At 68.7% G+C, this 56,196-nt stretch carries 59 protein-coding genes, 1 tRNA gene, 1 pseudogene and 1 riboswitch (2 of these 62 cut by a window edge); of the genes and pseudogenes, 28 read left to right on the top strand and 33 right to left on the bottom strand.

What is annotated here, in order from left to right:
- Positions 1-1,083, top strand: the 3' portion of a protein-coding gene (locus tag IPN02_16305; protein ID MBK9298367.1) for a class II fumarate hydratase. Its footprint begins 309 nt before the window's first position; 1,083 of the gene's 1,392 nt are visible here — the last part of the coding sequence; its start codon lies beyond the left edge, outside the window; the stop codon is at positions 1,081-1,083.
- On the opposite strand, the gene IPN02_16300 is transcribed toward IPN02_16305, so the two are convergent.
- The 5 genes from IPN02_16300 to ispH all read right to left on the bottom strand — a co-directional run bounded on the left by IPN02_16300 (position 1,080) and on the right by ispH (position 4,642).
- Positions 1,080-2,066 (bottom strand): iron-containing redox enzyme family protein, encoded by a 987-nt coding sequence (locus tag IPN02_16300; GenBank protein MBK9298366.1) that lies wholly within the window; start codon positions 2,064-2,066, stop codon positions 1,080-1,082. The two genes, IPN02_16305 and IPN02_16300, sit on opposite strands and share 4 nt — an antisense overlap.
- A 160-nt stretch (positions 2,067-2,226) precedes the next feature.
- Complete coding sequence (locus IPN02_16295) at positions 2,227-2,388, bottom strand: CsbD family protein (GenBank protein ID MBK9298365.1); 162 nt, start codon at positions 2,386-2,388, stop codon at positions 2,227-2,229.
- 111 nt (positions 2,389-2,499) lie between these two features.
- Positions 2,500-2,826: a hypothetical protein gene (locus tag IPN02_16290; GenBank protein MBK9298364.1), complete on the bottom strand. Its 327-nt coding sequence runs from the start codon at positions 2,824-2,826 to the stop codon at positions 2,500-2,502.
- A 116-nt stretch (positions 2,827-2,942) separates the two neighbouring features.
- On the bottom strand, positions 2,943-3,350 hold the full coding sequence (locus IPN02_16285; GenBank protein MBK9298363.1) for a hypothetical protein: 408 nt from the start codon (positions 3,348-3,350) through the stop codon (positions 2,943-2,945).
- Positions 3,351-3,562: 212 nt separating this feature from the next.
- Complete coding sequence (gene ispH / locus IPN02_16280; protein MBK9298362.1) at positions 3,563-4,642, bottom strand: 4-hydroxy-3-methylbut-2-enyl diphosphate reductase; 1,080 nt, start codon at positions 4,640-4,642, stop codon at positions 3,563-3,565.
- 59 nt (positions 4,643-4,701) lie between these two features.
- Between ispH and IPN02_16275 the strand changes: the two genes are divergently transcribed.
- From IPN02_16275 to IPN02_16255, 5 genes are read left to right on the top strand one after another with little or no spacing between them, the layout of a single operon-like run.
- Complete coding sequence (locus tag IPN02_16275; protein ID MBK9298361.1) at positions 4,702-6,270, top strand: DUF512 domain-containing protein; 1,569 nt, start codon at positions 4,702-4,704, stop codon at positions 6,268-6,270.
- The gene (der, locus tag IPN02_16270; GenBank protein MBK9298360.1) at positions 6,267-7,700 is read left to right on the top strand and encodes a ribosome biogenesis GTPase Der; all 1,434 of its coding nucleotides are present in this window, start codon (positions 6,267-6,269) and stop codon (positions 7,698-7,700) included. Before IPN02_16275 ends, der begins: the two co-directional genes overlap by 4 nt.
- 44 nt (positions 7,701-7,744) lie before the next feature.
- A complete protein-coding gene (locus tag IPN02_16265; protein MBK9298359.1) occupies positions 7,745-8,839 on the top strand; it encodes a serine/threonine-protein phosphatase in 1,095 nt (364 codons plus the stop codon).
- Between the two features lie 35 nt (positions 8,840-8,874).
- Entirely contained in the window at positions 8,875-10,383 is a 1,509-nt protein-coding gene (locus IPN02_16260) for an acyl-CoA carboxylase subunit beta (protein MBK9298358.1), read from the top strand.
- A 23-nt stretch (positions 10,384-10,406) separates the two neighbouring features.
- Positions 10,407-10,661 (top strand): hypothetical protein, encoded by a 255-nt coding sequence (locus IPN02_16255; GenBank protein MBK9298357.1) that lies wholly within the window; start codon positions 10,407-10,409, stop codon positions 10,659-10,661.
- Between the two features lie 30 nt (positions 10,662-10,691).
- Here the strand turns inward: IPN02_16255 and IPN02_16250 are convergent, their stop codons facing one another.
- The gene (locus IPN02_16250; protein ID MBK9298356.1) at positions 10,692-11,627 is read right to left on the bottom strand and encodes a hypothetical protein; all 936 of its coding nucleotides are present in this window, start codon (positions 11,625-11,627) and stop codon (positions 10,692-10,694) included.
- Between the two features lie 90 nt (positions 11,628-11,717).
- Here IPN02_16250 and IPN02_16245 point away from each other — a divergent pair.
- A tRNA-Pro gene (locus IPN02_16245) sits at positions 11,718-11,792 on the top strand.
- A gap of 91 nt (positions 11,793-11,883) precedes the next feature.
- Positions 11,884-13,362, top strand: coding sequence for an amidase (locus tag IPN02_16240; GenBank protein MBK9298355.1), 1,479 nt, complete (start codon positions 11,884-11,886; stop codon positions 13,360-13,362).
- Here the strand turns inward: IPN02_16240 and IPN02_16235 are convergent.
- Positions 13,359-14,573: a glycosyltransferase gene (locus IPN02_16235; GenBank protein MBK9298354.1), complete on the bottom strand. Its 1,215-nt coding sequence runs from the start codon at positions 14,571-14,573 to the stop codon at positions 13,359-13,361. The two genes, IPN02_16240 and IPN02_16235, sit on opposite strands and share 4 nt — an antisense overlap.
- A gap of 53 nt (positions 14,574-14,626) precedes the next feature.
- Here IPN02_16235 and IPN02_16230 point away from each other — a divergent pair, with 53 nt between their 5' ends.
- Positions 14,627-15,391 carry an SOS response-associated peptidase gene (locus IPN02_16230; protein ID MBK9298353.1) on the top strand — a complete coding sequence of 255 codons (765 nt, stop codon included), beginning with the start codon at positions 14,627-14,629 and terminating at the stop codon, positions 15,389-15,391.
- A 70-nt stretch (positions 15,392-15,461) separates the two neighbouring features.
- Here the strand turns inward: IPN02_16230 and IPN02_16225 are convergent, their stop codons facing one another.
- Positions 15,462-15,878 (bottom strand): HIT family protein, encoded by a 417-nt coding sequence (locus tag IPN02_16225; GenBank protein MBK9298352.1) that lies wholly within the window; start codon positions 15,876-15,878, stop codon positions 15,462-15,464.
- A gap of 101 nt (positions 15,879-15,979) precedes the next feature.
- Here IPN02_16225 and IPN02_16220 point away from each other — a divergent pair, with 101 nt between their 5' ends.
- The 9 genes from IPN02_16220 (at position 15,980) to msrB (ending at position 22,245) form a co-directional block, all read left to right on the top strand.
- Positions 15,980-16,642, top strand: a complete 663-nt coding sequence (locus IPN02_16220; GenBank protein MBK9298351.1) for a CDP-alcohol phosphatidyltransferase family protein — start codon at positions 15,980-15,982, stop codon at positions 16,640-16,642.
- 43 nt (positions 16,643-16,685) lie between these two features.
- Entirely contained in the window at positions 16,686-17,060 is a 375-nt protein-coding gene (gene gcvH / locus IPN02_16215; GenBank protein MBK9298350.1) for a glycine cleavage system protein GcvH, read from the top strand.
- Positions 17,060-17,500: an FHA domain-containing protein gene (locus IPN02_16210; GenBank protein MBK9298349.1), complete on the top strand. Its 441-nt coding sequence runs from the start codon at positions 17,060-17,062 to the stop codon at positions 17,498-17,500. Before gcvH ends, IPN02_16210 begins: the two co-directional genes overlap by 1 nt.
- 3 nt (positions 17,501-17,503) lie before the next feature.
- Positions 17,504-18,658, top strand: coding sequence for a hypothetical protein (locus IPN02_16205; GenBank protein MBK9298348.1), 1,155 nt, complete (start codon positions 17,504-17,506; stop codon positions 18,656-18,658).
- A 54-nt stretch (positions 18,659-18,712) separates the two neighbouring features.
- A complete protein-coding gene (locus IPN02_16200; GenBank protein MBK9298347.1) occupies positions 18,713-19,210 on the top strand; it encodes a bifunctional nuclease family protein in 498 nt (165 codons plus the stop codon).
- A gap of 202 nt (positions 19,211-19,412) precedes the next feature.
- Complete coding sequence (locus tag IPN02_16195) at positions 19,413-19,916, top strand: MerR family transcriptional regulator (protein ID MBK9298346.1); 504 nt, start codon at positions 19,413-19,415, stop codon at positions 19,914-19,916.
- Complete coding sequence (gene gcvT / locus IPN02_16190) at positions 19,913-21,022, top strand: glycine cleavage system aminomethyltransferase GcvT (GenBank protein ID MBK9298345.1); 1,110 nt, start codon at positions 19,913-19,915, stop codon at positions 21,020-21,022. The genes IPN02_16195 and gcvT overlap by 4 nt, the downstream gene beginning before the upstream one ends.
- Before the next feature lie 133 nt (positions 21,023-21,155).
- On the top strand, positions 21,156-21,788 hold the full coding sequence (msrA, locus tag IPN02_16185; GenBank protein ID MBK9298344.1) for a peptide-methionine (S)-S-oxide reductase MsrA: 633 nt from the start codon (positions 21,156-21,158) through the stop codon (positions 21,786-21,788).
- A 22-nt stretch (positions 21,789-21,810) separates the two neighbouring features.
- Complete coding sequence (gene msrB / locus IPN02_16180) at positions 21,811-22,245, top strand: peptide-methionine (R)-S-oxide reductase MsrB (protein ID MBK9298343.1); 435 nt, start codon at positions 21,811-21,813, stop codon at positions 22,243-22,245.
- Here msrB and IPN02_16175 read toward each other — a convergent pair.
- The 7 genes from IPN02_16175 to IPN02_16145 all read right to left on the bottom strand — a co-directional run bounded on the left by IPN02_16175 (position 22,205) and on the right by IPN02_16145 (position 30,990).
- Positions 22,205-23,236, bottom strand: a complete 1,032-nt coding sequence (locus IPN02_16175; GenBank protein ID MBK9298342.1) for a TIGR03617 family F420-dependent LLM class oxidoreductase — start codon at positions 23,234-23,236, stop codon at positions 22,205-22,207. The genes msrB and IPN02_16175 overlap by 41 nt on opposite strands.
- Positions 23,237-23,260: 24 nt before the next feature.
- Entirely contained in the window at positions 23,261-24,469 is a 1,209-nt protein-coding gene (locus IPN02_16170) for a Bcr/CflA family efflux MFS transporter (protein ID MBK9298341.1), read from the bottom strand.
- Positions 24,466-24,729, bottom strand: a complete 264-nt coding sequence (locus tag IPN02_16165) for a DUF167 domain-containing protein (GenBank protein MBK9298340.1) — start codon at positions 24,727-24,729, stop codon at positions 24,466-24,468. Before IPN02_16165 ends, IPN02_16170 begins: the two co-directional genes overlap by 4 nt.
- Positions 24,730-24,740: 11 nt before the next feature.
- Positions 24,741-27,686 (bottom strand): aminomethyl-transferring glycine dehydrogenase, encoded by a 2,946-nt coding sequence (gene gcvP / locus IPN02_16160; protein ID MBK9298339.1) that lies wholly within the window; start codon positions 27,684-27,686, stop codon positions 24,741-24,743.
- Between the two features lie 28 nt (positions 27,687-27,714).
- A riboswitch (glycine riboswitch) is annotated at positions 27,715-27,813 on the bottom strand.
- A gap of 231 nt (positions 27,814-28,044) precedes the next feature.
- Entirely contained in the window at positions 28,045-29,112 is a 1,068-nt protein-coding gene (locus IPN02_16155) for a serine hydrolase (protein MBK9298338.1), read from the bottom strand.
- A gap of 34 nt (positions 29,113-29,146) precedes the next feature.
- Positions 29,147-30,148 carry a hypothetical protein gene (locus IPN02_16150; protein MBK9298337.1) on the bottom strand — a complete coding sequence of 334 codons (1,002 nt, stop codon included), beginning with the start codon at positions 30,146-30,148 and terminating at the stop codon, positions 29,147-29,149.
- A 227-nt stretch (positions 30,149-30,375) separates the two neighbouring features.
- On the bottom strand, positions 30,376-30,990 hold the full coding sequence (locus IPN02_16145) for a cysteine hydrolase family protein (protein MBK9298336.1): 615 nt from the start codon (positions 30,988-30,990) through the stop codon (positions 30,376-30,378).
- Positions 30,991-31,071: 81 nt separating this feature from the next.
- Here IPN02_16145 and IPN02_16140 point away from each other — a divergent pair, with 81 nt between their 5' ends.
- Positions 31,072-31,572, top strand: coding sequence for a nuclear transport factor 2 family protein (locus IPN02_16140; protein ID MBK9298335.1), 501 nt, complete (start codon positions 31,072-31,074; stop codon positions 31,570-31,572).
- Between the two features lie 94 nt (positions 31,573-31,666).
- Positions 31,667-32,224: a YqgE/AlgH family protein gene (locus IPN02_16135; GenBank protein MBK9298334.1), complete on the top strand. Its 558-nt coding sequence runs from the start codon at positions 31,667-31,669 to the stop codon at positions 32,222-32,224.
- 6 nt (positions 32,225-32,230) lie between these two features.
- Here the strand turns inward: IPN02_16135 and IPN02_16130 are convergent, their stop codons facing one another.
- The 6 genes from IPN02_16130 to IPN02_16105 form a co-directional block, all read right to left on the bottom strand.
- Complete coding sequence (locus tag IPN02_16130; GenBank protein MBK9298333.1) at positions 32,231-33,160, bottom strand: alpha/beta hydrolase; 930 nt, start codon at positions 33,158-33,160, stop codon at positions 32,231-32,233.
- Between the two features lie 131 nt (positions 33,161-33,291).
- Positions 33,292-34,677, bottom strand: a complete 1,386-nt coding sequence (locus IPN02_16125) for an aldehyde dehydrogenase family protein (protein MBK9298332.1) — start codon at positions 34,675-34,677, stop codon at positions 33,292-33,294.
- Positions 34,678-34,876: 199 nt separating this feature from the next.
- Entirely contained in the window at positions 34,877-35,296 is a 420-nt protein-coding gene (locus tag IPN02_16120; protein MBK9298331.1) for a PPOX class F420-dependent oxidoreductase, read from the bottom strand.
- A 32-nt stretch (positions 35,297-35,328) separates the two neighbouring features.
- The gene (locus tag IPN02_16115; GenBank protein MBK9298330.1) at positions 35,329-35,589 is read right to left on the bottom strand and encodes a hypothetical protein; all 261 of its coding nucleotides are present in this window, start codon (positions 35,587-35,589) and stop codon (positions 35,329-35,331) included.
- 92 nt (positions 35,590-35,681) lie between these two features.
- On the bottom strand, positions 35,682-37,103 hold the full coding sequence (locus tag IPN02_16110) for a DUF222 domain-containing protein (protein ID MBK9298329.1): 1,422 nt from the start codon (positions 37,101-37,103) through the stop codon (positions 35,682-35,684).
- 469 nt (positions 37,104-37,572) lie between these two features.
- Complete coding sequence (locus IPN02_16105; GenBank protein ID MBK9298328.1) at positions 37,573-38,322, bottom strand: hypothetical protein; 750 nt, start codon at positions 38,320-38,322, stop codon at positions 37,573-37,575.
- 93 nt (positions 38,323-38,415) lie between these two features.
- On the opposite strand from IPN02_16105, the gene IPN02_16100 reads away from it, so the two are divergent.
- A complete protein-coding gene (locus tag IPN02_16100; GenBank protein MBK9298327.1) occupies positions 38,416-39,378 on the top strand; it encodes a TIGR03619 family F420-dependent LLM class oxidoreductase in 963 nt (320 codons plus the stop codon).
- 24 nt (positions 39,379-39,402) lie between these two features.
- Here IPN02_16100 and IPN02_16095 read toward each other — a convergent pair.
- Positions 39,403-39,981: pseudogene (locus tag IPN02_16095) on the bottom strand (SDR family oxidoreductase).
- Between the two features lie 59 nt (positions 39,982-40,040).
- Here IPN02_16095 and IPN02_16090 point away from each other — a divergent pair.
- The 4 genes from IPN02_16090 (at position 40,041) to IPN02_16075 (ending at position 42,676) form a co-directional block, all read left to right on the top strand.
- On the top strand, positions 40,041-40,448 hold the full coding sequence (locus IPN02_16090) for a nuclear transport factor 2 family protein (GenBank protein MBK9298326.1): 408 nt from the start codon (positions 40,041-40,043) through the stop codon (positions 40,446-40,448).
- Between the two features lie 38 nt (positions 40,449-40,486).
- On the top strand, positions 40,487-41,005 hold the full coding sequence (locus tag IPN02_16085) for a macro domain-containing protein (GenBank protein MBK9298325.1): 519 nt from the start codon (positions 40,487-40,489) through the stop codon (positions 41,003-41,005).
- Positions 41,002-41,778 carry a hypothetical protein gene (locus tag IPN02_16080; protein MBK9298324.1) on the top strand — a complete coding sequence of 259 codons (777 nt, stop codon included), beginning with the start codon at positions 41,002-41,004 and terminating at the stop codon, positions 41,776-41,778. The genes IPN02_16085 and IPN02_16080 overlap by 4 nt, the downstream gene beginning before the upstream one ends.
- Before the next feature lie 187 nt (positions 41,779-41,965).
- Positions 41,966-42,676, top strand: a complete 711-nt coding sequence (locus IPN02_16075; GenBank protein MBK9298323.1) for a hypothetical protein — start codon at positions 41,966-41,968, stop codon at positions 42,674-42,676.
- Between the two features lie 127 nt (positions 42,677-42,803).
- On the opposite strand, the gene IPN02_16070 is transcribed toward IPN02_16075, so the two are convergent.
- The 5 genes from IPN02_16070 to heR form a co-directional block, all read right to left on the bottom strand.
- On the bottom strand, positions 42,804-43,808 hold the full coding sequence (locus IPN02_16070; GenBank protein MBK9298322.1) for a hypothetical protein: 1,005 nt from the start codon (positions 43,806-43,808) through the stop codon (positions 42,804-42,806).
- A 107-nt stretch (positions 43,809-43,915) separates the two neighbouring features.
- Positions 43,916-44,437, bottom strand: a complete 522-nt coding sequence (locus IPN02_16065) for an FxsA family protein (GenBank protein MBK9298321.1) — start codon at positions 44,435-44,437, stop codon at positions 43,916-43,918.
- 48 nt (positions 44,438-44,485) lie between these two features.
- Positions 44,486-45,616 (bottom strand): acyl-CoA/acyl-ACP dehydrogenase, encoded by a 1,131-nt coding sequence (locus IPN02_16060; protein ID MBK9298320.1) that lies wholly within the window; start codon positions 45,614-45,616, stop codon positions 44,486-44,488.
- Positions 45,617-45,631: 15 nt separating this feature from the next.
- Positions 45,632-46,810, bottom strand: a complete 1,179-nt coding sequence (locus IPN02_16055) for an acyl-CoA dehydrogenase family protein (protein MBK9298319.1) — start codon at positions 46,808-46,810, stop codon at positions 45,632-45,634.
- Between the two features lie 82 nt (positions 46,811-46,892).
- On the bottom strand, positions 46,893-47,693 hold the full coding sequence (heR, locus tag IPN02_16050) for a heliorhodopsin HeR (protein ID MBK9298318.1): 801 nt from the start codon (positions 47,691-47,693) through the stop codon (positions 46,893-46,895).
- 163 nt (positions 47,694-47,856) lie between these two features.
- Here heR and IPN02_16045 point away from each other — a divergent pair, with 163 nt between their 5' ends.
- The 3 genes from IPN02_16045 to IPN02_16035 all read left to right on the top strand — a co-directional run bounded on the left by IPN02_16045 (position 47,857) and on the right by IPN02_16035 (position 51,856).
- Positions 47,857-49,245: a mycothione reductase gene (locus IPN02_16045; GenBank protein MBK9298317.1), complete on the top strand. Its 1,389-nt coding sequence runs from the start codon at positions 47,857-47,859 to the stop codon at positions 49,243-49,245.
- Between the two features lie 185 nt (positions 49,246-49,430).
- Positions 49,431-50,933 carry a hypothetical protein gene (locus IPN02_16040; GenBank protein ID MBK9298316.1) on the top strand — a complete coding sequence of 501 codons (1,503 nt, stop codon included), beginning with the start codon at positions 49,431-49,433 and terminating at the stop codon, positions 50,931-50,933.
- Positions 50,934-51,034: 101 nt separating this feature from the next.
- Entirely contained in the window at positions 51,035-51,856 is an 822-nt protein-coding gene (locus tag IPN02_16035) for a crotonase/enoyl-CoA hydratase family protein (GenBank protein ID MBK9298315.1), read from the top strand.
- A gap of 75 nt (positions 51,857-51,931) precedes the next feature.
- On the opposite strand, the gene IPN02_16030 is transcribed toward IPN02_16035, so the two are convergent.
- The 6 genes from IPN02_16030 to IPN02_16005 form a co-directional block, all read right to left on the bottom strand.
- Positions 51,932-52,432 (bottom strand): NUDIX domain-containing protein, encoded by a 501-nt coding sequence (locus tag IPN02_16030; protein ID MBK9298314.1) that lies wholly within the window; start codon positions 52,430-52,432, stop codon positions 51,932-51,934.
- The gene (locus tag IPN02_16025) at positions 52,429-52,902 is read right to left on the bottom strand and encodes a GNAT family N-acetyltransferase (GenBank protein ID MBK9298313.1); all 474 of its coding nucleotides are present in this window, start codon (positions 52,900-52,902) and stop codon (positions 52,429-52,431) included. The genes IPN02_16030 and IPN02_16025 overlap by 4 nt, the downstream gene beginning before the upstream one ends.
- Complete coding sequence (locus tag IPN02_16020; GenBank protein MBK9298312.1) at positions 52,899-53,447, bottom strand: hypothetical protein; 549 nt, start codon at positions 53,445-53,447, stop codon at positions 52,899-52,901. Before IPN02_16020 ends, IPN02_16025 begins: the two co-directional genes overlap by 4 nt.
- The gene (locus tag IPN02_16015) at positions 53,444-53,977 is read right to left on the bottom strand and encodes a DUF4193 family protein (GenBank protein ID MBK9298311.1); all 534 of its coding nucleotides are present in this window, start codon (positions 53,975-53,977) and stop codon (positions 53,444-53,446) included. Before IPN02_16015 ends, IPN02_16020 begins: the two co-directional genes overlap by 4 nt.
- 167 nt (positions 53,978-54,144) lie before the next feature.
- Entirely contained in the window at positions 54,145-55,767 is a 1,623-nt protein-coding gene (locus IPN02_16010) for an FAD-dependent thymidylate synthase (protein MBK9298310.1), read from the bottom strand.
- 67 nt (positions 55,768-55,834) lie between these two features.
- Positions 55,835-56,196, bottom strand: partial view of a M20 family metallopeptidase gene (locus IPN02_16005; protein ID MBK9298309.1) — the 3' end only. It continues 904 nt past the right edge of the window; the window shows 362 of its 1,266 coding nt (coding positions 905-1,266); the start codon falls outside the window, past its right edge — the gene reads right to left on this strand; the stop codon is at positions 55,835-55,837.

Here is a 56,196-nt window from a genome sequence, read left to right as displayed (position 1 = left end):
AACGCCAACGAGGTGATTGCCGCCCGGGCCTCCGAACTGCTCGACGGCAAGTTCGGCACCCACCGCGTGCACCCCAACGACGACGTCAACTACGCCCAGAGCTCCAACGACGTCATCCCAACCGCGATCCACCTGGCCACCGTCGCCGCCATTCGCGAGGAACTGCTGCCGGCCCTCGACGTGCTGGCGAGTGACCTGGAGGCCAAGGCCGCCGAGTTCACCGACGTGGTCAAGTCGGGCCGCACCCACCTGATGGACGCCACACCGGTGACCCTCGGCCAGGAGTTCGGCGGGTTCGCCAGCCAGATCCGTCACGGTCAGGCCCGCCTGGAACGGGTGCTGCCCGAGTTGGAGGAGTTGGCCCTGGGCGGGACAGCCACCGGCACCGGCATCAACGCCCCCGACGGCTTTGCTGCACGGGTGATCGAGGTGATGGCCGAGCGCACCGGCATGGCGTTCCGCGAGGCCGACGACCATTTCGAGGCCCAGGGTGCCAAGGACGCAGCGGTGGCCGCCGCCGGCGTGCTCAACACGATCGCCGTGTCCTACCTGAAGATCGCCAACGACGTTCGGTTCCTCGGGTCGGGTCCCACCTCCGGCATCGGCGAGTTGAAGATCCCGTCGCTGCAGCCCGGCTCGTCGATCATGCCGGGCAAGGTCAACCCGGTGATGTCCGAGATGATGATGCAGGTGGCCGCCAAAGTGGTCGGCAACGCGTCGACGGTCAGCTGGTCGGGCGCGCTGGGCAACTTCGAGCTCAACGTGATGATGCCGGTGCTCGCCCACGCCCTGCTCGAATCGGTCGACCTGCTGGCCAACGCCGCCACCACGTTCGCCGAGCGGTGCGTACGAGGCTGCGAGGCGAACGTCGAGCGGGCCCGCGAGCTGGTCGAGCGCAACGCGATCGTCGTCACCGCCCTCAACCCCTACATCGGCTACGACAACGGTTCGCGCATCGCCAAGCAGGCGGTGGCCACCGGCGCCTCGGTGCGAGAGTTGGTGCTGGCCGAAGGGCTGATGGCCGAGGACGAACTCGATGCTCACCTCGACATCAAGAAGATGACCGAGGGCGGCGTGGTCTAGCCGACGGCCGACACCGCCGGTCGGCTCGATGCAGACCATCTCGCCGTCAGGTCGGCGGCGAGATGGCTGTCGATCAGCGACTGCGCCCGCATCCCGAGCAGCAGGTTGTCGACCTGGACGGGCTCTTGTTGGGGGTAGTCGATCAGAAACGCACGCTCGGCCTGCACCTCGTGCTCGGCGTCGGCCATCACGTGAACCTGAAAGAACCAACGAACCCGGTCGGAGCATCCCAGGCGGTCGACGCACTCGACCATTCGCCCGTTCGGCACGACCGAGTCCATCTCGAACAGGGACAGCTGCCCCAGCACCACGCCCCGCAGCCGCCGACGCAGTGCCCCGAGGGAGACGAGGTTGGAGGTGGCGAGCGAGGGGCCGGTGCACAGATCGATGTGGGCGTTCGGCGTGGGGTCGATGCCCAAATCGACGAGGGCGTCGGCAAACAACTCTGCGTGGGAGCGGGCATGGCCCACGCCGTACTCGCCGGCCTGGATGTCGCACAACGCCCGTTTGACCGATCCGCTCAGCCGGGGGATGACGAACGTGTGCGGATCCGCCTCCTTACCGTGGTAGGGCGTGCGCAGGATCATCGACTCGACGAGCTGGTCGAGCGTGCCCTCCTCAGCGAGATACAGGGAGGTTGACGGACCATCGAGGGTGAGCAGGCGCCTGACCTCCGCAGCCGGGTCGGCGAGTTCGGAGCCCAGGGCCGCCCACAACGAATGCTCGAACCACTCCGCCAGCGCCGTCCGCCACCGAACCACCGTCGAGTCCCATTCCCACGCATCGTCCACGCCCGCCCAACCGGTGTAGTGGAGCTCGTTGAGAACGTACAGGGCGAGGTGGGCGTCGTGATCGAACGGGCCGGGATTCATTTCCCACAGCTCGTCCAGCGTGGGAGCCGGGCCGCCGCCCACGCTGTTCGCAAGCAACGAGCACACGCCGTCGGACAGGGTGCCGACCGCACTTGGCAGGGGAGAAGTCATGGCGACTAGATACCGCCGTCGGGGGAGATGTAAACGCTTCCCTGGCATGAGATCGGCAACAACCCCACGTCGTCGCTTTCCTCCAATGGCCGACAACGCGAACGGGCCACCCGCCCTAGCAGGTGGCCCGTTGGCGTTCTCGCACAGGTGCGAGGCCGATCTAGTCGTTGCCGGTGAGCTTGTCCTTCACCGTGTCGACGGCGTCCTTGATCTTGCCGCCGGCCTTGTCGGCCTTGCCTTCGTGCTTCAGGTCGTCGTTGCCGGTGAGGTCACCGGCCGCTTCCTTGATCTTGCCCTTGGTCTCGTCGGTGCTCCCTGACATGCGGGTTCCTCTCGGTTAGCGACGCGTTGGTTTGCGTCGTCGTCGACCTGTCTGTACCCACGCTGCGGCAGGTTCATGCATCGACTTTGCGAGAGGCGCTATTTTTGGCTTTTAGAAGCGCCGGTCGTTCGTCTTTTTCTTGGGCGGGGCCTTGAACGGCGCCTCGATCATCATCTCGAAGCGGCCGTCGTCGGGCTGGTTGGGCCCGTTGAGGTTCTGGAGGAACATTTTCAGCGACTTGCGTGCGGGCGGCACGTGGTCGCCTTTGAGGGAGGCCGAGCGGCTCAGCGCATCCTTGGCCTTCTCGACGCGCTCCTTGCGCTTGGCCTTCTCCTCGTCGGAGAATGTCCGCTGCACCTTGTTTGCCTTGGCCTCGGCGGCCGCTGCGCGGCGGGCCTCGGTTTCCTGCAACGGTGTGAGCTTCTTGCGGGGCGCCATGGGTGCGAGTCCTTCTGCGTTGGGGGAGCAACAAACTTAGCCGGGGAGCGCGGTCGCTCCAGTTCTCGGCGAGCACGGTCCGGGCTGGCTTCGGCTGCGGCCCTCCGGAGCAGACCTCAGCTGATGAGGCCGACGCCGATCAGCAGCGCCCCGGTGGCGCTGAGGGTGGCCAGCGCCCGGGACGCGGGCACGAGTGCCGCCGGAGCGTGGGGGGACTGGGCCACGAAGGCACCCAACCCGGACGCCACCGCCAGCAGGATCTTGAGGCTGAGGGCGATTTGATAGTTGATGCCGAGCGCGCTCATCGAAGGCAACGCCAGGATGTTCCAGATCCCGGTGGCGACCAGTAGGCCGTAGGCGGGCCAGGAGATCTTGGCGAAGGCAGACATCACCTTGGCCGGAGCCGCCGCGTCGATCGAGCGCAGCGTCGGGACGAGCCCGGCGATCACGACCATGCCCCCCAGCCACACGGTGGCCGAACCGACATGGAGGAACAGGCGCAGAACGTCGACGGCAGGGCGCACGGGGGCTCCAGGATGCATGGGACGGCGTGGCCGGGGCGAACACCTCGGTGCGCGATGTCCCGAAGGCGTGATCCACCCGAAAAGACAGGTGGCCCCCGGGATGGGTGGGCATCCCGGCGGGCCGAGAGTCAGTATGGCAGATCGGTCCGGGTGGTGACCATGCAGGTGACCAACGTCTCAGCCTGATTGGTCGCAGCTGCGTGGCCTCGGCCTCAGGTCAGCGCCTCGAGCACCGCCGAGGCCGGCAGGCGCCGGTCGGCGTCCACGTGGTCGCCGGGAATCCGGCCGAACCCCAACCCGGCGATCAACTCGATCGCGCTGCGCATCTCCCGCAGCGCGCGCGGTGGCGGGAAGTACTCGTCCTCCTCGGTGATGCGAATCTCCTCGACCCCGGACGAGGGGGAGAGGCGCTCGATCACCTCGGACACCAGGTCCTCGGGTGCGGATGCGCCGGCGGTCACGCCCACCACCCCGGCGAGGTCCGCCGGGAGTTCCTCGGCGGCGTTGACCCGATACACCCGTTCGCAGCCCGCCTCTCGGGCCAGCTTCTCGAGCGCCAGGGTGTTGGACGAGTTGGCCGAGCCGACGACGACGACCGCGTCGCAGCGCGGGGCCAGCTCCATCAGCGCCGACTGGCGGTTGGTCGTGGCGAAGCACAGGTCCGAGCGGCCGGGCATCCACAGCTCGGGGAACCGGTCCCGGGTGGCCTCGGCCACGTCGGACCAGTCCCGGTGGCTCAAGGTGGTCTGGGCCAGCAGGGCCACCGGCGTCTCAAATGGAGGCAGCTCCGCCACCTCGTCGATCGACTCGACCCTGTGGATCGAGTCGGGTGCCACCGCCATGGTGCCGACCGCCTCCTCGTGGCCCTCGTGACCGACGTAGACGATCTGGAAGCCCTTACCCGATCGAACCTTGACCTCGTGGTGCACCTTGGTGACCAGCGGGCACACGGCGTCGACGACCAGGCCGCCGCCGGCTCCGGCAGCTCGCACCACCTCGGGCGCCGAACCATGGGCCGACAGCATGACCGGCGCGCCCTCGGGCACTTCGGACACGTCGTCGACGAAGACCACACCCTGCTCCTCGAAGCGCTGCACCACCCGGGCGTTGTGGACGATCTCGTGGTAGCAGTACACCGGAGGCTCGTAGGTTCGAACCAGCCACGCCAGTGCCTTGATCGCCATCTCGACCCCGGCACAGAAGCCTCGGGGCGACGCCAACAGCACCAGCTCGACGCCGTCACCCGTCCCCCGGTCGAGATTCGATTCCGCAGTGCTGTCCAAGTCGCTCACGCTCCTGTGTTCCGGGTCGCCAACGCCGATCAGGCTACCGGCCAGTACCCTGTCGATTTGTGTCAGCCCCGATCGTCGTCGCCGTTACGCCCGACAGCCCCGCCGATCTGGCCGGGCTGGTCGTTGGCGACGAGTTGGTGAGCGTCAACGGCCAGGCGATCCGCGACGTGATCCAGTGGCGGGTGCTCACCGACGAGCCCGAGGTACACCTCGAGGTGGCCAGGGGTGGGCTGGAGACCGAGGTGGAGCTGCACAAGGAGGCGGGAGCACCGCTGGGCATCGAGGTCGACGCCGCCGTGTTCGACCGGGTGCGCACCTGCGACAACCACTGCGAATTTTGTTTCATCCACCAGCTGCCGCCGGGTATGCGCCGCAGCCTGTCGCTGCGCGACGACGACTACCGCCTGTCGTTTCTGTACGGCAACTTCACCACGCTCACCCGCTTCACCGAGGCCGACCTGGAACGGGTGATCACCGAGGGGCTCAGCCCGCTCTACGTCTCGATCCACGCCACAGATCCCCACGCCCGCACCGAGATGCTGCGCAACCCGCGCGGTGCCACCAGCCTGAGGTGGCTGCGGGCCCTGCTCGACGCCGGGGTGGAGGTGCACGGCCAGATCGTGGTGTGCCCGGGGGTGAACGACGGCGATGTCCTGGAGGACACCCTCGCCGGCGTGCTCGAGGAGTACCCCCAGCTGGCCGATGTGGCGCTCGTGCCGCTGGGCGTCTCCCGATACAACAAGGAGCCCCGCATGCGGCCCCACACAACCGCCGAGGCCCGCGCCGTCGTGTCGACCGCCGAGCGCTGGGCCGAGCTGGCCGTCGAGGTCCTTGGACGGCGCATGATCCATGTGGCCGACGAGTACTACCTGCTCGCCGAGCTGCCATTTCCGGACCCAGAGGCCTACGAGGGCTTCGGCATGCACGAGGACGGCATCGGCATGGCCCGGGCCTTCGAGGCCGAGCTGTTCGGCAGCAGCGACGAGGCGATCGGTGTGCAGCCAGGCTTCTTCTCATGGGTCGACGGTGCTCCGGCGACCGGCTACCGGGCCCCCCGCTGGGAGGGCGGAGCCGCCGCAGGTGCCGCCGACGGCGGCCTCGGCTGCGGGTCGGCCTCGTTTGGCGCAGCCGCCCCTGATCAGGACTCGTCGAAGTCCACCACCGAGCCGGCACCGGCGACGCTTCCGAGCGCGGGAACCCCGGTGACGTTGGGGGCCACCCGGTCGACCCCGCCAACCGGGCCCCGCCCGATCGGCGTGCTGACCGGAGCGCTGGGCGCCCAGGTGCTCGAGCCGCTCCTCGGGCCGCTGGCCCTCGACGACGTCCGCCTCCTCGTCGTCGAAAACCGCTTCTTCGGCGGGAACGTCGGGGTGACCGGGCTGATGGTGGGGGAGGACCTCATCCGCACGCTCGAGGCCGAGCCGGAGGGCGATCGCTACCTGCTGCCCGACGTCTGTTTGTCCCAGGGTCGGTTTCTCGACGGGTTGACCCCGGACGACCTGCCCAGGCGGGTCGAGGTGGTGGCCACCGACGGGGTGGCGCTGCGCCAGGCGCTGGGCCTGGACGATCGAGCCAGCACAGACAATCGCAGCATGAACGAACGTGAACTGATCGGAAGCCGCAAGTGAGCACATCTGCAACCCCCAACACCACCGCAGGGGACGGGGCACCGCCAGACGCCTCGCTCGCTCGTGTGGCGATCGTCGGCCGTCCCAACGTGGGCAAGTCGACGCTGCTCAACCGCATCATCGGCCGACGCGAGGCGATCGTCGAGGAGCGCCCCGGCGTCACCCGCGACCGTCACGAGACCGAGGCCTCCTGGGCCGGACGGCGCTTCGTGCTGATCGACACCGGCGGGTGGTCCCAGCGCGGCGACGACCTCGATGCCAAGGTGTCGGCCCAGAGCGAGGCGGCGCTCGACGAGGCCGACGTGATCCTGTTGATCGTCGACGCCACCGTGGGCTCCACCGACGACGACGACCAGGTGGCCGGGCTGATCCGTCGGCGGTCCACCCCGGTGCTCGTCGTGGCCAACAAGGTCGACGACACCGGCCGCGAGCCGCTGATCTGGGACTTCCTCGGGCTCGGGCTGGGCGATCCCTTCCCCATCTCCGCTCTCCACGGTCGCGGCACCGGCGACCTGCTGGACGCAATCGTCGACCTGCTCCCCGAGGGCGTCGGTATCGAGCCGGGACCGGTCGAGGAACGCGCACCGTGGGAACCCTTCGTCGACTCCCAGGCCATCCCCGAGGACGACCCCGACGAACCACTTCTCGACCACACGACCGGAAAAGAGGTGTCCGTCGCGCTGGTCGGTCGCCCCAACGTCGGCAAGTCCACCCTGTTCAACCGGCTGATCGGCTCGGAGCGCGCGGTGGTGCACGATATGCCCGGCACGACCAGGGACTCGGTCGACACCGTCGTCGACACCGATCTGGGTGCCCTGCGCTTCATCGACACCGCCGGGATGCGGCGGCGGGCCCGGGTGGATACCGGCACGGAATACTTCTCGATGGTGCGTGCCCTCCGCTCGGTCGACACCGCCAACATCGCGCTGCTGGTCATCGACGCAACCGAGGGCGTCACCCACCAGGACCAGCGGCTGGCCGAGCGCATCGACGCAGCCGGCTGTCCGATCGCGGTGATCCTCAACAAGTGGGAGCTGCTCAGCACCGAGGCCCGCCACGACGTCACCTGGCAGGTCGGCCAGAAGCTTCACTTCATCGGCGAATCGCCCGTGCTGCGCATCTCGGCGCTCACCGGCAAGGGCGTCCAGCGCATCCTGCCCGCGCTCGAATCGGCGATCGACGCCTACCAGACCCGCATCCCCACCCGGCTGGTCAACGAGGCGATCCGCGCCGCCCAGCAGGCCCAGCCCGCCCCGCACGGGGCCCGGGTGCTCTACGCCACCCAGGGCGCCACCCAGCCGCCCACCTTCACGCTGTTCGCCAACCGGGACCTGCCCACCAGCTACGTCCGCTACCTGGAACGCAGCCTGCGGGAACGCTTCGGCCTGGAGGCCTCGCCGATCAAGCTGCGCGTGAAGCGCCGCGATTGATCAGGGCACCTCGCCGGGACCCCCGGCAGGTAGTGTGATCCGTCGTGAGCGTGCACGTACTGCAACTGATCGGGGCAATCGTGGCCGCTCTCGGAACGGGGGTGTGGGCCAGCGCAACGTGGGCCCGCTGGCGGGGTAGCCAGCGGATCCTGGCCGACGAGCCCAGCAGCGATGCCGCCGCCATGGCGCGAGCGTCGATCCGCCAGCACCTGCATGCCGTTCTGTTGTGGCTGGTCGTGTTCGTCGTCGCCGTCGTCCGTGGGTTGACCGCCTCGGCAACGGACATGACCGGGACCTGGGTGGCCATGGTTGCGCTGATACCGCCCGCCTGGATCACGGTGATTCAGGCACGTCGGGGCTCCGAGGACGGCCGCCTGTTTCTCACCCGGCTGCGTCTCGACCAGCGGGCCCAGGAAGTCATCGCCCAGGAGTCCGAGGTGACCGCCAAGTGGACCGACAGGCTGGTGCCGGCCTTTATGGAGGAGGTGGACGACCTCGAGTTCGGTCGTGCCTCCCACGCCGGCGCCGGGCTGGTGACCGGTGACTTTCTCGACGTCGTTCCGCTCGGTCACGGGCGCTGTGCGCTGGTCATCGGCGACGCCACCGGCCACGGGGTGGATGCGTCGATCTCGGCCTTCCAGTCCAAGTACGTGTTGCGGTCCTACCTCCGACGGTTCCGCGACCCGGCGCAGGTGCTCGACGAACTCAACGAGCACCTGGGGGCCAGCTCCGGTCCCGAGGACCTGTTATCGGTGTTGGTGGCGATCGTCGATACCGAACAGGGCACGCTGCGCTATGCGTCGGCGGGCCACTGCACCAACCTGGCCCTCGTCGAACGTGAACTGGTCATTCTGCGCTCGACCGGACCGCTGTTGATGTTGGACCGCAACGCCCACTACGCCAGCCGCGAGGTGGCGTTTGGAACCGAGGATCTCTTGTTGTTGTACACCGATGGGCTCGTCGAGGCCCGCAACTCGTCCAACGCCCAATTCGGCACCGAGCGCATCGGCCAACACCTGCGTCGGGAGGCCACCAGCGCCGCCGAAGTGTTGGCCAAGAGCCTGCTCGATTCCGCCGTCGACCACGCCTCCGGCCAGCTCAACGACGATCTCACCGTGCTGGCGGTTCGTCGCAAGTGAGCGCTGACGCCGAATCCACAACCGACGCCGAACGGCTGGCGGCGGCCGGCGCTCGCGCCCGGGCGGGCAACCTCGAGCGGGGCCGGGCCAAGCTGGATGCCCAAGGCAAGCTCTTCGTTCGCGACCGCATCGACCTGCTGTGCGATCCGGGCACCTTCGTCGAGGACGCGCTGCTCGCCAACGCCTCGGCCACCGACCTACCCGCCGACGGCGTGGTCACCGGCATCGGCGACGTCGACGGTCGCCCGGTGGTCGTCGTCGCCAACGACCCGACGGTCAAGGCAGGCTCGTGGGGCGCCCGCACGGTCGAAAAGATCGTCCGGGCCACCGAGGCCGCACTCAGCCAGGAGCTGCCGATCGTCTGGCTGGTCGACTCCGCCGGCGCGCGCATCACCGATCAGGTGCAGCTGTTCCCCGGGCGGCGCGGCGCCGGGCGCATCTTCCACAACCAGGTCAAGCTGTCTGGACGGGTGCCCCAGGTATGTGCCCTGTTCGGCCCGTCGGCCGCCGGCGGCGCCTACATCCCCGCCTTCTGCGACCTGGTGATCATGGTCGAGGGCAATGCCTCGATGTACTTGGGCTCTCCCCGCATGGCTCAGATGGTGATCGGCGAGGAGGCGACGCTGGAGGAGACCGGCGGGGCCCGCATGCACGCCACCGTGTCCGGCTCCGGCGACAACCTGGCCGCCGACGACGAGGAGGCGATCGCCGCCGTTCGGGCCTATCTCACCTACCTGCCGGGTAACTGGAAGCTGCCACCGCCGGTGTACGAGCCGGTGCCACCGGTGCGCCGGCTCGACGACACGATCGTCCCCGCCGAGGACACCGCCGGCTACGACGTGCACGAGGTGATCGACGGGCTGATCGACGCCGAGTCGTTCTTCGAGATCAAGCCGCTCTTCGCCCCGGAGCTCGTCACCGGCTTCGGGCTGATCGAGGGGCGGCCGGTGGGCATCGTCGCCAACAACCCCGCCATCGTTGGCGGCGTCCTGTTCGTCGACTCCGCCGACAAGGCGGCGCGGTTCATCTGGCTGTGCGATGCGTTCAGCATCCCACTGGTGTTCCTGGCCGACGTACCCGGGTTCATGATCGGCACCGAGGTGGAGCGCCAGGGCATCATCCGCCACGGCGCCAAGATGATCACGGCCGTGTCCGAAGCGACCGTCGCCAAGATCTCGATCATCCTCCGCAAGGCCTACGGGGCCGGTCTGTACGCCATGGCGGGCCCGGCGTTCGACCCGGTCGCCACGCTGGCTCTGCCCACCGCCAAGATCGCGGTCATGGGGCCCGAGGCGGCGGTCAACGCGGTGTTCGCCAACAAGATCGCCGAGATCACCGATCCGGCCGAGCAGGAGGCCTTCATCGCCGAGCGTCGAGCCGAGTACGAGGCCGACGTCGACCTGTTGCGCCTGGCCTCCGAGCTGGTGGTGGACGCGGTGATCGACTGGGGCGAGCTGCGGCGGGAGATCCACCTGCGGCTCAGCCGGGCCGAGGGCCGGGTCCGACACTTCTCCGACAGGCGCCACGGCGTCCCACCGGTGTAAACCAGAGACCCGGAGGTTTTGCCATGCCGTGGTGCTCGGACTGCGACCGCTTTTACACCCAGTCCACGTTGAACAGCGATGGAACCTGCCCGGAGGGTCACCAGGCCGAGCCGATCCCGCCACCCAACACGGCGGCGGCCGTCGATACCAATCAGGCTCCGGTCGAGGACGACGGCAGGACGGCGCCCTGGCACTTCTGGCTGATGGTGGCCGCACTGACGATCTACCTGGGATGGCGCCTGGTGCAGGGCATCATGTGGGCGATCGGCAAGCTGTAGCCAAGCCGACAGCCCGCTCGACGAGGCCGGTCAGCGGCGCCGGGGGTCGACCCGCATCGCCAGCGCCCCCGCCATCGTCGCCACCGCCAGGAGCAGAGGCGGCAAGGTGAGGGGGATCAGCGTGTCGACCAGGAAGTTGGCGTCGAAGCCTGAGAACGTGCGGTCCATCTGCAGGTACCACCCGTAGACGACGTCGATGAGCAGCACGCCGCCGAGCACGAAGGCCACCGGCGCCGCCAAGGCCCGCCTCCTGCTCGCCAGTGCCACCAGCGTGAGCACGCCGGCCACGATGCCCGCCGCCATCACGCCGATGGCGACCTGCTCGCGCAGCGGGAAGTCGACCACCGTCGTGCCGATCCTGATCAGACGCCACAGGCCGCCGAGCGCATACACCGCTGCGGCGGCGGGAATGCCGGCCCACAGGTTCCAGTGCCGGCCGCCGGTTGGAGCCGGCCCTGTCGAGGCGTAGCCCGCTGGTGCGTGGCTGGTCGGAACCTGCTGCGCCTGTGCGGTCGGCGCCGGCTGAGGGACGCCGTAGGCGGTGGTGGCGGGCTGCATCTGCGGGTAGGCCTGTGTGGGGGGCGACCCTGGGGCCGGACCGCTCGGCGACCACTGGCCTGCGCCGGGCTGGACAACGGCGGGCTGAGCCGGGGCGGGCGCACCGGGAAGGGGCTGAACCGCCGTCGGTTGGGGCGAGGGCTCGCCGGGGGTCGACCACTGCGGTACCGCAGTGCCGTACACCGACGTCGCCGGACCGTCGGCGTCTGAACCCGAGCCTGGGACCGCTGCGCGCGCCGTGCCGTAGACCGCCGTTGCGGGACCGTCCGAGCCTGGGTCCGTTGCGCCCGCCGTGCCATACACGCTCGTCGGTTCCCCCTCCGGCGGGACCCCGCCATCGGGCTCCTCGGTGCCTTCCGGGGTCGTTTCCCGGCCCTCATCGCTGGTGTCGCCGACGTGATCGCTCATCGCGACGACGCTACCGTCCACCCGACGGGGCCGGCGTCGCCGGCTCGGTTCGTGACCACGGCGTTCGGCCGATACACTCACCCGCTCACTCGGGCTGTGGCGCAGTTTGGTTAGCGCGCTTGACTGGGGGTCAAGAGGTCGGGAGTTCGAATCTCCCCAGCCCGACTCCAACACGACCACCGGGTCCCCTGCGATCGCAGGGGACCCGGTGGCCTTTTCGGGTCAGACTCAGGCGAGCGGGGCGTACCATCGGCCCATGACTTCAGCCGAACTCTCCGAGATGGACGCCCTCAGCCAGGTGGCGGCGATTCGAGACGGATCGCTCAGCAGCGTCGAGGCGGTCGAGGCGGCGATCGCCGGCGCCCAGGCGGTTGACCCGGCACTCAACTGCATCGTTCACGAGCGCTACGACCGCGCCCGCGCCGAGGCGGCGGCGGCCGATGAGGCACCGGCCGCCGAACGGGGCCCGCTGCACGGTTTGCCCGTCGTGGTCAAGGACCTCGACGGCACGCTGGCCGGCGAGCCCTACTGGGCGGGGAGCAACTACCTGAAGCGGCTGGGATACGTCGCCACCGAGACCTCGATCCTGTTCCAGCGCCTCATCGACGCCGGCGCCATCATCATCGCCAAGACCAACACGCCCGAGCTGGGGCTGGTGCCGTCGACCGAGCCGACCTCGGTGGGACCGTGCCACAACCCGTGGGACCTGGACCGCTCGCCCGGCGGCTCGTCCGGCGGCTCGGCGGCTGCGGTGTCCGCCGGGGTGGTGGCGCTCGGCCACGCCGGCGACGGTGGCGGGTCGATCCGCATCCCGGCGTCCAACTGCGGCCTGGTGGGGCTGAAGCCATCGAGGGACCTGGTGCCGACCTACCCCGACATCGACCCCTGGGGCGGCCTGGTCGCCCGGCTGGGCGTCACCCGCACCGTGGCCGACACGGCCCTGCTGCTCGACGTGCTCGCCGGGCCGGACAACCTGGCATCACCCCAGGTGCGGACCGACCGGGCGGTCAGCTACCTGGCCTCGCTCGACGGGCCGGTCGGTCCGATGCGCATCGCCTGGACCACCGCTGTGCCAGGTGGAGGCACCATCGACCCGGCGGTTGCACAGACGGTCGCCACCACCGCTGAGCTACTTTCCGACGCCGGCCACGACGTTGTGGAGGCCACCCCTTCGATCCTCACCGACGAGGCCTACTACGGCCAGGTGATCGGCTGGTTTCTCGACGCGTTCTCGGTGTGGGTGCGCCGCAGCGTCGACGAGCTTGAGGCGCTGGGTGGGGAGCCGGTCGGGGAGGGCGACGTCGAGGCACACACCTGGGCGCTGCGCGCCGCCGGCGGCGATGTGCCCGCCCACCGCTTCGCTGAAGCCGTCGACGGCCTGATGCGTGTCGGCCGGGAGGTGCGGGCGTTCCTCGAGAAGCAGCCCTACGACGTGCTGTTGACGCCGGTGTGTCCCGAGGTGCCCTGGCCGCTGGGCGGGTTCGGCCCCGAGGCGGACAACCCGATGGCCGCGGTCATGCGCTCCGCCGCGCTGGTTACCTACGCCTCGCCGTTCAACATCTCCGGCCAGCCCGCCATCTCACTGCCCGTTGCGGTGACCGACGGTCTGCCGATCGGGGCCCAGCTGGTGGGCCGCTGGGGTCGCGATGATCAGCTGCTCGCCCTGGGCGCGCAGCTCGAGGAGCGGCTTGGCTGGCAGCACCGGCGGCCGCCCACCCACGTCGCCGACCTCTAACCCGCCACCCGTTGCTCCTCGTCGCGTTCCCGACGACGCCAGGTGAGGTTGACGTTGAGGAAGTAACTGGCCTGGAAGGCGACCAGGATGGCGATCAGCTGCTGGAGGGCGGCGGCGACGCCCTGGGACAGCGGCCCCTCGACCAGGTTGATGATGTCGAGCCACTTGGCGATCGCAAACTGGATCATCAGGCCGTACGCCGAGATGATGAAGAACAGCCCAAAGCCCACCGCCAGGCGTGAGCCCTGGTAGCGGTTCTCCCAAAACGTGAACCAGTTGTTGGCGGCGAAGGTCACCAGCAGCTGGGCGATTAGCCCGACGAGCACGGGAACCGGGAGCGGGTCGATCGCCTCGGATCCGGTCGAGATCGAGCCGAGGCCAACCGCCTCGCCGACCACGATCACTGCGAAGTTGACGCCGACGCCGAACAGGCCGACCAGCGTGTACAACAGCAGCTGAGGCTTGACGATGTGGCCGAAACGCAGGTCGAACACCGCCAGCAGGTAGGACCGGATCACCGACGAGTTCAGCTTGGTCTCGCCGGCGGTTCGGCTGCGGAACGTGTAGCCCATCTCGGCCACCCTCAGGTGGGGGCGGCGGCCGAGGAACTCCAACAGGATCTTGAACCCCTGGGGGTTGACGTCGGGGGCCGCGTCCTCGAAGGCCTCCCGGCTGATGACGAAGTAGCCCGACATGGGGTCGGAGAGCGGCACCCGGAGGAACAGCCGGGCGATCAGCGTGGCCACCCACGACACGAGGCGGCGCGAGCGCGACCAGTCGCCGTAGCTGCCGCCGTCGCTCGCCCGCGAGCCGACGCAGATGTCGGCGTCCCCGCTGGCCACCCGCTGGGCCATCGCGGCCAGGATCGCCTCGTCGTGCTGCCCGTCGGCATCGATCACGCCCAGGGTCCGCCCCTCGGCCAGCTCCATGCCGGCGAGGACGGCCGGCGACAACCCCTTGTCGTGGAAGCGGCGCAGCACCCGCACCCGCTGGTGATCCTCGGCGTAGGCCTCGGCCAGCTGCCAGGTCTCGTCGGGGCTGTCGTCGTCGACGACGATGATCTCGTAGGTGATCCCGGCGAGGGCCGACTCCACCCGTTCGAGCAGGCCGACGATGTTCTCGGCCTCGTTGTAGGTGGGGGTGATCACCGACAACAGCGGGGCCGCCTGAGGCCGGGGCTGAGCTGCGGAGGAGGCGGGGGGAGGAGTCATGAGGGGATGGATCGCGGCGGGGGACCGGACGCTGGAACGGTAGCCTGCCAGGCGTGTGCGGTCGCTTTGTCTCCACCACCCCACCCGACGAGCTGGCCTCGTACTTTCAGGTCGACGCCAACGGCGTCGAGACCCCCGGGACCGACGGCGACGATCGACCGCCCGGTCGTTACAACGTGGCGCCGACCGCCGAAGTGTTCGTCGTCTACGAAGACGGCGACCTGCGACGCCTCGACGGCTTCCATTGGGGACTGGTTCCCAGCTGGGCGAAGGATCTCAAGATCGGCAACCGCATGATCAACGCCCGTGCCGAGACCATCGCGGAGAAACCGGCGTTTCGCCGGGCGTTCGCCAAGCGGCGCTGCATCGTGCCCGCCGACGGCTTCTACGAGTGGACCCAGGAGCCAGACCCGACCAAGCCGGGGAAGCAGCGCAAGCAGCCCCACTTCATCTCCCGCCCCGACGGGGAGCCCTACGCATTCGCCGGCCTGTGGGAGCGGTGGCGGGGCGACCTCAACGGTGACGGCACCGAGACCGAGGTGCGCTCGACCACGATCATCACGACAACCGCCAACGAGCCGATGGCGGAGCTGCACGACCGCATGCCGGTGATGCTGGCGCCCGGCGACTGGGAGGCCTGGCTCGACCCGACCAACGCCGACGTCGACGCATTGGGTCAGCTCCTGGTGCCCGCACCGCCACGGCTGATCACCCACCATCCGGTGAGCACCGAGGTGAACAACGCCCGCAACCAGGGCCCACAGCTGATCGACCCGGTCGACCCGCCCCCGGTCAACGAACAGCTCGGTCTGGTCTAACCCGCCAACTCGGGAGCCCGGACGACCGTCAGGAGGTCGTTTGCACTCCCGACTTCACGTGGTGGTGGGGTTAGGCCGGGGCGGCGCCGTCGAGGTGCTCGCGGATGGCCTGGGCGGCGGCATCGAGGGACTCGGCTGAGGCACTGCCATCGGCTCGGGCAAAGTCGAGGTCGGACTCGGACTCGATCGGCAGCACATGCAGGTGGCAGTGCGGCACCTCCAGGCCGGCGACGATCAGGCCGATGCGGGTGGGGGAGAAGGCCGCCATCTGCGCGTCCCCGATCCGTCGGGCCAGATCGTTCATCTCTGCCCACAACGGGGCGGGCACGTCCAACCAGTGATCGATCGGTTCGACCGGCACGACCAGAACGTGGCCCGGGCGCAGCGGGGCGATCGTCAGGAATGCCACCTTGTCGGCGTCGCGCCACACGAAGCGGCCGGGCAGCTCACCCTCGATGATGCGGGAGAAGATGGTCGGCTGGGGCATTTCCGCGGTGTCGTCCGGGCCTCGTTCGCTCATGAGGACCGATCGTAGGACCCCGCCCGGCCACGCGTCGTTCCTTTGCCGGCCACCGCTACGATGGGTGCGTGACCCAGCGCTCGCCAGGTGCCGACGCCGACCAGCCCGCCGTCCCGATCATCACCGGGCCGACCGAGGCCGAACTCGGTCGCATCGTCACCGTCCCCAACCTGGTCACCCTGGTTCGGCTGGCCCTCATCCCGGTGTTCCTCTGGGTGCTCTTCGGGCTGGACCGGCCCGGGCCCGCCGCCGTGCTGCTCGGGTTCATCTCGGCCACCGATTGGGTGGACGGCTACGTCGCCCGCCACTTCAACCAGGTGTCCAACCTGGGCAAGGCGATCGACCCCGCCGCCGACCGTGCCCTGATCATCTTCGGCTTCGGCGGCATTTTGGTGGCGGGTGCGGTGCCGACCTGGGCGGGGATCATCGTGCTCGCCCGCGAGGTGCTGATGTCCGCCTGGGTGCTCGGCCTGCTCGCCGCCGGGGCCAAACGGATGGACGTCACCTGGTACGGCAAGGCGGGCACGATGGCGCTGATGATCTCGTTCCCATCCTTTCTCGCCTCGACCGACACCGAATGGGCCAGCGGCGTCACCACCTACTTCGAGTGGCAGGCGTGGCTGGCCCTGATCCCGGGACTGATCTTCAGCTTCGTTGCGGTGGGCCAGTACATCCCTCGGGGCCTGACCGCCCTCAGGGAGGGTAGGGCGGCCCGGGCCGAGACCGCCTAGGGGTGCCCGCGGCGGGTGGTCCGGTCGGGTAACCTCCGCCTTCATGGACGTGCCTGACGACCTCTCATATTCCAAGGACCACGAGTGGATCCGCGCCGACGATACCGGCCGTCGGATCGGCATCACCGACTATGCACAGGACGCGCTCGGCGACGTCGTGTTCGTCGAGTTGCCCGACGTGGGCACGACGGTGACCGCCGGCGACAAGGTGAGCGAGGTCGAGTCGACCAAATCGGTTTCCGACATCTACGCGCCGGTGAGCGGCACGGTGGTTGCGGTGAACGACGACCTGGACGCCAACCCCGAACTGGTGAACTCCGACCCGTACGGCGACGGCTGGTTCATGGTGATCGAGACCGCCGATGGCTCGGAGCAGCTGATGGACGCAACCGCCTATCGAGAGCTGACGGAGGGCTGATGGCCGGGGCGCTGATCTGCGCTGTGTGCTCCTCGACGGCGCCCGCTGAAGCGCGCTTCTGCCCGGCCTGCGGATCGCCCCTGCCCGAGGTGGAGCAACAGCCCACCGGTGTGCTCGCAGCGGTTGGGGCCGAACCGGCGGTCGGCACACCCATCCTGATCGTCACCCGCGGCGCCAACGCCGGCAGCCGTTTCGCCATCGGTGAGGGCACGACGATGATCGGCCGTCACGAGGACAGCGACATCTTTCTCGATGACGTCACGGTGTCGAGGCAACACGCCCAGCTCCTTCGTTCGCCGGACGGCATCGAGGTTCAGGACTCGGGTTCGCTGAACGGCACCTACCTCAACGACCGACGCATCGAACGGGCACCGCTCAGCGAAGGCGATCGCCTCCAGGTCGGTAAGTACAAACTGCTCTTCGTACTCGAGGTGGCCTGACACGTGAACCCATCAGATGATCTGACCGTCGGTGAAGTGTTGTCGTTGCTTCAGGAGGACTATCCCGAAGCGACGCTCGGTCGGCTGCGGGAGTTTGAGGACCTGTCGCTGATCACCCCCGAGCTGGGCACCAGCGGTCATCGGCGTTACCCCGCGGCAACCCTGGATCGGCTGCGTTGGGTCCTCGACAAGATGCGCGACGGGTTCGACCCGGCCGACCTGGTCGACGAGTCTGGGCAACCGACGACGCCTCAACCGGAGAGCGATCCCCGGCCGAGCGGATCGGCGGCCGTCGTGCGCAAGAAGTCCGGCGGGGAACCGCCGGCGGAGCCCACCCTTTTCGAGGCCGATCAAACCCGGGTTCAACCCCTTCCCAAGCTCGCCTCCAAGAAGGCGGCACGGAAGTCACCGACCCCGGTCAGCGAGGACACCGCAGCCCACAGCGTGGTGCAGGCGCCGGCCAAGCCCCCGGCCGCCTCACCCCGGCGGCAGCCCGAGCCACCGCCGCAGCCCAAGCCTGCACCCAAGCCAAAGACCAAGACCAAAGCCGCTGTAGCACCAGAGCCAGAGCCAGAGTCGGCCAAGCCCGTCGAGCCGCCGGCCCCCCCGACCCGTGCCGAGCACCGGGAACGCCGGGCGCGCATCGAGGCCGTTTCGGCCCTTCAGGAGCCGCCACCGACCGAACCGGTTCCGCGTCCCCGCCCGTCGCGCACGCGGGACCTGCCGAGCGCGACCGAGGCGACCGAACTGCTCGCCCGGCCGGACTTCCTCGCCGAGGTCGGCCTCGACGAGGAGACGCTGGGCGACATGGAACGTTTCGCGGTGATCAGCCCGGTCACCATCGGCGGCACGTCCTCCTACGATCAGTCCGCCGTGCTGATCGGCAACATCGTCGCTGAACTGCTCGAGCTCGGCTACGAGGCCCGACACCTCCGCATGTTCCGCATGGCCGCCGAGCGCGAGGTGGACCTGTTGCGCCAGATGGCGCTGCCCTTGCTGATGCAACGAAATCCGGTCGGGCGCGAACAGGCGCGCGAGCGCCTCCAGAAGACCGCCGACCTCGGTGCCCGGCTCAACTCCGCACTCGTCGCCGAGGGCGTCGCCGAGCTGATCGACCACTCCGGTGCCGACGCCGCCGGGCCGACGAACGGCCGGTGAGCATCGCCTCGTACGCCTCGGTCCGGCCCCAGGACACGGCTACACTGGGTCGCAGTGTCTGAGTCCACGGTGCAGATGGAACTTGTCGGTGTCCGGCGGGAGAACCCGGGCGATGCGTTCGTTGTCGACCTACGCGAGACCGACTCCCCCCGTCGCATGCTGACGATCTTCATCGGGGTGGGGGAGTGGCAGGCAATCCGCTTTGCCCTCGAGGGGCGGGCCACACCTCGGCCGCTCACCCACGACCTGATGCAGTCGGTGATCGAGTCGCTGGGAGCGACCCTCGACACCGTCGTCATCACCGACCTGCGCGACGAGGTGTACTACGCCGAGCTTCGGCTGTCGTCCGACGACTCGACGATCACCGTCGAGTCCCGTACCTCCGATGCACTTGCCATGGCTGCCCGGGTGGACGCCGACGTGATGGTGGCCACGTCGGTCCTCGAAGCCGCCGGCTACCGGGATAACGACGACGAACAACCCGAGTCGGTCATCGCCGAGTTCCGGGAGTTCATCGATACGGTCACCCCCGACGACTTCGAAGAATCCTGACCCGGCCGGCCGCCGGCGCGGGCATCGTTGTCGGGGGGTGGCTCACTCGCTAGGGTGAGTTTCAACGTTGTGATTCCTCGGTCCGTCGGCGACGAGAGCGACCGGGGCGATCACCGGACACGTCGAGTAGCCGTGTCGACGGGACAGTCAACCGGGCACACTGCGTCGGCACCGGCCGCGCACCGAGGTTCAGGAGCAGCTTGTGGCCATCAGCCAACCCAACCCCGTGATCGACGCCGGCTACAGCGGCAAGCGCACCGCTGAGATCGTCGGCATCTCCTACCGCCAGCTCGACTACTGGGCTCGCACCGACCTGCTGCGCCCGTCGATGAGCGATGCGAGCGGTTCGGGCTCACGCCGGCGCTACAGCTACCGGGACCTGCTCGAGTTGAAGGTGATCAAGAGCCTGCTCGACGCCGGCATCAAGCTCGAACAGGTGCGCAACGTGTTTCACTACGTCAAGGAGCGCCTGGGGGAAGACGTCACCACCGCCAACCTGGTGATCCAGGGCCGCACGTCGGTGCTGGTCGACGACGGCGAGGAACTGATCGACGTGCTTCGCCACGGCCAGGGCGTCCTCAACGTGCTGCCGCTGGGCACGGTCCAGGCCGACCTGGACGCAGCAATCCACAGCCTGCACCCCGACTCGGCACCGGCATCGCTCGACGGCGGGACGAACGCCGACCCCGCAGCGCTCGCCCAGTGAACGATCAGCAGCTCAAGACCTCGCCCCTCAACGATCGCCACGAGGCGCTCGGCGCCAAGCTGGCACCGTTCGGCGGCTGGAACATGCCGCTGTCGTACCCGGAGGGCACGCTGGCCGAGCATCGCGCCACCCGCTCGGCGGCCACCGTCTTCGACGTCTCCCATCTGGGCACGGTCCGCGTCGAGGGCCCCGGCGCCTTCGACCGGCTTCAGGCGGCGTTCACCAACGACCTGACCAAGGTGTCACCGGGCCGGGCCCAGTACACCCACCTGCTCTCCGAGGACGGCTCGGTTCTCGACGACATCATCGTGTGGTGGGTGGATGACCAGCGCTTCGACGTCATGCCGAACGCCTCCAACACCTCCGACCTGTTGGCTGCGCTCGGCTCCGGCGACGCCGGGGAGGACTCGATCGACGATGTGACCTCGACCCGGGCCGTACTCGCTGTGCAGGGGCCGGCGGCCCGACGGCACCTGGAAGCTGTGGTCCCCGAGGCCGCCGACGTCGGCAGGTTTCGGGTGACGACCGTGACGACCGATGCACTCGGTTACCGGCCGGTCGAGTTGGTGGTGGCCGGCACCGGCTACACCGGCGAGGACGGCGTCGAGATAGCCCTGCCCATCGACCACGCAGGGGTGCTGTGGGACCGCCTGATCGCCGACGGCGTCGCCCCGGCCGGTCTGGCCGCCCGCGACACCCTGCGCCTGGAGGCCGGGCTGCCACTGCACGGATCCGAGCTGGGTCCGGGTATCACCCCGCTGAACGCCCGATTGGGCTGGGTGGTGGCATGGAACAAGCAGGCCGGTTTCCCCGGACGGCAGGCGCTGGAAACCCAGCGGGCCGCCGGCGCGTCTCCGCTGCTCTGGGGGTTGCGCACCGAGACCCGCCGCCCGCCGCGGTCCGGGCAAGAGGTCCGCTCGATCGAGGACGGATCCGGTTCCAAGGTGGTCGGCACGGTGAGTTCGGGCAACTTCTCACCCGAGCTCGGGGTGGGCATCGCCTTGGCCTTCCTCGACACCGACATCCAACCCGGTGACCAGGTCGTCATCGACCAGCGGGGCACCGACGTGCCCGCCACCGTCGTCAAGCCACCGTTCCTGGCCTGACCCGGCGATGCTGGGCCGCCCGACCTCATCTGGGCCGGGTAGAGGGAGAGACTGAATAAAACCGACCTGAGACGTCGGGAATCGTCACGCCGTCACACCGGTTGTGGTCACTACGCCCCCAGAACGGAGACACATGTTTGGTCGCAAGCTCCCCGCACCGCCCCCGGCTCCCGAGGATTGCCTGCCGGGTCGGGATCAGCAGATGCCGGTGCCCGAGGCCCACGCCGTCAACGGCCATCCTCTGCAGGGCCCGTGGCCGGAGGGCCTCGACACCCTCGTCGTCGCCATGGGCTGTTTCTGGGGCGCCGAGCGCCTCTTCTGGCAGCTGCCTGGCGTGTACAGCACCGCTGCCGGCTACGCAGGGGGCACCACGCCCAACCCGACCTACGAGGAGACCTGCACGGCCCGGACCGGCCACACCGAGGCGGTCCTCGTCGTGTTCGACCCGGCGATCGTCGCCCTCGACGAGCTGTTCAAGGTGTTCTGGGAGAACCACGACCCCACCCAGTACATGGGCCAGGGCAACGACATCGGCAGCCAGTACCGCTCGGCGATCTACACCAACTCACCCGAGCAGGCCGCGGCGGCCGACGCCAGCCGCGACGCCTACCAGAGCAAGCTGAGCGAGGGGGGCTTCGGTCAAATCACCACCGAGATCGCCCCGGTGGGGCCGTTCTATTACGCCGAGGACTACCACCAGCAGTACCTGGCCAAGAACCCGGGCGGGTACTGCAACCACGGCTTCTGCCAGGTTGCCTACGCCTGAGTTTCCACCCCACAGCCAACCGATGACGACAAGCGAGGAATCAACTGTGAACACCGACCAGAACCAGGGAGACCTGCGAGAGCGCCTGACGCCCGAGCAGTACGAGGTAACCCAGAACGGCGGCACCGAGCGCGCCTTCACCGGTGCCTACTGGGACACCAAGGACGCCGGCGTGTACCGCTGCGTCGTCTGCGACGAGGCCCTGTTCGACAGCGACACCAAGTTCGATTCCGGCACCGGCTGGCCGTCGTTCTTCACCGCGATCGGCGACGACAAGGTGAAGCGCATCGAGGACCGCACCCTGGGCATGACCCGCATCGAGGCCCGCTGCGCCAACTGCGATGCCCACCTGGGCCACGTGTTCCCCGATGGGCCCAAGCCCACCGGCGAGCGCTACTGCATGAACTCGGCGTCGCTCACCCTGGATCCCGCCGCAGGCGAGGATTCAGGGCGGTGACCACCTCGACGAAGTGACGGGGGTCGGGCGCCCGGTTGTTGACCAGGCTCACGTGATCCGAGATGCCTCCCAGTCGGCGCCGTAACGCCGGTGCAATGGCGTCCGGCTCGCCGACGACGGCCACCTCCTCAAGGAACTCGTCGTCGATCAGCTCGGCCATTTCACCCCACTCGCCGCGTCTGGCCCGGGTCTTCAGCTGGCCGTGAAGATGGCCGCGCCCGTGCAGGTCGAGCACCGGCCGGTAGGCGGGCGTGGTGCCATAGAACGCCAGCTGGGCCCTGACCGCCTCCCGTGACCGCTCCAGTTCGGCCTCATCCCGGCCGGTCACCACGATGGTGACGCAGGTGAGTTCGACGTCGGCGGGGGAGCGCCCGGCTCGAGCAGCGCCCCGGGCGATCGCCGGCACGGTCAGTTCCTGCAGCGAGCGACGGGTGTTCAAAGGGTGCACCAGGAACCCGTCGGCCACCTCGCCAGCAACCTCGGTCATCAGCGGTCCGACACCGGCGGTGAGGATGGGCGGTGGACCGAACGGGTTCGGGCCGGGATCGAAGGCGGGCACCATTCGAGTGTGGCGGTAGAACTCGCCTCGAAAGTCCAGTGGGTCGCCGGTCTCCCACGCCTCCCAGATCGTCCGGATGGCCAGCACCATCTCGCGCATGCGCGCCGCCGGGCGCGACCACTCCATGCCGTAGCGCTCGACGATGTGGGGCCGGACCTGAGAGCCCAACCCCAGCGCAAAACGGCCGCCGGTGATCGTCTGCAGGTCCCAACCGGCGTTGGCCAGGGTCATCGGCGTGCGGGCGAACGCGATGGCGATCGCCGTGCCCAGCTGGATGCGCTCGGTGTGCTGGGCGGCGACGGCGAGCGGCAGAAACGGGTTGTGCTTGGCCTCGAACGAGAAGGCCCGGTCGTAACCCAACGCCTCGAGCTCCGCATAGATCGTCGGCGCCTCGGTGAGGTCGTCGGTGGGCACCGTCATCGATACGTGCATGCGCACAGCGTGACAGGTTTGGCCTCAGGAACCCCGGCCGCTCCACAGCAGCGCGCCCAGCCCAGCGGCGCCGAAGGCGGTGGCCCCGACGAGCATCGGGGTCACCGTGGCGCCGATCCTGGCGTCGACCACCGCTGCGAGCAGCGCCCCAACCCCGAGTTGGCCCAACCCCAGCACAGCGCTGGCCATGCCCGCCTGGTCGGCCATCGGTCCCAGCGCAATCGCTGCGCACATCGGGGTCATGATCATCGACATGGCGTTGGCGACGAGCGCCCAGGCGAACCAGGCCCACAACGGCGGCACACCACCCCAGGCGATCGCCACCGTCAGGCCGGCCAGCCCCGCCAGGACGAACACCCAGGCGGCCCGGACGGCCATCGGGCGCACCCCAAAGCGTGAGATCAGACGGTTGTTCACCAGCAGCGCCGCCGCCATGCCGACGCCGGAGAGCCCGAACAGCAGCGTGAACTGCGAGCTGCGCCCGTAGATGCGATCGATCACCGGCTGGGCGCTGCCGAGCCAGATGAAGAAGGCGGCTCCGAAGAACGCCTGGGCGATGATGGCCCACAGCGTCACCCGGGTGGTCACCACCGCTGCGAAGGCCCGCCTGATCGGCGCGACCCGCAGCGGCTGGCGATGTTCGGGCGCCAGCGTCTCGCCGAAGGCGAACGCCCAGGCCAACGCCACGGCCGCCAAGGCGATCGCCACGGCGAACACCGCCCGCCACGAGCCGGTGAGCAGGATCCACTCGCCGATGAACGGCACGACGATCGGACCGATCAGGAAGACGGCGGTCACCAGCGACACCACCCGGGCCATGCGCTCGCCGGCGTACAGGTCGCGGGCGATCGCCATCCGCAGCACCGCCGGCGCAGCGGCGCCAAGTCCCCAGATGAAACGCCCGACGAGCAGCATTCCCAGGCCGTTGGCCGTCGCCGCCCCCAACGCGCCCAGCGCATAGACGCTGAGGCCGACCATCATGATCGGACGGCGGCCGAAGCGGTCGGCGAGCACGCCGAAGATCAGTTGCCCAATCGCCATGCCGACGAAGTAGGGGGTGCCGGTGATCGCCGGGCTGAGCCCACGAGCATCCAGGCCGAAATCGCGGCTCAGCTCGTCGAAGGCGGGCAGCGCGGCGTCGATGCCGAATGCCATCAGCACGCTGACGAAGGCCAAGAACGCCACGACGGCCACCTCGGAACGCGCCGGGGTCGCACCGACCCGAGCGCTCACGCCGAACCCAGCAGTTGCGCCGCCCGCCCAGCGACCCGGTCGGGCACCTCGACGCGTTTAGCCCGACCGGTGTGGCCACCGACGATGCGCACGTCCCGCTTGGGTACCTCGAGGGCCTCGGCCAGCGCTGCCACGACGGCGACGTTGGCCCGGCCGTCAACCGCCCGCGCTGCGACGGCGACGACCAGGGCATCGCCGTGACGCCCGCCGACCCCGGGCCTTCTCGACCCGGGCTTGGCCCACACCGCCACGATCGCCACCGGAGGTTCCGTTAGGCCTCGGCCAGCACTTCGATCGGCGGACACGAGCACACCAGGTTGCGGTCGCCGTAGCCGCCGTCGATGCGCGACACCGGCACCCAGTACTTGTTTCGACGCAGCTCGGGCAGCGGGTAGGCGGCCAGCTCGCGGCTGTACGGGTGGGTCCACTCGTCGACGAGCAGGTCCTCGGACGGGTGCGGGGCGTTGACCAACGGGTTGTCGTCCGCCGGCCAGGTGCCGTCCACCACCCGGTCGATCTCCGAGCGGATGGCGATCATGGCGTCGCAGAAACGGTCGAGCTCGGCCTTGGACTCCGACTCGGTCGGTTCGACCATCAGCGTGCCCGTCACCGGGAAGCTCATCGTCGGGGCGTGGAAGCCATAGTCGATCAGCCGCTTGGCCACGTCCTCGTCGGTGATGCCGCTCTCCTTGGTGAGCGGTCGCAGGTCGAGGATGCACTCGTGACCCACCCGGCCGCGAGCCCCCGTGTAGAGCACCGGGTAGTGGGCATCGAGACGCTCGGCCACGTAGTTGGCGGTGAGGATGGCCCCGGACGACGCGGCGGTCAGACCGTCGGCACCCATCATGGCGATGTAGGCGTAGCTGATCGGCAGGATCGAGGCCGAGCCCAGGGGGGCGGCCGAGACAGCACCAACCCGGTCGGTCCGCTGGACATCGCCGGGGGAGAAGCTTCCCTGATCGGTGGCCGGAATGAACGGCGCCAGGTGCTCACGCATCACGACCGGGCCGACGCCCGGTCCGCCACCGCCGTGGGGGATGCAGAAGGTCTTGTGCAGGTTGAGGTGGCTGACATCGGCGCCAAACTTGCCGGGCCGGGCCAGGCCGACGAGGGCATTGAGGTTGGCGCCGTCGAGGTACACCTGACCGCCCGCGTCGTGCACAGCAGCGCAGATCTCGCTGATCGCCTCCTCGAACACGCCGTGGGTCGAGGGGTAGGTGACCATGAGGGCAGCCAGCTCGGCGGCGTGCTCGTCGATCTTGGCCTGCAGGTCGACCGTGTCGACGTTGCCCTCGTCGTCACAGGCGACGACGACGACGTTCATACCGGCCATCACCGCCGAGGCGGCGTTGGTGCCGTGCGCCGATGATGGGATCAAACAGACCTGGCGCTGCGTCTCGCCCCGGCTCTGGTGATAGGCCCTGATAGCGAGCAGCCCGGCCAGCTCGCCCTGGCTGCCGGCGTTGGGCTGGATCGAGGCGGCGTCGTAGCCGCAGATGTCGACCAGCCAGCGCTCGAGGCGGCGGGCCAGCTCGGTGATGCCGGCCAGCTGATCGGCGGGTGCGAAGGGATGCAGGTCCGAGAACTCCGGCCAGGTGACCGGCAGCATCTCGGTGGTGGCGTTCAGCTTCATCGTGCAGCTGCCCAGCGGGATCATCGAGCGGTCGAGCGCCAGGTCGGCATCGGACAGGCGCCGCAGGTAGCGCAGCATCTCGGTCTCCGTGCGGTGGCTGTGGAAGGTCGGGTGCGTGAGGAACGGGGTGGTGCGAACGAGGTTGGCCGGGATCAGCCCAGTGGTGTTTGCGTCGGGGTTGGCGACGGCGGCGCTCAGCGCGTCGGCCACCCCCTGGCGGTCCATGGCGACGTCCCCTCCGGCGATTGCCACCAAGGCGTCGGCGAGGGCGGCGGGGGTGGTGGTCTCGTCGACCGACAGGCCGACGGTGTCGCCGTCCACCCGGCGCAGGTTGATCTCGCACTCGAGCGCGGCGGCCAGCACCGCGTCGGCCCGGCCGGGCACCGACACCCACAGGGTGTCGAACGCTGCCCCGGTCACCACCTCGACACCGTTGCTGCCCAGTATCTCTGCGGCCTCCTCGGTGAACGACGCGATGCGCTCGGCAATGTCGAGCAGTCCCTCGGGCCCGTGATAGGTGGCGTAGCTGGCGGCCATCACCGCCAACAGCACCTGCGCCGTGCAGATGTTGGACGTGGCCTTCTCGCGCCGGATGTGCTGCTCGCGGGTCTGGAGGGCGAGGCGCATCGCCGGACGGCCGGCGGCGTCGACCGAGACGCCCACCAGGCGCCCGGGCAGCGAGCGGCGCAGCTTGTCCGTCACCGCCATGAACCCGGCGTGCGGGCCGCCGGCGCCCATCGGCACACCGAAGCGCTGGGCGGATCCGACCGCGATGTCGGCGCCCCACTCGCCGGGTGGGGTCAACAGGGTGCACGCCAGCAGGTCGGTGGTGACCGCCACCAGGGCCCCCGCCTCGTGCAGGGCAGCGGTCAGCGGGCTGAAGTCGCTGATCGTGCCGTCGGTGGCCGGGTAGGCGAGCAGCGCTCCGAAGTAGTCGGCGGCTTCGACGCCACCGCTGCGAGGATCGACCAGGTCCAGCTCGATGCCCAGGGGCGCCGCCCTCGTGGCGACCACGGCGATCACCTGCGGGTGGCAGCGAACGTCGACGAGAAACTTGGTGGCCTTGCTCTTCGACTGGCGACGGCACAGGGTGAGCGCCTCGGCGGCCGCGGTGGCCTCGTCGAGCAACGACGCACCGGCGAGGTCCAGGCCGGTCAGGTCCTGCACCACGGTCTGGAAGTTGAGCAGCGTCTCCAGGCGGCCCTGGGAGATCTCGGGCTGGTACGGGGTGTAGGCGGTGTACCAGGCGGGGTTCTCCAGCACGTTGCGCTGGATCACGGCCGGGGTGTGGGTGCCGTAGTAGCCCTGCCCGATCATCGACGTGACCACGCGGTTGCGACCCGCCAGCTCACGCAGGTGATCGAGCAGCTCGTGCTCGGCCATCGGCCCGGGCAGATCGGTCAGCCGAAGCGGCTCGTTGTCGCGCACCGACGTGGGCACGGTGGCGTCGATCAGCTGGTCCATCGTCTCGAAGCCCAGAGCGGCGAGCATGGCGACGGTCTCGTGTGCGTCGGAGCCCAGGTGGCGAGAGGCGAAGCTCCCGACCGGGGCGGACTCATGGGACTGAACTGGGGAAGTGGACACCGGTGACTCCAGGCGCGTTTGAGGGATCGAGCCCCCCGCTGTCCATGGTGCCTGAGAGCTTCACCGGGTCGGTGCCCGGTTTTCCCCTTCGGCGAGGGCGGTTGCCCTGCTTTCCAGCGTGTGCCTGACCCGGGCGGTACCGGTGCCTGAGAGATTCCGGGGTGGTTGCTCCTCCGGCGGCCGGGCGGCGTGAGCCCCCGACGCTCTTCCGTCCGAGATGGTCGGCTTCAGTTTCGTCCCAGCGTAGCCGCGGCCGCCCCCCACCCGAATCGGGTGCAGCGGACGAACTCTGCCGCTTCAACGTCGTAGACCGCGCGATAGCGACAGAGTTCGACCAACACGGGTCACGCCGTGGCGCTCAGCCCGTGCCGGTCAGGGCCTCGAGCAGGTCCCAGCGCCACTGTTGCAGCGCCGGTGCGCACTCGGCGGGAGTCTTGCCGAGGCGCACGATCACCGTGTCGGCGCCAGGGACCACCGTGATCGACTGGCCCTCGTAGCCGTTGGCCCAAAACACTCCCAGCTCGGAGTCCGCCTTCACCCACCACTGCTCGCCGTAGCCGGTGCCCTCGTCGTCGAAGGACAGGAGGCGGCGCGCCCGATCGGCCCAGCCCTCCGGCAGCAGCCGGCGCCCGTCCCACATCCCGTCACGCAGATACCACAGGCCAAACCGCGCAAAATCCCGGGCGGTCGCCCACACGTACGACGAGCCGACAAACGTGCCGGCGTCGTCGAAGCGCGGATCGGCCGAGGTCATCCCCAGCGGACCGAAGATGCGCTCGGCCAGGTGCCGCGCCATTGCGGCCTCGCCGCCCCCGAGGGCATCGCCGCAGAGGCGGGACAGGATGTTGGTCGCGCCCGACGAATAGACAAACTCGGAACCCACCGGAGATTCGAGGGGCAACGAGGCCGCGTAGTGGGCCATGTCGGCCCGCTCGTCACCGAAGAGCATGCGCAGACAGGTGGAGGCGTCGGGATCGACGTAGTCCTCCACCCAGTGCAGCCCGCTTCGCATCGCCAGCAGGTCGGCGGTTCCGATCGACGAGCGGGGGTCGGTGGGCTCGGCCCACTCGGGCACCGGCGCCCGTTCGTGCGGGTCGATCGCTCCGTCGAGCACCAAGGCGCCCAGCGCCGCCTGGGTGATACTCTTGGCCATCGACCACGACACGAGAGGCGTGTCGGCATCGGTGTCGGGGCCGTAGCGCTCCAACACCAACCGTCCACCCTGGATGACGACGACCGCCAGGGTGAGCGCCAGGTCGTCGTGTGGCTGGTCGGCGAACGCCTGGGCCACCAACGCCTCCACCGCGCCCTGATCGTGGGCGACCAACTCGCCGGTCGGCCACTGCTCGGTCGGCCAGGGCACCCCATGGGGTTGCGCCGGCAAGGGTACGAGCTCGTATTGAGGCCAGTCTCCAGGTGCGTTCATCGTGGAAGTTCCTCCATCTTTGCTCGTCGGAGCGTTAGATCGGGCGACCAAACGGCAGCTCGTCCTGCCAAGTGCTGAGAAACGCCTCGGCGGCGTAGCATGCCTCGAGCACCAGGCCGTCGTCCCCGCCGGGGAGGGAGGCGAGCGCCTCGGTAATGCGGTTGCGGGCCTCGGCGCGCAGCGACTCGAGGTCGGCCCCGTCGTCGGGCCACTGCGCCAGCAGCGGCCCGGCCACCGTCACGAAGTCGGGCAGCACACGGCGATCGGCCCGCTGGGCCACGGCCAACGCCCGGGTGGTGACCGCCAACCTGGCGTACGGGACCACGATAGGGGCGGCGATCTGGGCCATCCGATGATGGTCGACCGAGTTGGTCTTGGCGCCGACCAGCGCCAGGTCGGCATGGGTGTGCAGGCCGTCGTCCACCGGATCGCCCGGCGGGTCGATGTCGGTGTTCCCGACCGAGGCGGCCAGCGTGTCGAGCGCGTCGGAGTCGAAGCCTTCGGTGCGTTGGCGGGACCCGATGGCCACGACGGTGGCGCCGGTGGCGACCGCGGCGCGGGCCAGGCGGATCTCGTCAGGGCTGGAGCCGTCGATGCTCACCCGGGCACCGTCGAGTGGTCCGTGGGCCCAGGCCGCAGCGGCGAGCACGCCCTCGTCGGCCAAGGAGCCAACGACCGAGGCATCAAAACACATGGCGCTGCGCGTATCGGCGTCGCGCAGCGGAGCCAGGTCGTCGGCGGACACACCTTTGGCGGCATCGAGGAAAACCCGGCGATCGCCTAACGCCTCGGACAAGTTGGCGACGAACGCGGCAACCGAGTCGTTGCGCACCTTGGGGTCAGCGCTGATGCCGGCCGATGCCCCGGACACCTTCATGCCGAGGATCCCGTAGCTGTAGGTCACCGACCGGGCCAGGTTGGTAGCCCCGTCCTTGAGGATCTTGCGCGCCCACCGAACGATGCCGGTGGCGTCGGGGGCGTTGGGCAGGTCGACGAGCACGAAGCCGCCGCTATCGGGTACCGAGACGTAATCCACGTCGCCGAGTTTGCCAGACGAGCCCAGATCGTGGTGATTGCGGCACCAGACCGGCTTCGGAGCAGCCGGGGACTGTGTGAGCAACCCCCCGAAAGCTCACACAGTCACCCAGCTCATCAAAGGAGGAATGAGATTCCTCAACTCCGATGTGATGTGGCTGAGGTTAGCCAACCGCCGGAGCGTTGTCACGCAGAACTTGTGGGCGGTCTCACTTTTAGTGACCGATTTTACAATGCGCCCCGCCAAAGACCGCTGAGTTCGTCGACTGTCGCGAGCAACGCCAGCGGCGTCAACGAATGGCGCAGCACCGCTGCCCCGTAGTCGGCGGGGACCCCGGCCACGGCGTCGGTGGGAACGCTCACCTCGTACCCCAAGCCGACAGCCTCGATCACTGCGCCGAGCACACCGACGTTGAGCGACACCCCGCAGATGACCAGACGGGTGACCGCCATCGACCGCAGCAGTGCATCCAACGACGTGCCGGTAAACGGGGCCATTCCGTGATGGCGGTGGGAGATCAGGTCGACGTCGAGGTCGGGGCCAATCGCCGGGTCGAGCTCGACCGCCGGCGTGCCCTCCAACATCTGAGCAGGGTTCCCAGCCAGATGGCGGGCGATCGGGGTGACCAACGGGGTGCCCAGCCGGTCGCTGCGCCAGCCGACGGTGGCATGGACCACCGGGATCGACACTGCCCGTGCTGCGGAAAGCAGCCGTCGCACCGACGCCAGCAGGTCTGCGTCGGCCACGGCGTCACGCAACTCCGCAAGGGTCGAGAGGTCGCCCACGACCCCGCGTTGAAGCTCCATGGTCAGCACCGCGGTGTGGCCTGGTGCCGTCGACATGGCGGCTCGGTCATGTGCGCTGGCTGCATGGCTGTTGGTCACGCTGCCTACGGTATGGCCTGTACACGAGGGGAGACCGACATGGACCAACCGACGCTCGACGAAGTAACCAGACGCGAGCTGGAGCAGCTGAAGTACCGCTACATCCGGGGCATCGATACCAAGGACTGGGACCTGGTGGCCGACACGTTGTGTGAGGACGTCGTGGGGGAGTGGAGCGGGGGAGCGCTCCACTTCGAAGGGCGCGCTGCCGTGATGGCGTTCTTCACCGACGCCATGGGGCGCGAAACGTTCCTCTCGGCCCACCGGGCGACTCAGCCCGAACTGCACCGAACCAGCGACAGCACCGCCACGGGCATCTGGGCGTTGACCGACCACCTGGTCGACCGCAAGTGGGAGTTCCTGCTCCAGGGCGCCTGCTTCTATCACGACGAGTACCGGCTGGACCCCGACGACCGGTGGCGTATCTCCCGTACCGGATACCGCCGCACGTTCGAACACGTCACCCCGCTGAGCGCCCTGCCCGGCTGGCAGCTGACCGCATCGGGTTGGGAAAACGACGGGCGGAGCAGCCTCGTTTGAACGCCGCAACCGTCCGACGAGCCAGGTTCGACGTGCCGAGCGGTTTTACAGAATTTGCGGCACGCGGCTGCGCCAACGGTGACATGATGAGGGCATGGACGATGGGTCGACCGCCGGAAAGCTCTTGGTCGCCTCCCCCGATCTGTCCGACCCGAACTTCGAACGCTCGGTGATCTACGTCATCGACCACGACGAGGGCGGTGCCATTGGGGTGGTGCTCAACCGCCCGGCGGGAACCGACGTGGACGAGGTGTTGCCCGCCCTCGCCCAGCGCTCGGCGGCACCCCAGGTGATGTTCGTCGGCGGCCCGGTCAGCAAGCAGGGCATCATCTGCCTCGCCCGCGCGCGTCCGGGCGAGCAACCCAGTGGCTTCCACCACATTTCAGGCACCCTGGGGCGCCTCGACCTGGAGGATCACCTCGAAGGTCCCGACGCCGCGGTCGACCAACTCCGTCTTTTCGCCGGCTATGCGGGATGGGGTCCAGGCCAGCTCGATGGTGAGCTGATCATCGACTCGTGGTTCATCTGCGACGTCCACCCCGACGATCCGCTCGACCGTGATCCCGACACGCTGTGGCAACGGGTGCTCAAGCGTCAGGGCGGGCGCACGGCGCGCTTTGCCCACGCGCCGGTGCAAGCCGACCTGAACTGAGCGGTCTCAGGAACCCTGAGCGGGTGCTTGCAGTGAGGCGTTCTCCTCGGCCTGCTCGCTGAGAATCCGGTTGAGGTCGGCACTGTGAATCGAAGCGGCGGTGGTGGAGTTCATGAAGTCCACCACCAGCTTGGTGAATTGGCGAGGATGCTCGGCGTAGGGGAAGTGGCCGCACCCCTCCATGACCTCAAGCCGACTGCCGTCGATCATCTCGTGCGCATCGTGGGCATGGGAGATGGGGATGATCGGATCCTCGTCGCCCCAGATAATCAGCGTCGGAATGTCGGCGGCCAGGTACAGCTTGTCCATCGCCGACACGCGCTGCCCCTTGAGATCGATCACCGACCGCAGGGTCTGGTTGAACGCCTTGCGGGTCTCCGGCTCCATCAACGAGGTGTAGGCCCGCCACATCTCGTTGGTTTTTGGCTTTGGGGCGAGACCGAACTTGCCGAACCAACTGGTCATCGCCTCCACCCCGGTTCGGATGAACGGCAGGAAGGCCACCGGCATCACCAGGTCCAGGCCGGGCACCGCCAGTAGACGGAGCAGCGGCGAGACCTCCTCGCCCAGGCCACCGGCGCCAACCAACACGAGGCGTTCGCACCGCTCGGGGTGCTGATAGGAGAACTGCATGGCGATGCCACCGCCCAACGAGGTGCCAACCACCGTGGCGCTGCCATGGCCCAGGGCGGCCAGCAGGTCGCGCAGAAAGCTCGCCTGGGCGCCAAGCGAGTAGTCGGCGCGCGGCTTGTCGGAGTAGCCGTGACCGGGGAGGTCGGGCGCCACGTAGGTGGCGTGCTGGCCGAGATCCTCGAGGATCGGCTTCCACGCAGCGGAGCTTCCGGCCATGCCGTGGATGAGCAGCACGACCGGGCCGGACCCGCCGGTACGGTACGAGATCTGATGGCCGTGGACGCTGATCGTCTGACGTTCCATTCGATGCCTCTTTCGGAGTCGACCAGTACTATACCGGTAAACAGTCGTTCACCGAAACTTCGCTGCCCGTACGCATGGGTTTTGGATCGACCGCTTGAGCGATGCAGTGACGGAAGTTCAACGTCCCCCGGTCAGGTCCGGATGATGATCAACCGCTCGCGTGTCATCTCTTCGACCGCATAGGGCGGCCCCTCCTTGGTGTTGCCCGAGTCACGAACGCCACCGTAGGGCATCTGATCGGTCCTCCAGTTGGGCTGCTCGTTGATGAGCACCGACCCAAAGTCGATGCGCTTGGCCGCCTCCATCGCCCGCTGCAGGCTGGAGGTGAACACCGACGCCTGCAGCCCGTAGCGGCTGTTGTTGGCCATTCCGACCGCCTCGTCGAAGGTGTCGTAGGACGCAACGCCCACCGCCGGGCCGAAGAGCTCGGTTTTGGACACCTCCATGTCAGGCGTGACGCCGGCGAGCACGGTTGGCATCAGCACGGCGCCGTCGTGGTTGCGGCCTCCGCCGGTCACCCGGGTGGCACCTGCCCTCACCGCATCCTCGATCCACCCCTCCACCCGATCGGTCTCTCCCGACTCGATCAGGGCTGAAACCTCGGTGTCGTGATCGAGCGGATCCCCGGTGATGATCTGCTCGACCTCTGCCTTCAACCGCTCCAGCAGCTCGTCGTGGATGTCGCTGTGGGCGTAGATGCGTTGGATGGCGATGCAGGTCTGTCCGGAGTACAGAAACCCACCGGTGCGTAGCTTCGGCACGACTACATCCAGGTCGGCGTCGGGCTCGACGATGACCGGAGCGTTGTTGCCCAGCTCCAGCGTCACCTTTTTGCGGGGCGCCGACTCCTTTATGCCCCAGCCGACATCGGGCGAGCCGGTGAACGTGATCATGGCAACGTCCTCATGCTCGACCAGCGCGCTCGACTCGCTGCCCGGAGCGGTCACGACGTTGAGCCAACCGGCGGGAAGGCCCGCCTCGGCAAAGACCTCCGCCAGCATCAGGGCGGTCAGAGGCGTGGCCGAGGCCGGCTTGAGCACCACCGGACAACCAGCGGCGATCGCCGGGGCCACCTTGTGGCAGACCAGGTTGAGCGGGAAGTTGAACGGCGAGATCGCTCCGATGACGCCGATCGGTACCCGTTCGGTCCAGGCGATCGTGCCATCGCCCTTCTCGGTGCCCGCCATCGGCACGGTCTCACCGGTGAGGGTGCGTGCGGCGATGGCGGCGTAGGTCAGCGTGTTGACCGCCCGACCCGCCTCCCCTTCGGCCACCGTGATCGGCTTGCCCGCCTCGGAGGCGATCAGGTGGGCGAACGCATCGCGGCGCTCGACCAGCAGTTCGGCCACCCGATCGAGGATGGCGGCCCGCTCCCACGGGGCGAGGGCGTTGGCCTTCAGCTCACGATGCGCCGCCTTTACCGCCCGATCGAGGTGTTCCTTCCCGCAGCGGGGCACCGAGCCCACCAGGTTTCCGTCGAAGGGGGCCCGGACCTCGATGATCTCGTCGGTGATCACGGTTTCGCCGTCGATGATCGCTGGCGTGGTTTCGACCTTGGTCATGAGTGCCTCCTCAGATGGGTAAGCGGCCCGGTGACCGGTGTGCGACCACGCCGCTCACGTCCGGTATACCCGGGACCCGGGCGCCGAAAACGGCACCAGGAATCGGTGCCGCCAGAGGCTGAACCCTGCCAACCAGCAGACCAGCCACGCTGGTTCAGTGGACCTGGCCGACCGCCGACGTCGGGGTGAACGTCACCAGCAGACGCCGCTCGTCGACCATCGCCTGACGGTACTCCGCCCAGTCGGGGTGGGGCCCGCCCGACACTGCCTCGTAGTAAGCAACCATCCGGTCGCTGGTGGCGTCACCGGGGCTGGTCGTCGGCGCACTCAGCTCGACCGTGCCATCGAAGGAGACGTAGGACCAGCTGTCCGGGTCGCTGACGTGCAGCACGACCCGAGGGTCGCGACGCATGTTGGCCGTCTTGGCCCGATCGTCGGTCACCGAGATCTGAAAGGTGGTGCCGCCGAGGGCGTAGACGACATCGGAGGACTGGGGGCGGCCATCCGCCCGCAGGGTGATCAGCGCGCCGACCTTGCGACCGGCCGCCCAGGCCAGTGCGGCATTGAGTTCCATCAAGCCACCGTACCGACCTTGCGGCACCGGTACTAGCGATATCTGCCATCCGCGACGGCCTGGTCCGCCGACGTCGGGTTGGCCCGCCGCCATGCCCCCATCACCAGCCAATACCCCATCAAAAGGTTCACCGGAAGCGCCAGTAGGAAGACCATGCGGTGCTCGACCAGCCACATCCACAGCGCATTGAAAACTCCGAGCGCGCCGATGACCATCATGACGGCTGCTACCGCCAGCCAGCCGTTTCGGCGAGCCGGTGCCACCTCGCCCATCTGGGGCAGCTCGTTTCCCATGATCGCAGGGTACCGGCCCGTGCCTGGCCGGAACCGCCTCCGCCGGTCGAGCGCGAGCGCGGATTGGCCGTTGCCGTTCAGCGCCCGTTGGGTCATTCCAGCTGGGATCCGTCGGGGCGGGTGGTGTGCCATTTGCCGGTCGGGTCCCGCTGGATCCGGAAGCCCTTCTGTTTCCAGCGGTTGTGTTTGCCGCACAGCGGGGCTGCGTTGGCCGGTTGTGTTGTTCCGCCTTTGCCGTGTTCGTGGAGGTGGTCGATCTCACAGCGACTGGCCGGTGCGTGACAGCCCGGCCAGATGCAGTGCGTATATGTGGCGGTGGCGGCGGTTCTTGCCGATCCGGTGAACCGTCGCGCCCGGCCCAAATCGATCACCACACCGGCCGCGTTGACGATCACCCGTCGGACTTTGTGGAGCAGGCTGTTGGCGGCGGCTTCGGTCGGGTCGATGTCGTGGCCGTCCTCGGTGCGACACATGAACGTGTCCGGATCGAACCGTGGGGCACGATCGTGGTCCATCGCTGCGAGCATTTCCTCGTACGCGGCGGCTGACCAGTGGATGTTATGCACCCAGCCGACGGGCACCGCGGAGCCGCCAGCAGCGGCGTCGCGGAAGATTTTCACGAGGGCGTCGGCGCGGCGTTGGGCATCGGTGCGGTCCAGGTCCTCCTTGGAGATCCCACCGCGGGCCAGCACCTCCTCACCCAAACGGGCAACGGCGGCCTCCCAATCGGCCTTGAACTCGGCATCGACATACCGGTCGAGGATCTCCCGCAGCTCAGCACCCTGCCCAGCGCCGAAGAACCCGGTCAGGTCCCACGACAGATCCCACGGGTTCTGCACCAAACGGGCATCACGCTTCGCATGGTTGCGTTCGTTCGGCGGGGTCGGGCCGTCCTCGTCGATCAGCCGTGCCCAACGGTGCACCCTGTGCGCAAAGCTCTTGGCGCTCATCGTCTTGGCGTCGACGAGGAACTCGTCCTCGCGTTGACACATCGCCGCGATCACCCGAGGGTTCGCATCGACCCGCCCCAGGGCACGGACCGCACACGTCGACACCTCACCGGCCTTCCACGCGGCGGTCACCTTCGACAGATGACGGCCAAGCCTGGCGGTCTTCGCCCGGGCCAACGCCTCCGCCTCGGTCAAACGAGCAACATGGCGGACCATGATCTTCGCCGACCCATGCCCATCAGCGGTGTGCAACACCTTCGACCCGATCCGTTCCACCAACACCGACCGGGCCGCATCCACCCGACGCCCCAGACGCTCCAACTCTTCGATCCACACGACCGCATCACGAGAATCAACCGGGTCCACCCCAGCCACAAACAACTCGTCGATCGCCAACCCAGCATCAGCCAACGCCTCAGCAGCCGCCCGATCGGCCACCCCCAAACCGGCCGCCGAGCAGGCCGCCAACTCATCGCTTCGCAACCGCCGGCGCAGGGCCGCCAACGCTCCACCCCCATCGCCCGGACCGGTCCCGGCCGGCTCGAAACCTGTGATCGAAGCCATGGGACCAGTCTGATCAACACCTGTGACAACCAAGCCGACGATGGCGTCGGAACGGCGAAATTTTTCTAGAAGTTCCTCTGGCGCAACACGGGAGACGCGCAGACAGAGCTGCGGGTCTGGTGGCCAACCGCGCGAAAGGGACGCCACAGGGGCACCCCAAGCAACCCCGACGACATCTGGGCACCTCTGGGCGACAATTCCCGAACGCTGACCCGGCACGATTGACGCTTGCGGTGGGACCGTTGCGACTATTCCGCGGTCGAGGGCGTTGCTACGACTTCGTGACCGCCACTGCGGAGCTCCCCAGCAGCTGCGGTCAAGCCTTGGGAGGTCAGATGGCGCTCAGCTCACAGGCGGCCCCTTCGAGTCCCTCAGCCAACGCCCGTGCGTGGTCCTGCGCCGGCGTCGACGACCCGATGCGCAGGGGAGGTGCAGGCTTTGGCTTGTGTCCCGCGAGGAACAGCACGGGTCACGCCTCCGTGGGCGACGCCATCGCGCGAGCCTGGATCGACCCCTCGATCGATCGACCTGCCACGTCAAGATCGGTCACGCATCGATCGTCGATGCGACCGCCGGCCGGCTCATGTTCAAAGAACTTGCGTGCCGCCTTGGCGGTCGATCGGGTAATCAACGCCGACCCGCCGGCGCCGATGCCTGCGCCGATCCCGAAAGGCACCAGGCGGCCGAGGCGAAGCGCTCCTTGCTCGATACCGAACTTGGTCAGCACCTGGGCGCTCAGCTTGGCGTTGATCGACGACAGGTTCTCGTCGGGGATTCGGCCGACCAGGCTGGCCCCGCCAGCGGAGCCGATGCGCCCGGCCACGCCCTCAAGTCCGGCCGCGGCGCCGTTGGCCATCGTCAGGACGCTGACCACCCAGCTGCGCCGTTGCTCGAGCGACTCGGCGTCGTGGCCGGCGGCGATGCCGATCGCCAGTATCATCTCCCCCATCTTGGTGATCGAGTAGGCAAGGTCGACCGTGCTCGACGCCAGCACCGTGCCCGTACCGGCACCCGGAATGGCCGCAGCGCCGCCGGCGAGGGCGGACACCGCAGCCAACTCCCGGGTATAGCGCTTCGCGATCAGCTTGATCAGCTCATCGGCGTTGCCGGGCCGGTATTTCAGCTGCAACCCGGCGACCACCTCTCGGGCGGGCTCATACCGGGTGCGGGCCACCCGTTCGATGGCAGGGTGGAAGATCCTGTCGATGGCTCCGGCCACGGGCGGCCTCCTGGGCTGGGCAACCGTGCCATGTTACGGGAGGGGAGCGACGTCGACGCGGCGCCTGGTTTGGCCGGTCGGTAGGGTCACCGGGTGCCTCAGCCTCTCGCTCCCCAGCCGCACGACGGACCCCCCCAGCTGACGATCCAGCCCCGCAACTTTGCGGCCGAGGATCCGGGAGGCTGGAACCAGCTTGTCGACACAGCGGTGGCCGCCGACGCCGCCGGCATCGACCGCATCATCGTGTCCGACCACGTGGTATTCGGTGAGCAACCCGAGGCGTACGCCGACCCGAAGAGCGGCGGGGTCGAGGGTGGGCGTCAACCGACCGGGCCGGACGGGCACTGGCTCGAACCGTTGACGACTCTGGCGTTCCTCGCCGGGCAAACCGAGCGGGTGCGGCTGGGCACCAGCATCCTGCTCGCAGCGCTGCGGCGCCCCGTGGTACTCGCCAAGACCGCCGCCACGCTCGACGTGCTCTCCGGCGGGCGACTCGACCTCGGCGTTGGAGTCGGCTGGCAGAAAGAGGAGTACGAGGCCGCCGGGCTCGACTTCGCCAGCCGCGGCCGGCAACTCGACCACACGCTCGAGGTATGCCGGACGCTCTGGACTGAGGAGCGGGCCGGCTACGACGCGCCCGAGCTGAGCTTTGACGGCATCCACGCGATGCCCAAGCCGGTGCAACCCGGGGGCGTCCCGGTGTGGGTGGGCGGCACCGTTCAGCCCAGAGCCATGGAACGCTTGGCCCGCTTCGGCACCGGCTGGATCCCCTGGGGGCCGGCCGTGGCCGACCCGTCGCGTGGCGTCCGCGAGATGCGCCAAGCGATGGAGGACCTCGGACGCGACCCGGCGACCGTTCAGGTCACCACCTACCTGCGGGGGGTGCGAGACGACAACGGCGAACTCGACTTGGCCCCAACCATGTCGGCGGCGCCGCCGCTGGTCGAGCTCGGCATCACCGACTTCAAGGTGCCCATCACCGTGCCCGATGGCGTGGGGCCCGCCACCGAGCGCCTGACCGAGGTGGTTGCGGCGTTTCAATCAGCGGTGAAGTAACGCCGGAGGCCGGGTTGCGGTCGCCTACAGGTCGACGGGCCGGTTGACGAACCGCCTGGCTTGCGGGCTGTAGAACCAGCCGGACTGGGCGAGGGTGCCGCCGTCGACCGGGATGTTGTGGCCGGTGACGAAGGCGGACAGGTCACTGGCGAGAAACAGGGCGACGCGGGCCACGTCGTCGGGCCAGCCGACGCGACCACCAGGGCCCAGGATTCCCAACGCTCATCGTGATCGTCGTGTCCGGCCAGGTAGTCGACCTGCGGGGTCTGGATCAGGTCGGACCCGATGCCGTTGCAGCGGATGCCCTTGCGTCCGTATCCGGCGGCAAGCGACTGGGTGAAGTGGCTGGCCCCGGCCTTCATGGCGGCATAGACCGGCTCGCCTGGAAACCCGCGAGTGCCCTCGACCGAGTGGATGTTGACGATCGAACCGCCGCCTCGGTCGATCGATCTCGGCGATCTCCACGGTGGCCCCATGCTGGGCAAACATGGTGGCGATGGCGGCTCCGATACCGTCGCCCCCACCCGTGATCACCGCCACCTTGCCGAGGAGCAACGCCGTCCACTCGTCGATCGGTGGGACGTCGGCGGGTCGTTGGGTCATGGAGGTTTGGTAGCACATGACGATGGCATCAGCGGGATCCACGAAGGAGGCCCAGAAGGATGAAGAGCGAGAGCGAACAGATCCGTTCGTTGGCCATTGAGTACGCCGAGGGCGTGGACCGTCGTCGCTTCGATGCGGTGGCGGAACTGTTCTTGGAGTCGGGCACCCTGGAGCCTCCGGGGGCGTTGCGCAGCGGCCGGCGCGACATCGCAGCGGCGCTGGAGGGGCTGCGTCGCTACTCCGGCACGTTCCACCATCTCGGCCAGCGCCGAGTGGACCTCGATGGCGACGAAGCGACCGGAGAGGTCTACTGCCAGGCGCATCATTTCGTTGAGACCGATGGTCGACGCGAAGATCGAGTGGTGTTCATTCGGTATCAGGACGCCTACGTGCGCCGCCTTGAAGGGTGGCGGTTTGCGTCCAGGCGCCTCGAGGTCGACTGGGTGGAGGAGCGCATGAGCGGCTGACGGCGACGGAACCGTGAAATTCGTGCAGACTGATCCCCATGATCACGGTGGTTGCAGGAGACCTCACCCGACAGGACACCCAGGTGGTGGTTAACGCCGCCAACCGGCAGCTGGCGCACGGCGGGGGAGTGGCAGCCGCACTCGTCCGGGCGGGCGGGCCGTCCGTTCAGTCCGAGTCTGATTCGTGGGTGGCCGAACACGGACCGCTGGCCGACGGTCAGGCGGCGGTCACCACCGCCGGGGACATGGTCGCCACCTGGATCGTGCATGTTGCCGGGCCGATCTACTCGGGATCCGACGACGACCCGACCAAGCTGGCCGCAACGGTCACGGCAGCGTTGGACGCGGTTGTGTCGCTCGACGCCCGTTCGGTGGCCATGCCCGCCATCTCGGCCGGGATCTACGGCTATCCGATCGATGAGGCGCTGGCGGTCATCACCGATGCTGCAACCAGGTGGGAGGCCGATCACCCCGAGTGGGGTGGGGAAATCCGCTTCGTGGCCTTTGAGGCCGAAGTCGCCGAGCGCTGGCACAAGCTGGTTGGAGCGGCGTCGTGACGCTGTTGCCCTTCGACGTCGAGCTCAGCCGGGCCATCGAGCGGAACACCTCCCACTCCCGCCTCAAGGTGCTCGCTGCGACCGGTGTCGTCCGGCTGCGGAACGCGCCGGACGTCTGTCCAGAGGGGGAGTGGCTCGCACTGGACTATCTCGACTGGAAGTCCGGGGGCGACACGCACTTCGCCCCGCTGGCCTCGGTGGACGGCGAAATGAACTGCGTCGGTTTCTCCAGCCGTCGACGAGCCGACAAGGACGGTCTCTGGACGGCCAACGCGAGGAAGGCGCCGGCCCTCAAGCGCTACGTCGAAGGCGTGGGTGCCAACTTCGGTCGTGTTCGGGTGATTCGCCTCGAACCGCAGGACAGGCGAGTGGCCAAAGCCATGCTGCACCGTGACCAGAACAACCGCTACAACCCCGACGGTGCCGGATGGATCGTGCGGTCCTGGCTCGAGCTCAGCGACAATCCCGACAGCTACATGATGCTGATGGACAGCGACGCTGACGGGTACCCCGATCCGACCACCGAGATCCGGATTCCCTTGCACCGCGGATCGCGCTTCGTTGTGGACACGCAGCGGCTGTGGCACGTGGTGGTGCACCGGGGCGATCAACCCCGCCACGCGTTGATCTCCAGTTTCGAGTCCGGGCCGGCACTCGATTCTTGGATCCGTCGAAACCGTTCACTGCCGGCTCGCGTTGCGACCGCCTACCCGGGGATGGGAGAGCCGCTCAAGGCGCTGCGCTCGGTCGCTCGCCGAAGAGTGGGAAGCTGAGCTTTCGACACTACTTGACATAACGAGGATTTCCGGCGGTCGGGGCGAGGATGCCGAGAGGCCACACCACCGAATCGCCCCTGTCGTTCTTCTCACACCCACCGACCGGTAGGTTGGGCCGTTACGACGAGTAGGTGGCACCTTCCAGGTGGCGCGGCCGGTGTCGCCGCAATTGCCTGGAGAATCTATGCGTAAGCCCAACCTCGAAGATGTGGTCGCTCACGGAAGCGACTACCCGGTGCCGCAGGTGGCGGTCCCCGACCACCACGACCAGCGGCGACCGTTGACCGTGTGCCTCTGGGACGCTCCCAACATGGACGCGTCGCTGTTCTCGGTGACCGGAGCCGACCATCACACCATCGTGCGACCGCAATACGACGCGTTCAGTCGCTGGTTGGTCAACCAGAGGCCGCCGTCACCTTCGAAAAATGAACCCGGCTCGCCCTACGATGTCGAGGCGCTGCTGTTCCTCTCGGTTGTGTCCGCTCGTTCCACCCAGGTCGCCCCGTTCGTGACCGCCGCCCGGCAGAGCGGCTTCACCGTGTTCTGCCGGGACCGGGACGAGGGCGACATCGACGACGCGATCGTCGCCGTGGCCGGGCAGCGGCTCGCCGAGCGGAACCGGCCGGGAACGCTGCTCGTGTGCTCGGCCGACCAGGACCTGGCACGGGTGGCCGGCGACCCGGCCAAGGCCGCCGGCTGGCGCGTGATCGTTGTCGCCTATCGCGAACTGTGCGGGTGGACCGAGGAGGCCGGCTACGACTTCATCGACCCAGAAGACATCCCCAACCTGTTCCCGAAGCCGCTCGACCGTTTCGACCTGTCCCACCTCCCCACCGGCGGCGTCTTCGCACCCTCGCTTCGCCCGCTTTCCCCCGGCAGCGGCACCGGTCGCTGAGCATCGGCCCACGTCCCTTACAGGGCGGACGCGAACATGCCCTCCAGGATGATCCTGGAGGGCATGTCCGATTGCACTTCTCGGTTGTGAACCTGGCTCCTCGATGAGGAGCCGTCGTCAGGGGCTATTAGCTGCCCGGCTGAGCGAAGCTCACCAGGACCCGACCGGCGTCCTGGGCTGCCGTGCCGAAGAGCGTGCTCCCCGAATTGGCGATCCACGACGAGCCGCCACCGCCGCCGCCGCCTGCGTGACACAGGGCCGAGGCAGTGAGGAAGTCGTACTGGAACATGCCGCCGGGCGAGCCGCCTCGGTAGCCGGCGCCGCCGCCGCCGCCGGAACTCGACGTTCCGATGCCGCTCTGGCTGGTGTCAGGGCTCGACACGCCGTTCGGGCCAGGAGTCGAGTTGGTGTTGGCGCCACCTGCACCGCCACCTGGGGTGGGGCCAATGCCCGTCTTCGATCCGACACCACCGTCGGCCCCGGACGGACCTGAACCTCCGCCGGCAGCGGTCGAGCCGGCGTTGCCGCCGGCGCCGCCAATGCCGCCGTTCTGGAAGGCACACGTGGACATGCCGCCGCCGCCGCCGCCGCCGGCAACCACGAGGGTCGACGCCACAGCGCTGGAGTCACAGGTATCCCCGATGCACACACCCGAGGAGGCGCCGCCGCCACCGCTGGCCGCACCACCACCGGTTGCCCGGTGGCCACGACCAGCGCCACCACCGCTGCTCCAGCCGGCTGAGGGATCCACCTTGGGCGCAGGAGCGTTCTCGCCGTTACCGCCCTCGCAGCCCACCGTGGCCGAGATGGTTTGGCCCGGCGTGACCGTAAACGTCGACGTTGCGGAGCCGCCGCGGGAACCAAGGCCGGAGTCGGGTGAGCCACCCTGTGCCCCAGCATTGCCACCCTTCGCACCCTCGACCGTGACGGTCATCGAGGTCACGCCGGCAGGCACCACCGTGGAATCGGTCGTCCCGCACGGACCGGTCGGCGACCAGTACTCCGCCGGGGCGGCCGTACACGAGAGCGTCGCCGCCCCCAAGGGTGCAGCGACCAGAGCGAACAGCGCCGCCCGGCGAAGCGGCAGGCGCTTTGCGTTGGGCCGACGTGACGTACCAGGACTTAATGACATGTGGTGCTCCTCCAAGAGTTTGCGGCTCTCCCCGCTGAGGAGCCGTATTCCACGAGGGGCAACCTAGTACACGGTCCCGACACATACGCCATTCAACTTCGTTCGGGTCAACTCTGTTCGGGACCGGGCAGTTCCTGGTCGTCCTCGATCACCTCGGCCTCCCACACCCGCCCGCCAGCGGGCGCCCCCGACCCGAATGACGATTTACCTTGGCCACCCATGGATCCTCCCATGGTTGTGGAGGAGGAGACAAACTGAAACCCTCGGCCCATCCGAACGGTGAAGCGGCGCTTCAGCGCGGCGCGTAGTGGAGCCCGGGTGAACGGCAACAGCAGCAGGAAGCCGGCGGCGTCGGTGATGAAGCCGGGCGTGAGCATGAGCGCACCGGCAAACAGGATCAGCACGCCGTCGACCAGCTCGTCGGTGGGCAACTGATTCGCCCTCAGCCGAGCGTCCACCTTGGCGAGCACTCCCCTGCCCTGGCGCTTCAGCAACCAGGCGCCGAGCAGGCTGTCGAACAACAACAGCCCGATCGTCGGCCAGCCACCGATGATGTCGGACACGGCGATGATGGCCCACAGCTCGGCCAACGGCACCACGATGAAAAGCACGACGAACAGCCAGAGCATGTCGGCCCATCGTACCGGCGTCGGCGTCTGGTGCGGCGCCGCGCCCGGTCAGGCCTCCCCGGCGGCGATCAGCTTGCCCAGAGCGACCAGGCTGCGGCTGGTGCCGCCCAGTTGCAGCTCGTGCTCCTTCATCTGAAGGAAGTAGCGGTGCACCGGATAGTCGCGGTCGACGCCCATGCCCCCGTGCAGGTGCATGGCGGCATGCACCACCCGCTGGCCGGCGTCGGCTGCCCAGTACTTGGCGATCGCCACCTCGGCCGCTGCGGGCATGCCCGCTTCAAGGCGCCACAGCGCCTGGGCGGCGGTCAGGCGGATGCCCTCTGTGTCGACGAACGCGTCGGCGGCCCGGTGGGCCACCGCCTGAAAGGCGGCGATCGGCTGGTCGAACTGCTTGCGATCCTTGGTGTACTGCGCGGTGACTGCCATGGCCTGTGCCACCCCGCCGGTGATCAGGGCGCACTGGGTTGCCAGCGCCCGCTGCCAGGCCCAGGTGAGGGCTTCGTCGCCGCTTGCGATCAGCTCGGCCGGGGTATCTGCGAAGTCCAGGTTGGCGTCCGGGCTGGCCGCCGTCGTTTGCAACGACGTGCGGGTGACCGATGGGTGGTCGAGCTCGACGAGGACCAGCGCCACCCCGCCGTCCTCGGCGGTCACCGGCACGACGGCGGCATCGGCGATCCACCCGGCGGGCACGGCCACTTTCGACCCGCTGATCAGCGGCGCCTCGTCCCTGCCGGTGAGGGCACACCCCGGGGCGTCGGGTTCGCCGCCGTCCTCGTGCCAGGCGGCGGTCAGCACCGCGTCGCCGGCGGCCACGCGATCCAACCAACGGTCGCGCGCCTCGCCCTCGGCCAGCCCGGCCAGCGGCAGTGCGCCCAGCGCCATCGTCTCCCACAGCGGAACAGCCGCCGCAGTGGCACCCTGGGCTTCACAGATGCGGCCGAGCGCCACCAAACCGAGCCCCGCTCCCCCGCCGCCGGGCAGGTCGTCGGGCAGGCAGGCGCCCAGGATGCCGGTGTCGGCCAGCGTGGCCCACAGGGCCCGGTCGAAGCGCGGGCCGGGCGCGGTTCCGTCCGTTGGCCGCTCCAGCTCCCGCAGCTGGGCCGGATCACTGCCATCGGTCAGCACCTGTAGCGCCAGGTCGCCGATCGCCTGTTCGGATTCGTCGTAGGCAAAGTCCACGTGGGTACCCCTTCCCTAGGCCCGCAGCGGCCGGGGCATCCCCAGGCCGAACATGGCGATCAGGTCTCGTTGGATCTCGTTGGTGCCGCCCCCGAACGTGAGGATGAGCAACGATCGGTAGTTCATCTCCAGGCGTCCGGCCAACAGGTCGCCGGCCGAACCTCGGGCGACGTAGCCGCGGGGCCCGAGCACCTCCATCAGCAGCCGGAACGACTCGAGATACCACTCGGTGCCGAACACCTTGATCGTGGAGGCGTCGGCCACGTCGAGGGTGCCCTGGGTGCCGGTCCAGGCCACCTTCCAGTTGATCAGCCGCAGATAGTCGAGGCCGGCCCGCACCCGGGCGAGGTTCATCTGCACCCATTCGTCGTCGACCACCCGGCGCCCGTCGGCGTTGCGGGTTGCCAGCGCCCAGTCCCGCACCTCGGTGTAGGCCTGCTCGAGCAGCCCGGAGGAGCACAGCGTGACCCGCTCGTGGTTCAGCTGGTCGACGATCAGCGACCAGCCGTTGTTCTCGCCGCCGACCAGGTTGTCGGCCCGGACCCTCACGTCGTCGTAATACACCTGGTTGATGTCGTGCTGGCTGAGCAGGTGCAACGGCTCGATCGTGATGCCGTCGGCGTCCATCGGCACGACGACCATCGAGATGCCCTTGTGTTTGGCCGCCTCGGCGTTGGTGCGAACCGCCAGCCAGCAGTAGTCGGCATCCGATGCCAGCGACGTCCACATCTTCTGCCCGGAAATCACGTACTCGTCGCCGTCACGGGTGGCCTTGGTCGTCAGCGATGCCAGGTCGGTCCCGGCCTCGGACTCGCTGTAGCCGATGCAGAACAGGATCTCCCCCGCCAGGATGCGGGGCAGGAAGCGTCGCTTCTGCTCGTCGGTGCCGTTCTTCATGATCGTCGGCCCGACCGTGTTGATCGTGAGCATCGGCACGGGGGCACCCGAGCGCATCGACTCGTCGTAGAAGATGAACTGCTCGATCTGGCTTCGACCCTGTCCGCCGTACTCGGTGGGCCAACCGATGCCCATCCAGCCGTCCCGGGCCATCTGGCCGATGATCTCGCGGTGGACCCGACCGACGCCCTCCTCCTCGTGGAGCGCCTCGCGCACCTCGGGGGTGAGGAGCCGGTCGTAGTAGTCGCGCAGCTCCGAGCGAAGCGCTTCCTGCTCGTCGGTGTAGGCCAGCTGCATCAATCCCCCCAGAGGTACCGTCACGGTGCAAGTGCGAGCACGATAACGCGTTCTCGTTCGCGCACCGCCTGGTTGGTCGGGATCAGGAGGCGAGCGCCCCGGCGAACACCTGCCAGGCCAGCAACGACTTGGCCACGAGCGACAACACCACATAGGCCGTCTCGCCGAACAGGTAGCTGCGCCAGCGGCCCACCCGGCGGTACTGGAGCCAGAAGTTGACGGCGAAGCTATCGAAGAAGACGAAGATCGTGACGAAGATGACGTACACGAACGTCGGTGCGGACGAATCCTGGCCCGGCGCCCACAGATTTATGGCGATGATGATCCACGGCACGGCACCGCACAGCGTGCCCAGCCAGAAGGGCAGCTGCCAGCCCGAGCCGCCGGGCTGGCCCGATCGTTCGGCGATCAGCCCAAAGAGGATCATGGCGGCATTGACCCCAAACAGCCCGAGCAGCGCAGCGAAGTCGCTGGCGCCGGTGAGCATGGCGATCAGCACGATCATCCACGAGGCGCTCAGCGCATATTCAATCCATCGGAAGTCGTTGCGTCCCTGGCGAAGCTGGCGGGAGTAGGCACCGAACAGCGGCCCGGCGATCAGGAAGTGGGCGATCGCCGAGAGGAACACAAAGGCGGCGACGCCCCAACCGAACGGGATGGAGAACAGCTCGGTCAATTGCGTCGGTGTACCGGGCGGTCCGTCGAGGAACGAGCCGGTGACCGGGGCCCGGAAGTTGTTGGACAGCGCGACGATGGCGATGCCCTGGAGAAGGTGAAGCCCACCCATCGCCAGGTTGAACCACCGCAGCTTGGCGATCGACTCGTCCGGGTGGGGGCCGAGGTCGAGCGACGAAGCCTTCGGTTGATCGTGCGCATTGGTCATGGGTGGTTCCTGTCGTCGGGCCGGGTCGGCAGCCAGGCGGTACCCGTCGCTGGCCGCGCTCAACCCACCAGGTGATCGCCGATCGCCGGAGATCACCTGGCAGGATGAGGGGGTGACCCCCGATGCCCCCTCAACCGCCTCCGCGCCGAACCACCACGACCTGATGGTGATCGGCTCCGGGTCGGGCAACACGTTTCTCGACGAGCGCTTCGAACACCTCTCGGTGGCGATGGTCGAGCGAGACGCGTTCGGCGGCACCTGCTTGAACCGGGGCTGCATCCCCTCGAAGATGCTGATCTACCCGGCGACGGTGATCCGCCTGGCCGAGGAGGCCAAGGCGCTCGGGGTCGACCTCAGCCTGGATGGGGTGCGGTGGCGTGAGATCCGCGACCGCACCTTCGGCCGCATCGACCCGATCGCCGCCGGCGGTGAGGAGTACCGCCGGGGGCAGAACCACGTCACCGTCTACGGCGGCACCGCCACCTTCGTCGGCGACCGCACCGTCGAGGTGACCGACCCGTCGGGATTGAGCCAACTGGTCAGCGCCGACCGGGTGGTTCTCGCCGCCGGGGCTCGCCCGCGTAGGCCACGGGTCGAGGGCCTCGACGGCGTGCCCTTCCACACCTCGGACACGATCATGCGGATCGACGAGGTGCCCGAGCACCTCGTGATCATCGGGGGCGGGTTCATCGCCGCCGAGATGGCTCACGCCTTCGGCACGTTCGGCGCCAGGGTGACGATCATCGGCCGGTCGCCGCGCCTACTGGGGCACGAGGACTGGGAGATCGGCAGGCGCTTCACCCAGGCGCTCGGTCACCGCTACGACCTCCGGCTGAACGTGACCGTCCAGTCGGTGCGCCGCAGCGACGCCGGCATCGCCGTCGAGTGTTCCGACGGGCAAACGGTCGAGGGGGACGTGGTGTTGGTGGCCGCTGGGCGCGTGCCCAACGCTGACGAACTGTGCGTCGAGCGCACCGGGGTGACCGTCGATCCCTACGGGTATGTCATCACCGACGACACCCTGGCGACCGAGGCGGAGGGCATCTGGGCGCTGGGCGACATCCGCAACCCGCTGCAGCTCAAGCACCTGGCCAACCGGGAGGCCGACATCGTCGGGCACAACCTCACCCACCCCGACGACCTGCGCCGCATCGACGAGTCGGCGGTGCCCCACGTGGTGTTCAGCCATCCGGAGGTGGCCCAGGTGGGCCGTTCCGAAGAAGCGCTTCAGGCGCTTGGCCATCCCTATCTGGTCGGCCGCCGCGACTACGGCGCCACCGCCTACGGCTGGGCGATGGAGGACCAAGTCGGGTTTGCCAAGGTGCTGGTCGACCCGGACACACGCCTGATCCTGGGCGCCCACATCATCGGCCATGAGGCCTCGCTGCTGATCCAGCCGCTCGCTCAGGCGATGGCGCTGGGCAACACCGCCGACGACGTGGCCCGCACGGTGATCTATCCCCATCCGGCGCTCAGCGAGGTCGTCGAACAGTTGCTGCTCGAGGTGCCGTACACGCCGAGCAGGGGCGGCGAGTTCGAACCCTGGGAGTAGGCGGTCACGCCACGTCTTCAGTGCTGATCTGCTGGTCCGATACGCTGCTTTGTCGGCTCTGGGCCCCGTACAGAGCGACGACCCCGAGCAACCCATCCCGTGTGGATGTGCTCCGTCGACCGGATGATCTGCGTCCGGCACCCCCAACCCCGTGGGTTCGCCCCACCGCCACGAGAGGCCACGCCATGTCACGCCGACTCGACATCGAGATCACCAGCCTGAGCGACGAACGCTTTACCTGGAGGGTCTCCGGCGCCAAGCAACCAAAGGGCGAAGCGGCGGCGTCGCTGCTGCCCGAGGGCACGAAGATCGGCGATGAGCTGAAGGCCGACGCCGACTTCACGATCGACGGCATCGACGTGCTGGCGATCGCTACCCCCAAGCGCGAGCGCAAGGAGCCACAGCGCTTGGAGCTGATCGCCAAGGATCCCACCGACCTGGTCACCACCAAGCTGGCAGCCAAGGGCGGTGGCGGCCGACGCGACCGGGACGAGCGCGGCGGGGGCCGACGCCGTGACCGCGACGGTCGGGGCGCCAGGCGCGAGGGCGGACGCGACGGCGAGGGCCCACGCGGCCGAGGGCGTGGCGATCGCCCGCACCGTCCGGCGCCCCCGGAGGTGCCGACCCGACCCAAGGCCAAACGGCTTCGCGCCGGCAAGACGCATCGCAACGCGGTGCTGGCCGCTCTCCCCGACGAGCAGCGACCCGTCGCCGACCAGCTGGTCGCCGGTGGCCTCCCTGCCGTTCGCACTGCGATCAAGGAACAGAACGAGACCAACAAGGCCGAGGGACGCCCCGAGGTGAAGCCCGGACCGCTGATCGGTCTGGCCGAACAGCTCCAGGAGCAACTGCGCACCGCGGAGTGGCGAGACCGTGCCGAGGCTGCCGTGGCCCAGGCCGACGAGGTCGATCTGCGTGATCTGCGATCGGTCGTCGTCGCCGGCGACACCGCCGCCAACGACGAGGAGACCCGTGCGCTCGCCGGGCAGCTGCGCGACGCGCTCAACAGCCGGGTGGAGACAGAGCAGGCCGCCTGGGCCGAAGAGATCTCGGCGCTGATACAGGCCGGGCGCGTGATCCGTGCGCTGCGGGTGTCGAGCAGGTCGCCGAAGGCCGGCGCACCCCTTCCCGGTGACTTGGCCACCCGTCTCGCCACCGCTGTCGTCGACTCGGTCGACGAGAACATGACCGACGACCGTTGGGGCGCCCTGCTCGACGCGCTGGCGTTCTCGCCGGTTCGCGCGCTGGTCGAGCTCGACCACATCCCGGAGAAGCCCAGCGAGGAACTGCTCAACACCCTCCGTGCGGTGGCGGCCCGGCTGCCCGAGCTGGCACGGAAGTTCGGCGTTGATCCGTCCACTGCGCCGAAGAACCCGCCCCGGCGGCGCCGTCCCGGCGGCGACAAGCCCAAGAAGGGCCCCCGCGACGGCGGCGGTCGCGGCGACCAGCCCAAGGGCGGGCGGCCAACGGGCGACCAGGCGAAGGGCGGCCAGCCGAAGCGGGATGCGTCGAAGGGCGCCAAGCCCGCCCCGGCGACCGGCGAGACGGCTACCGCCCCCTCCGAGGCGGCGACCCCAGGACGCCCGCGGACGCTGGGAAGCTCCGGCTTCCGAGGCGGCAGCACCCGAAGCGGCGACACCCGAAGCTCCTACTTCCGAGGCCCCGGCATCAGAGCCGTCCGCCGCTGATTCGCCCACCGAGGACACCGCAGGCGATCCGTCACCTGCCCCGGATACCGCCGCCAACGAGTAACTCGCCTCGAGCGTCGCGCACCCCCTAACTTGGGCTGATGACGAACGAGGAAACAACAGCCGCTCCGGTGATCGAGGGCAACGAGAAGGTGCTCCTGGAGCGCCGCGGCCATGTGGCGATCATCACGATCAACCGCCCCGAGGCCCGCAACGCGGTCAACGGTGACGTCGCCCAAGGCGTCGAGGCGGCGATCGACCTGTTGGAGTCCGACGACGACCTGTGGGTGGGCGTGCTCACCGGCGCCCGCACCGAAAAGGGCTGGATCTTTTCGGCCGGTGCCGACCTGAAGGCGATGAGCACCGACCCCGGTGCCATGATGACCGAAAAGGGCGGCTTCGCCGGGTTCGCCGCCCGTGAACGCACCAAGCCGGTGATCGCTGCGGTCGACGGACCGGCGCTGGCCGGCGGCACCGAGATCGTCCTGGCCTGCGACCTGGTCGTCGCCTCGAAGACCGCCGTGTTCGGCGTCCCCGAGGTGTTGCGCAACCTGGTCGCCGCCGGCGGCGGGCTGTTCCGCCTGCCCCGTGTGTTGCCCCGCAACATCGCCATGGAGCTGGTGCTGACCGGCCGTCTCGACTTCTCCGCCGAGCGAGCTCATCACTTCGGCTGGGTCAACGCCCTCACCGAGGAGAGCGGGGCCCTCGAAGGCGCCGTTGCGCTGGCCGCCCAGATCGAAAAGGCGGCCCCGCTGGCCGTTCGCGAGAGCCGCAAGATCGTTCTGGAGGCCGCCGAGGCCGACGAGGCGACCGGTTGGAAGCTGTCCAACGACGGCATCGCCAAGATGTTTGGCGCCGAGGACTTCGGCGAGGGCCTCACGGCCTTCTTCGAGAAGCGCGACCCGGTCTGGAAGGGCCGCTAAGGCTCCCCGTTCGTTTTGACGGTCCCCGTTCGGCGGTCGACCTTCGGGTGGGCCGCCGGGCGGGTGATCGTCGGGTCAGACGATCGTGTCGATGATGCGGTGCTCGGAGAGAAACTCCGCCAGTCCGGGTGTCAGGTCCATCTCGGCGACATCCCACACCGGCACCCAGGCGACGTCGGACGCGTCCGAGCCGGCGATCGGGCGCTGATCCGGGTCGAGCAACGTGATCACGAAGTTGGCGACCACAAAGTGGTTGTTTCCCGGTCGGGCAACACCCTGCTGATCGTCGTGAGGATCATCGTCGTTTCCAAACCCGGGGAGCAGCTCGGCGAGACCCAACAGGTCGCTACACACACCGACCACTCCGGTTTCCTCGCGAAGCTCTCGGATCACCGCTTCGGCCAAGAGCTCGCCCCGCTCCACCCGTCCCCCCGGCAGGGTCCAACGCCCGATGTGAGGCTCGGTTCCCCGACGAACCAACAACAGCTCATCGCTGCTCTGCACGACGGCGCCGACGGCCAGCTGGGGGCGGCCGACAGGATCGACAGCTCCGTCGCCCGCAGCCAGGCCGATCATCGGGTTGGTTCGAAGCTGCGGTGCACCACGATCGCGCGAGCGATCAGCCCGGCCGCTTCGAAGAAGTTCTTGGTGTCACGATCGCCGGGCAGCGCCATCGATTCGATGCCTATGCACCCCGTGGCTCTCGCCCAGAGCTCCACCGCCTGAATCAGCCGACGACCGACGCCCACCCCTCTGGCCTCGGGTTCGGTGTACAGCTCTTCGATCAGCGCCAGGCGTTTGTCGGACACGACCTCGTGGCGCGCCACAACGACGCCGACCGGGACGCCGAGGACCGTACCGACCAGCACCAGGCCGTGCTCCGCCCGGTGACGAACGCGTTCCTCGGTCACCGGAACGGCGTTGACCGTGGCCCACATCTCGCCGTCGCGCTGTTCGAGTTGATGGCGATGGGCCTGCTCGAGCAGATCGACAACCCCGGCGACGTCGGCGTCACCGATGGGACGGACCTGGAGCGCGTCGGTCACTGGGTGGACTGCAGCTGTCGGATCCGGGTCAGGATCGTTCGCCGTCCACGGTGCGCGCGCTCGTAGGTGCCGATCGCTGCCAGCTCGGCGGCGTCGAGGCCCGGAAGTCGCTTGACCACCTGGGAGGCCGCCAGCTCGTCGTAGGACGGGATGGCCAGCTCGTCGCTCGTCGGGACCGGCGGCTGTTCCGATGCTGCAGGCTCCTCGGCGACGGCGACCTGGGAAGCGCCAACGTCCGAGGAGGGACCAACCGCCGAGAGGCGATCGGTAGGCCGCAACGGGGTGACGTTCGAGCTGCGGGCCATCGAGCGCACCGGGTGCAGGCGGGGACGGTCGAGCATGGCCACCACCGGGGCATGCACGGGCAACCCCGCCTTGGCCCCGACCAGGCGTCCCAACGTCAACCCGAGCGCAACCTGGCCCTGGGTGCGCGTGATCAGCCGGTCGACGACGCCGGCGGAGCCGATCGCCAGCCGGGCGAGCGGAGTGTCGAAGAGCACGTCGCCGGAGCTGTCCTCCGAGCCGGACGGTCCCACCGGGCTCACGACGTCCCGAAGGCGATCTCGATACCGGGGCAGTCCTCCTCGCCGGACGGACACACCGGATTGGACCGGCGGCCGAACTGGCGGGGGTGGACGACCATGAAACAGCCGGGGCAGGAAAACTCCCCTTCCTGTCGGGCGGTGACGCCATCGGCCTGTTCGGCGACCGTCTTCTTCACCGGGACGACGAGGGCTTCGTCCTCATCCTCGTCGTCGTCGTCGAGGTCGTCCTCCGAGGCGATCTTACCCTTGAGGATCGTGTCGAGGTCGGCCTCAACGTCGTCGGGCCCGAGATCCTCCTCGTCCTCCTCGTCATCGTCGGTCGAAGGCTTGGCCGCCTTCGAGGCGCCCTCGGCCTTCTCGTCCTCGTCATCGATTTCGTCGTCGACGGTGCCGATGACGGCATCGTCATCCTCGTCGACATGGAGGTCGTCGCTCAGGTCTTCTTCGTCGAGTTCCTCTTCGTCAACGTCGTCGACGGCGCCGGCGTCGTCGTCAAGCTCGTCGATTTCATCGATGTCATCGGCAGCCATGGGGATTGCATCCTCGAAACGTCAGCGGGTCATCGGGCGGCATACTAGACAGCTCTGGCGTCGTCGCCGACCCGGGCTCCGGTCGGAGCCGCTGCATTGCCTACAACCTGGGAACGGCGGCGTCCACCTCAGCGGGAAAAATCCGCCCTGCGGCAATCCTGCGACGCTCAGGATGTGGGCCGTTCGCGCCGTGCCTCGGCCCGACGTTCGGCCTCCAAGCGCTCCAGCTCCACGCCCGAACCGTGATCGACAAAGCTCATCATGTCGGCGACGAGGCGGTGGCCGGCGACCTCCGCGATCGCCCGATGCATGTCCTGGGCCACCGTTCGGTAACTGGCATGCCCCTGGGGAGCCGAACGCAGCTCGGTGAGGTGCATCGCCTCGCGTGCGTTCAGGTTCATCGTGAAGCGGACCCGGTAACCCAGCGCCACCGCATAGCTGGCCCGATCCGGAAACTGGCGTGCGAGCACATCGTGGAGGCCGGCCGACGTCGCCATCGCCTGGTCGTAGGCCGCAGCCGCACCGGCGTCATCCACCTCGGTCGGGCGGAGGTACCCGTGATGGGGCGTGAGGTTCTGCCACTCGATCGTCATCATCCGGTGCCGCTGGAGGTCCCGGAACGCTCCGTAGTCGGCGACGATCTCGAAGCGATAGTTGACCCGTTCCAGGCCTCGGCCGGGTTTGTGACGACGGTTGGAGCGCTGACCGACATAGGCGGCGACGACCGACTTACGGTCGGCGGCACCCATCGCCGCCACCTCGTCGAGCAGGGTGGTGTCGCTCAGGTGGGTGTGGGGCGCCAGCATGGCGGCGATCATCTTCACCTCGGCGTCGGGGTCCCAGTCCACCAGCCGCACCGATGCCTCTGGCACGGCGTCCACGCGCCCGTCGAAGAGCCGCTGGGCCACCCCGCTCATCGCTGAGCGGTTGGTGGACAGGTAGTCGCTCCAGGCCCCGCCCCGATCCGGCACGTCCACACGCTTGAGGAACGACGGGATCACCTTGCGCAGCTCGAAGAGCATCTCGTCCGCATAGGCCCGCGCCTCGGGCAGAGGGTGGGCCCGCATGCGCAACAACATCGCTTCGTAGGCCTGGCCGCTGCCGTAGATCCCCACGTTGGACTGTGCTGCGGCCGGCAACAGGCCGCGCAGCGCGTCGAACGACTTGGCCCGGATCGATTGGCGGTAGACGAAATCCGAATCGTCGGCGTCCTTGGGGTGGACCCGGCGAAAATGGTCGCCGAGCACCGGCAGCAGCGACGAGTAGGCGTCGAACATCTCGTCCATGTCGCCCACGTACCGGGCGCCGAGCCGGGAGGTGAGGATGCCGGGGTCCCGGTAGTAGCGAAAACGGCCGTTTGCCCGGACGTCATAGGGGATGTACCGGGTGGACTGCTCCAGATAGCTGGCCAGGCGCCCCCATTCGAGCAGCTTGGTGAGAAGGTTGGACGCCTGCTCACAGGCCAGGTGGACGCCGCCCAGCTGGGCGACCGAGTCGTCGCCGTACTCGACGAAGACCTTCTCGTAGAGCCGTTCGGCACGATCGAGACCGACATCGCCTTCCTCGCCGTCGCCGCCCCCGGCGGCAGGCAGGGCGAGAGCGCCGGCGAACTCGTCGAGGAACAACCGGCGCAGCGACTTCGATGAGCGGCTGTAGCGCGCGAACAGTGCCCCCTTCACCACCTCGGGGAGGTTGATGAGCGCGAACACCGGGCGATCGAGGTTGGTGAAGTGCCGGTTCAGAACGGCGATCTCATCGCCGGTGAACTCCTCGGACTGGTAGGTGAACACGGGCCGAGACTATTTCAAACCCGCCACCCGCCGAGGGACCATGGGACCCACCACCTACTTCGCTCGTTCACTTTGGTCCGCCGGTCCGTGATCCGGTTGCCGACCGATGGTCGGCGCGGGCCGACGCCAGCACGGCCGGGTCGCTCCACAGGTCGACGGCGACAGCAGCGAGCGCCTTGGCGCCGTCGAGCACCGCCCGATCGCCCGCCGGCGAGGCGGCCGACGCAGCGAACGCCTCGGTGTGGATCGAGCTGCCGGGCGGCCCGACGGCGATCGTCGGGTGGATGCTGGGCACTTCGAGGCTGACGTTGCCCATGTCGGTCGAACCGATGGTGAGCGAGGCATCCTCGACGCCGGCGACCGTGCGGCCGAGAGCGGCGGCGTGCAGCGCATAGCGGGCCCCCAGGGTGGGATTGTGCAACAGCTCGG

Origin of the sequence: Candidatus Microthrix subdominans (assembly GCA_016719385.1) — a bacterium.
Taxonomy (GTDB): domain Bacteria; phylum Actinomycetota; class Acidimicrobiia; order Acidimicrobiales; family Microtrichaceae; genus Microthrix; species Microthrix subdominans.
Note: the sequence above shows the minus strand (reverse complement) of the source record. Positions and strands in the feature narration are given on the sequence as shown.

Bases quoted from the DNA above. Each gene is read 5' to 3' on its own strand.
- IPN02_16250 (MBK9298356.1), bottom strand. From the start codon at position 11,627: ATGAGCGATCACGTCGGCGACACCAGCGATGAGGGCCGGGAAACGACC.
- IPN02_16225 (MBK9298352.1), bottom strand. From the start codon at position 15,878: ATGCCCCAGCCGACCATCTTCTCCCGCATCATCGAGGGTGAGCTGCCC.
- IPN02_16045 (MBK9298317.1), top strand. From the start codon at position 47,857: ATGGTGATCGGCTCCGGGTCGGGCAACACGTTTCTCGACGAGCGCTTC.
- IPN02_16110 (MBK9298329.1), bottom strand. From the start codon at position 37,103: ATGGCTTCGATCACAGGTTTCGAGCCGGCCGGGACCGGTCCGGGCGAT.
- heR (MBK9298318.1), bottom strand. From the start codon at position 47,693: ATGACCAATGCGCACGATCAACCGAAGGCTTCGTCGCTCGACCTCGGC.
- msrB (MBK9298343.1), top strand. From the start codon at position 21,811: ATGACGACAAGCGAGGAATCAACTGTGAACACCGACCAGAACCAGGGA.
- IPN02_16140 (MBK9298335.1), top strand. From the start codon at position 31,072: ATGGACCAACCGACGCTCGACGAAGTAACCAGACGCGAGCTGGAGCAG.
- IPN02_16300 (MBK9298366.1), bottom strand. From the start codon at position 2,066: ATGACTTCTCCCCTGCCAAGTGCGGTCGGCACCCTGTCCGACGGCGTG.
- gcvH (MBK9298350.1), top strand. From the start codon at position 16,686: ATGGACGTGCCTGACGACCTCTCATATTCCAAGGACCACGAGTGGATC.
- IPN02_16145 (MBK9298336.1), bottom strand. From the start codon at position 30,990: ATGTCGACGGCACCAGGCCACACCGCGGTGCTGACCATGGAGCTTCAA.
- IPN02_16115 (MBK9298330.1), bottom strand. From the start codon at position 35,589: ATGGGAAACGAGCTGCCCCAGATGGGCGAGGTGGCACCGGCTCGCCGA.
- IPN02_16175 (MBK9298342.1), bottom strand. From the start codon at position 23,236: ATGCACGTATCGATGACGGTGCCCACCGACGACCTCACCGAGGCGCCG.
- IPN02_16015 (MBK9298311.1), bottom strand. From the start codon at position 53,977: ATGGCTGCCGATGACATCGATGAAATCGACGAGCTTGACGACGACGCC.
- IPN02_16035 (MBK9298315.1), top strand. From the start codon at position 51,035: ATGACGAACGAGGAAACAACAGCCGCTCCGGTGATCGAGGGCAACGAG.
- IPN02_16075 (MBK9298323.1), top strand. From the start codon at position 41,966: ATGCGTAAGCCCAACCTCGAAGATGTGGTCGCTCACGGAAGCGACTAC.
- IPN02_16090 (MBK9298326.1), top strand. From the start codon at position 40,041: ATGAAGAGCGAGAGCGAACAGATCCGTTCGTTGGCCATTGAGTACGCC.
- IPN02_16120 (MBK9298331.1), bottom strand. From the start codon at position 35,296: ATGGAACTCAATGCCGCACTGGCCTGGGCGGCCGGTCGCAAGGTCGGC.
- IPN02_16295 (MBK9298365.1), bottom strand. From the start codon at position 2,388: ATGTCAGGGAGCACCGACGAGACCAAGGGCAAGATCAAGGAAGCGGCC.
- IPN02_16085 (MBK9298325.1), top strand. From the start codon at position 40,487: ATGATCACGGTGGTTGCAGGAGACCTCACCCGACAGGACACCCAGGTG.
- IPN02_16255 (MBK9298357.1), top strand. From the start codon at position 10,407: ATGCCGTGGTGCTCGGACTGCGACCGCTTTTACACCCAGTCCACGTTG.
- IPN02_16155 (MBK9298338.1), bottom strand. From the start codon at position 29,112: ATGAACGCACCTGGAGACTGGCCTCAATACGAGCTCGTACCCTTGCCG.
- msrA (MBK9298344.1), top strand. From the start codon at position 21,156: ATGTTTGGTCGCAAGCTCCCCGCACCGCCCCCGGCTCCCGAGGATTGC.
- IPN02_16040 (MBK9298316.1), top strand. From the start codon at position 49,431: ATGTCACGCCGACTCGACATCGAGATCACCAGCCTGAGCGACGAACGC.
- IPN02_16055 (MBK9298319.1), bottom strand. From the start codon at position 46,810: ATGCAGCTGGCCTACACCGACGAGCAGGAAGCGCTTCGCTCGGAGCTG.
- IPN02_16135 (MBK9298334.1), top strand. From the start codon at position 31,667: ATGGACGATGGGTCGACCGCCGGAAAGCTCTTGGTCGCCTCCCCCGAT.
- IPN02_16030 (MBK9298314.1), bottom strand. From the start codon at position 52,432: ATGATCGGCCTGGCTGCGGGCGACGGAGCTGTCGATCCTGTCGGCCGC.
- IPN02_16065 (MBK9298321.1), bottom strand. From the start codon at position 44,437: ATGCTCTGGCTGTTCGTCGTGCTTTTCATCGTGGTGCCGTTGGCCGAG.
- IPN02_16290 (MBK9298364.1), bottom strand. From the start codon at position 2,826: ATGGCGCCCCGCAAGAAGCTCACACCGTTGCAGGAAACCGAGGCCCGC.
- IPN02_16210 (MBK9298349.1), top strand. From the start codon at position 17,060: ATGGCCGGGGCGCTGATCTGCGCTGTGTGCTCCTCGACGGCGCCCGCT.
- IPN02_16070 (MBK9298322.1), bottom strand. From the start codon at position 43,808: ATGTCATTAAGTCCTGGTACGTCACGTCGGCCCAACGCAAAGCGCCTG.
- IPN02_16240 (MBK9298355.1), top strand. From the start codon at position 11,884: ATGACTTCAGCCGAACTCTCCGAGATGGACGCCCTCAGCCAGGTGGCG.
- IPN02_16235 (MBK9298354.1), bottom strand. From the start codon at position 14,573: ATGACTCCTCCCCCCGCCTCCTCCGCAGCTCAGCCCCGGCCTCAGGCG.
- IPN02_16130 (MBK9298333.1), bottom strand. From the start codon at position 33,160: ATGGAACGTCAGACGATCAGCGTCCACGGCCATCAGATCTCGTACCGT.